At 45.9% G+C, this 56,627-nt stretch carries 57 protein-coding genes and 1 pseudogene (1 of these 58 running past the window's edge); 30 read left to right on the top strand and 28 right to left on the bottom strand.

Features of this window, described 5'->3' with window-relative positions:
* Both rhlB and gppA read left to right on the top strand, forming a co-directional pair.
* A protein-coding gene (gene rhlB, locus RHEIN_RS05495) for an ATP-dependent RNA helicase RhlB (protein ID WP_008897981.1) crosses the window boundary here: on the top strand, positions 1-985 show its 3' portion. Its footprint begins 287 nt before the window's first position; only the last 985 of its 1,272 coding nucleotides appear in the window; the start codon falls outside the window, past its left edge; its stop codon occupies positions 983-985.
* Entirely contained in the window at positions 951-2,495 is a 1,545-nt protein-coding gene (gppA, locus tag RHEIN_RS05490) for a guanosine-5'-triphosphate,3'-diphosphate diphosphatase (protein ID WP_083826279.1), read from the top strand. The genes rhlB and gppA overlap by 35 nt, the downstream gene beginning before the upstream one ends.
* Before the next feature lie 33 nt (positions 2,496-2,528).
* On the opposite strand, the gene hemB is transcribed toward gppA, so the two are convergent.
* From hemB to RHEIN_RS05430, 12 genes are all read right to left on the bottom strand, one after another.
* The gene (gene hemB, locus RHEIN_RS05485) at positions 2,529-3,533 is read right to left on the bottom strand and encodes a porphobilinogen synthase (protein WP_008897979.1); all 1,005 of its coding nucleotides are present in this window, start codon (positions 3,531-3,533) and stop codon (positions 2,529-2,531) included.
* Positions 3,520-4,287 (bottom strand): GGDEF domain-containing protein, encoded by a 768-nt coding sequence (locus tag RHEIN_RS05480; RefSeq protein ID WP_008897978.1) that lies wholly within the window; start codon positions 4,285-4,287, stop codon positions 3,520-3,522. Before RHEIN_RS05480 ends, hemB begins: the two co-directional genes overlap by 14 nt.
* Positions 4,284-5,096: a TatD family hydrolase gene (locus RHEIN_RS05475; protein WP_008897977.1), complete on the bottom strand. Its 813-nt coding sequence runs from the start codon at positions 5,094-5,096 to the stop codon at positions 4,284-4,286. The genes RHEIN_RS05480 and RHEIN_RS05475 overlap by 4 nt, the downstream gene beginning before the upstream one ends.
* The gene (locus RHEIN_RS05470; protein WP_008897976.1) at positions 5,086-5,574 is read right to left on the bottom strand and encodes a DUF3121 domain-containing protein; all 489 of its coding nucleotides are present in this window, start codon (positions 5,572-5,574) and stop codon (positions 5,086-5,088) included. Before RHEIN_RS05470 ends, RHEIN_RS05475 begins: the two co-directional genes overlap by 11 nt.
* A 1-nt stretch (position 5,575) precedes the next feature.
* Complete coding sequence (gene tatC, locus RHEIN_RS05465; RefSeq protein WP_008897975.1) at positions 5,576-6,331, bottom strand: twin-arginine translocase subunit TatC; 756 nt, start codon at positions 6,329-6,331, stop codon at positions 5,576-5,578.
* Positions 6,309-6,698: a Sec-independent protein translocase protein TatB gene (tatB, locus tag RHEIN_RS05460; RefSeq protein ID WP_008897974.1), complete on the bottom strand. Its 390-nt coding sequence runs from the start codon at positions 6,696-6,698 to the stop codon at positions 6,309-6,311. The genes tatC and tatB overlap by 23 nt, the downstream gene beginning before the upstream one ends.
* Positions 6,699-6,962, bottom strand: a complete 264-nt coding sequence (tatA, locus tag RHEIN_RS05455; RefSeq protein WP_008897973.1) for a twin-arginine translocase TatA/TatE family subunit — start codon at positions 6,960-6,962, stop codon at positions 6,699-6,701.
* A gap of 48 nt (positions 6,963-7,010) precedes the next feature.
* The gene (gene ubiB / locus RHEIN_RS05450; protein WP_008897972.1) at positions 7,011-8,633 is read right to left on the bottom strand and encodes a ubiquinone biosynthesis regulatory protein kinase UbiB; all 1,623 of its coding nucleotides are present in this window, start codon (positions 8,631-8,633) and stop codon (positions 7,011-7,013) included.
* A gap of 2 nt (positions 8,634-8,635) precedes the next feature.
* On the bottom strand, positions 8,636-9,241 hold the full coding sequence (locus RHEIN_RS05445; RefSeq protein ID WP_008897971.1) for a ubiquinone biosynthesis accessory factor UbiJ: 606 nt from the start codon (positions 9,239-9,241) through the stop codon (positions 8,636-8,638).
* On the bottom strand, positions 9,241-9,996 hold the full coding sequence (gene ubiE, locus RHEIN_RS05440; protein WP_008897970.1) for a bifunctional demethylmenaquinone methyltransferase/2-methoxy-6-polyprenyl-1,4-benzoquinol methylase UbiE: 756 nt from the start codon (positions 9,994-9,996) through the stop codon (positions 9,241-9,243). Before ubiE ends, RHEIN_RS05445 begins: the two co-directional genes overlap by 1 nt.
* A gap of 92 nt (positions 9,997-10,088) precedes the next feature.
* A complete protein-coding gene (locus tag RHEIN_RS05435; RefSeq protein ID WP_008897969.1) occupies positions 10,089-11,162 on the bottom strand; it encodes a DNA alkylation repair protein in 1,074 nt (357 codons plus the stop codon).
* A 1-nt stretch (position 11,163) separates the two neighbouring features.
* The gene (locus tag RHEIN_RS05430; protein ID WP_008897968.1) at positions 11,164-12,186 is read right to left on the bottom strand and encodes a GGDEF domain-containing protein; all 1,023 of its coding nucleotides are present in this window, start codon (positions 12,184-12,186) and stop codon (positions 11,164-11,166) included.
* 323 nt (positions 12,187-12,509) lie between these two features.
* On the opposite strand from RHEIN_RS05430, the gene RHEIN_RS05425 reads away from it, so the two are divergent.
* Entirely contained in the window at positions 12,510-14,234 is a 1,725-nt protein-coding gene (locus RHEIN_RS05425; RefSeq protein ID WP_008897967.1) for a DUF885 domain-containing protein, read from the top strand.
* A 118-nt stretch (positions 14,235-14,352) separates the two neighbouring features.
* A complete protein-coding gene (locus RHEIN_RS05420) occupies positions 14,353-14,853 on the top strand; it encodes a hypothetical protein (RefSeq protein ID WP_008897966.1) in 501 nt (166 codons plus the stop codon).
* 26 nt (positions 14,854-14,879) lie between these two features.
* On the opposite strand, the gene RHEIN_RS05415 is transcribed toward RHEIN_RS05420, so the two are convergent.
* Both RHEIN_RS05415 and RHEIN_RS05410 read right to left on the bottom strand, forming a co-directional pair.
* Positions 14,880-15,110: a hypothetical protein gene (locus RHEIN_RS05415; protein ID WP_008897965.1), complete on the bottom strand. Its 231-nt coding sequence runs from the start codon at positions 15,108-15,110 to the stop codon at positions 14,880-14,882.
* The gene (locus RHEIN_RS05410; protein WP_008897964.1) at positions 15,111-15,587 is read right to left on the bottom strand and encodes an EVE domain-containing protein; all 477 of its coding nucleotides are present in this window, start codon (positions 15,585-15,587) and stop codon (positions 15,111-15,113) included. It abuts the gene before it with no gap.
* 404 nt (positions 15,588-15,991) lie between these two features.
* Here RHEIN_RS05410 and tesB point away from each other — a divergent pair, with 404 nt between their 5' ends.
* Positions 15,992-16,864 carry an acyl-CoA thioesterase II gene (gene tesB, locus RHEIN_RS05405; RefSeq protein WP_008897963.1) on the top strand — a complete coding sequence of 291 codons (873 nt, stop codon included), beginning with the start codon at positions 15,992-15,994 and terminating at the stop codon, positions 16,862-16,864.
* 81 nt (positions 16,865-16,945) lie between these two features.
* Here tesB and plsB read toward each other — a convergent pair whose 3' ends face one another.
* Positions 16,946-19,387, bottom strand: coding sequence for a glycerol-3-phosphate 1-O-acyltransferase PlsB (plsB, locus tag RHEIN_RS05400; RefSeq protein WP_008897962.1), 2,442 nt, complete (start codon positions 19,385-19,387; stop codon positions 16,946-16,948).
* Positions 19,388-19,518: 131 nt separating this feature from the next.
* On the opposite strand from plsB, the gene lexA reads away from it, so the two are divergent.
* The 5 genes from lexA to RHEIN_RS05375 all read left to right on the top strand — a co-directional run bounded on the left by lexA (position 19,519) and on the right by RHEIN_RS05375 (position 24,603).
* On the top strand, positions 19,519-20,148 hold the full coding sequence (gene lexA / locus RHEIN_RS05395) for a transcriptional repressor LexA (protein ID WP_008897961.1): 630 nt from the start codon (positions 19,519-19,521) through the stop codon (positions 20,146-20,148).
* Between the two features lie 273 nt (positions 20,149-20,421).
* Positions 20,422-21,555 (top strand): cytochrome c oxidase subunit II, encoded by a 1,134-nt coding sequence (coxB, locus tag RHEIN_RS05390; protein WP_008897960.1) that lies wholly within the window; start codon positions 20,422-20,424, stop codon positions 21,553-21,555.
* A gap of 9 nt (positions 21,556-21,564) precedes the next feature.
* Positions 21,565-23,157, top strand: coding sequence for a cytochrome c oxidase subunit I (gene ctaD / locus RHEIN_RS05385; protein ID WP_008897959.1), 1,593 nt, complete (start codon positions 21,565-21,567; stop codon positions 23,155-23,157).
* A gap of 8 nt (positions 23,158-23,165) precedes the next feature.
* A complete protein-coding gene (locus RHEIN_RS05380) occupies positions 23,166-23,729 on the top strand; it encodes a cytochrome c oxidase assembly protein (RefSeq protein WP_008897958.1) in 564 nt (187 codons plus the stop codon).
* Positions 23,722-24,603, top strand: a complete 882-nt coding sequence (locus tag RHEIN_RS05375; RefSeq protein WP_008897957.1) for a cytochrome c oxidase subunit 3 — start codon at positions 23,722-23,724, stop codon at positions 24,601-24,603. The genes RHEIN_RS05380 and RHEIN_RS05375 overlap by 8 nt, the downstream gene beginning before the upstream one ends.
* 40 nt (positions 24,604-24,643) lie before the next feature.
* On the opposite strand, the gene RHEIN_RS05370 is transcribed toward RHEIN_RS05375, so the two are convergent.
* The gene (locus RHEIN_RS05370; protein ID WP_008897956.1) at positions 24,644-24,853 is read right to left on the bottom strand and encodes a DUF2909 domain-containing protein; all 210 of its coding nucleotides are present in this window, start codon (positions 24,851-24,853) and stop codon (positions 24,644-24,646) included.
* 26 nt (positions 24,854-24,879) lie between these two features.
* On the opposite strand from RHEIN_RS05370, the gene RHEIN_RS05365 reads away from it, so the two are divergent.
* From RHEIN_RS05365 to RHEIN_RS05340, 6 genes are all read left to right on the top strand, one after another.
* Positions 24,880-25,590 (top strand): SURF1 family protein, encoded by a 711-nt coding sequence (locus RHEIN_RS05365; protein ID WP_008897955.1) that lies wholly within the window; start codon positions 24,880-24,882, stop codon positions 25,588-25,590.
* The gene (locus RHEIN_RS05360) at positions 25,591-26,088 is read left to right on the top strand and encodes a hypothetical protein (RefSeq protein WP_008897954.1); all 498 of its coding nucleotides are present in this window, start codon (positions 25,591-25,593) and stop codon (positions 26,086-26,088) included.
* Positions 26,088-27,068 carry a COX15/CtaA family protein gene (locus RHEIN_RS05355; protein ID WP_008897953.1) on the top strand — a complete coding sequence of 327 codons (981 nt, stop codon included), beginning with the start codon at positions 26,088-26,090 and terminating at the stop codon, positions 27,066-27,068. Before RHEIN_RS05360 ends, RHEIN_RS05355 begins: the two co-directional genes overlap by 1 nt.
* Positions 27,061-27,966 (top strand): heme o synthase, encoded by a 906-nt coding sequence (gene cyoE, locus RHEIN_RS05350; protein ID WP_008897952.1) that lies wholly within the window; start codon positions 27,061-27,063, stop codon positions 27,964-27,966. The genes RHEIN_RS05355 and cyoE overlap by 8 nt, the downstream gene beginning before the upstream one ends.
* Before the next feature lie 15 nt (positions 27,967-27,981).
* The gene (locus tag RHEIN_RS05345) at positions 27,982-28,620 is read left to right on the top strand and encodes an SCO family protein (protein ID WP_008897951.1); all 639 of its coding nucleotides are present in this window, start codon (positions 27,982-27,984) and stop codon (positions 28,618-28,620) included.
* 246 nt (positions 28,621-28,866) lie between these two features.
* The gene (locus tag RHEIN_RS05340; RefSeq protein WP_272941633.1) at positions 28,867-29,394 is read left to right on the top strand and encodes an SCO family protein; all 528 of its coding nucleotides are present in this window, start codon (positions 28,867-28,869) and stop codon (positions 29,392-29,394) included.
* Between the two features lie 125 nt (positions 29,395-29,519).
* Here the strand turns inward: RHEIN_RS05340 and RHEIN_RS05335 are convergent, their stop codons facing one another.
* The 3 genes from RHEIN_RS05335 to nfuA form a co-directional block, all read right to left on the bottom strand.
* Positions 29,520-30,044: an REP-associated tyrosine transposase gene (locus RHEIN_RS05335; RefSeq protein ID WP_008897949.1), complete on the bottom strand. Its 525-nt coding sequence runs from the start codon at positions 30,042-30,044 to the stop codon at positions 29,520-29,522.
* 146 nt (positions 30,045-30,190) lie between these two features.
* Positions 30,191-31,198: a polysaccharide deacetylase family protein gene (locus RHEIN_RS05330; RefSeq protein ID WP_008897948.1), complete on the bottom strand. Its 1,008-nt coding sequence runs from the start codon at positions 31,196-31,198 to the stop codon at positions 30,191-30,193.
* 68 nt (positions 31,199-31,266) lie between these two features.
* Positions 31,267-31,845, bottom strand: a complete 579-nt coding sequence (gene nfuA / locus RHEIN_RS05325) for a Fe-S biogenesis protein NfuA (protein WP_008897947.1) — start codon at positions 31,843-31,845, stop codon at positions 31,267-31,269.
* Positions 31,846-31,971: 126 nt separating this feature from the next.
* On the opposite strand from nfuA, the gene RHEIN_RS05320 reads away from it, so the two are divergent.
* Positions 31,972-34,533, top strand: coding sequence for a M14 family zinc carboxypeptidase (locus RHEIN_RS05320; protein ID WP_008897946.1), 2,562 nt, complete (start codon positions 31,972-31,974; stop codon positions 34,531-34,533).
* Here the strand turns inward: RHEIN_RS05320 and RHEIN_RS05315 are convergent.
* Positions 34,530-35,231 (bottom strand): ComF family protein, encoded by a 702-nt coding sequence (locus RHEIN_RS05315; RefSeq protein ID WP_008897945.1) that lies wholly within the window; start codon positions 35,229-35,231, stop codon positions 34,530-34,532. The genes RHEIN_RS05320 and RHEIN_RS05315 overlap by 4 nt on opposite strands.
* A 54-nt stretch (positions 35,232-35,285) precedes the next feature.
* Between RHEIN_RS05315 and bioH the strand changes: the two genes are divergently transcribed.
* The 3 genes from bioH (at position 35,286) to RHEIN_RS05300 (ending at position 37,313) form a co-directional block, all read left to right on the top strand.
* On the top strand, positions 35,286-36,041 hold the full coding sequence (gene bioH / locus RHEIN_RS05310) for a pimeloyl-ACP methyl ester esterase BioH (protein ID WP_040554587.1): 756 nt from the start codon (positions 35,286-35,288) through the stop codon (positions 36,039-36,041).
* Between the two features lie 114 nt (positions 36,042-36,155).
* Complete coding sequence (locus tag RHEIN_RS05305; protein WP_008897943.1) at positions 36,156-36,425, top strand: excinuclease ATPase subunit; 270 nt, start codon at positions 36,156-36,158, stop codon at positions 36,423-36,425.
* 9 nt (positions 36,426-36,434) lie between these two features.
* Positions 36,435-37,313, top strand: coding sequence for a putative metalloprotease CJM1_0395 family protein (locus RHEIN_RS05300; RefSeq protein ID WP_008897942.1), 879 nt, complete (start codon positions 36,435-36,437; stop codon positions 37,311-37,313).
* A 66-nt stretch (positions 37,314-37,379) separates the two neighbouring features.
* Here the strand turns inward: RHEIN_RS05300 and RHEIN_RS05295 are convergent, their stop codons facing one another.
* The 3 genes from RHEIN_RS05295 to greB form a co-directional block, all read right to left on the bottom strand.
* Positions 37,380-39,701: a Tex family protein gene (locus RHEIN_RS05295; RefSeq protein ID WP_008897941.1), complete on the bottom strand. Its 2,322-nt coding sequence runs from the start codon at positions 39,699-39,701 to the stop codon at positions 37,380-37,382.
* A 121-nt stretch (positions 39,702-39,822) separates the two neighbouring features.
* On the bottom strand, positions 39,823-41,187 hold the full coding sequence (locus RHEIN_RS05290; protein ID WP_008897940.1) for an aldehyde dehydrogenase family protein: 1,365 nt from the start codon (positions 41,185-41,187) through the stop codon (positions 39,823-39,825).
* An 8-nt stretch (positions 41,188-41,195) separates the two neighbouring features.
* Positions 41,196-41,681: a transcription elongation factor GreB gene (greB, locus tag RHEIN_RS05285; RefSeq protein ID WP_008897939.1), complete on the bottom strand. Its 486-nt coding sequence runs from the start codon at positions 41,679-41,681 to the stop codon at positions 41,196-41,198.
* A 301-nt stretch (positions 41,682-41,982) separates the two neighbouring features.
* On the opposite strand from greB, the gene RHEIN_RS05280 reads away from it, so the two are divergent.
* From RHEIN_RS05280 to envZ, 3 genes are all read left to right on the top strand, one after another.
* Positions 41,983-42,186 (top strand): hypothetical protein, encoded by a 204-nt coding sequence (locus tag RHEIN_RS05280; protein WP_008897938.1) that lies wholly within the window; start codon positions 41,983-41,985, stop codon positions 42,184-42,186.
* Positions 42,187-42,294: 108 nt separating this feature from the next.
* Positions 42,295-43,020, top strand: a complete 726-nt coding sequence (gene ompR / locus RHEIN_RS05275) for an osmolarity response regulator transcription factor OmpR (protein ID WP_008897937.1) — start codon at positions 42,295-42,297, stop codon at positions 43,018-43,020.
* Complete coding sequence (gene envZ, locus RHEIN_RS05270; RefSeq protein ID WP_008897936.1) at positions 43,021-44,337, top strand: two-component system sensor histidine kinase EnvZ; 1,317 nt, start codon at positions 43,021-43,023, stop codon at positions 44,335-44,337.
* A gap of 46 nt (positions 44,338-44,383) precedes the next feature.
* Here the strand turns inward: envZ and RHEIN_RS05265 are convergent, their stop codons facing one another.
* The 4 genes and pseudogenes from RHEIN_RS05265 to hslR all read right to left on the bottom strand — a co-directional run bounded on the left by RHEIN_RS05265 (position 44,384) and on the right by hslR (position 48,070).
* On the bottom strand, positions 44,384-45,925 hold the full coding sequence (locus RHEIN_RS05265; protein ID WP_008897935.1) for a phosphoenolpyruvate carboxykinase: 1,542 nt from the start codon (positions 45,923-45,925) through the stop codon (positions 44,384-44,386).
* 213 nt (positions 45,926-46,138) lie between these two features.
* Entirely contained in the window at positions 46,139-46,987 is an 849-nt protein-coding gene (hslO, locus tag RHEIN_RS05260; protein WP_008897934.1) for an Hsp33 family molecular chaperone HslO, read from the bottom strand.
* Between the two features lie 16 nt (positions 46,988-47,003).
* Positions 47,004-47,333, bottom strand: a pseudogene (locus RHEIN_RS05255) (S4 domain-containing protein); the annotation flags it as partial.
* A gap of 281 nt (positions 47,334-47,614) precedes the next feature.
* Entirely contained in the window at positions 47,615-48,070 is a 456-nt protein-coding gene (hslR, locus tag RHEIN_RS05250; RefSeq protein ID WP_237704340.1) for a ribosome-associated heat shock protein Hsp15, read from the bottom strand.
* A 424-nt stretch (positions 48,071-48,494) separates the two neighbouring features.
* On the opposite strand from hslR, the gene RHEIN_RS05245 reads away from it, so the two are divergent.
* From RHEIN_RS05245 to RHEIN_RS05235, 3 genes are all read left to right on the top strand, one after another.
* Positions 48,495-49,058 (top strand): hypothetical protein, encoded by a 564-nt coding sequence (locus RHEIN_RS05245; RefSeq protein WP_008897931.1) that lies wholly within the window; start codon positions 48,495-48,497, stop codon positions 49,056-49,058.
* An 86-nt stretch (positions 49,059-49,144) separates the two neighbouring features.
* The gene (locus tag RHEIN_RS05240; protein WP_008897930.1) at positions 49,145-50,014 is read left to right on the top strand and encodes a toll/interleukin-1 receptor domain-containing protein; all 870 of its coding nucleotides are present in this window, start codon (positions 49,145-49,147) and stop codon (positions 50,012-50,014) included.
* Positions 50,015-50,400: 386 nt separating this feature from the next.
* Positions 50,401-50,895, top strand: a complete 495-nt coding sequence (locus RHEIN_RS05235; protein WP_040554561.1) for a gamma-glutamylcyclotransferase family protein — start codon at positions 50,401-50,403, stop codon at positions 50,893-50,895.
* Positions 50,896-51,155: 260 nt separating this feature from the next.
* On the opposite strand, the gene RHEIN_RS05225 is transcribed toward RHEIN_RS05235, so the two are convergent.
* Positions 51,156-52,187, bottom strand: coding sequence for an IS630 family transposase (locus RHEIN_RS05225; protein WP_008897927.1), 1,032 nt, complete (start codon positions 52,185-52,187; stop codon positions 51,156-51,158).
* Between the two features lie 748 nt (positions 52,188-52,935).
* Here RHEIN_RS05225 and umuD point away from each other — a divergent pair.
* The 4 genes from umuD (at position 52,936) to RHEIN_RS05200 (ending at position 56,226) form a co-directional block, all read left to right on the top strand.
* On the top strand, positions 52,936-53,379 hold the full coding sequence (gene umuD, locus RHEIN_RS05215) for a translesion error-prone DNA polymerase V autoproteolytic subunit (protein WP_008897925.1): 444 nt from the start codon (positions 52,936-52,938) through the stop codon (positions 53,377-53,379).
* A 1-nt stretch (position 53,380) separates the two neighbouring features.
* Positions 53,381-54,658 carry a translesion error-prone DNA polymerase V subunit UmuC gene (umuC, locus tag RHEIN_RS05210; protein ID WP_008897924.1) on the top strand — a complete coding sequence of 426 codons (1,278 nt, stop codon included), beginning with the start codon at positions 53,381-53,383 and terminating at the stop codon, positions 54,656-54,658.
* 308 nt (positions 54,659-54,966) lie between these two features.
* Entirely contained in the window at positions 54,967-55,275 is a 309-nt protein-coding gene (locus tag RHEIN_RS05205; protein ID WP_008897923.1) for a hypothetical protein, read from the top strand.
* A gap of 150 nt (positions 55,276-55,425) precedes the next feature.
* Entirely contained in the window at positions 55,426-56,226 is an 801-nt protein-coding gene (locus tag RHEIN_RS05200; protein ID WP_008897922.1) for a hypothetical protein, read from the top strand.
* The last annotated feature ends 401 nt before the right edge of the window (positions 56,227-56,627 follow it).

The following is a 56,627-nucleotide window of genomic DNA, read 5'->3' as shown; positions in this document are numbered from 1 at the left end:
GATCCATCACGACGCTCAGGCTTTAGCTAAAACCTCAGGTTTTAAACTTGCTTTGATTTATGGGGGCGAGGGTTATGATTCTCAACGCCAATTATTGGAACAAGGCCCGGATATTTTAATAGGCACCACAGGTCGCCTGATTGATTACTTAAAACAAGGCCTGTACGACCTGTCACAAATTCAGGTGGTGGTGCTCGATGAAGCCGATCGTATGTTCGATTTGGGCTTTATTAAAGATATTCGTTTTATGTTCCGTCGTATGCCGCCTGTGACTGAACGTTTGAGTTTATTGTTCTCTGCGACTTTGTCTTACAAGGTGCAGGAACTGGCGTTTGAACAGATGAACCAGCCCGTGCATATTCACGTGGCGCCTGAACAAATGACCGGCTCACGTATTTCCGAAGAATTATTTTATCCATCAGACGAACACAAAATGAAACTGTTGCTGACGCTGATGGAAGAAGAATGGCCGGATAAAGCTATTGTTTTTGCCAATACCAAACACTGTTGTGAAGATATTCACGCCTGGCTGGAAGCGGATGGCCACCGTGTTGGTTTGCTCACAGGTGATGTGATCCAGAAAAAACGTTTACGTATTCTGGAAGATTTCACCAGCGGTAAACTGGATATCCTGGTTGCAACAGACGTTGCTGCCCGTGGTTTGCATATTCCTATGGTCAGTCATGTCTTTAACTACGACTTACCAGACGACTGTGAAGACTATGTGCACCGTATTGGTCGTACCGGCCGTGCCGGTGAAAGTGGTAAAGCTATTAGTTTTGCCTGCGAGCGTTATGCACTGAATCTGACGGCTATCGAAGACTATATTCGTCATGTGATCCCAGTGACTCAATACGATACTACTGCCTTGCTGGAAGATTTGACTGTGCCAAAACCACGGGTCAGACGTCGTCCGGGACAAGCCCGCAGTGGTGGACGACCGAATCAGAATGGGCCAAGAAACCCACGTAGCCGCCCGCGCTAAGTCTATGGACGGCGCAGGAAAACCGACACAGCATAATGATATTTATGCTGTGATTGATCTTGGCTCCAATAGCTTTCACATGTTGATGGTGAAAGTGGTTGGAGGCAGCGTCCAGGTGATAGGCCGGGTCAAACGTAAAGTGCGCCTGGCCGCAGGTTTAAATGATAGTTTAGTCTTAAGCAAACAAGCCATGACCCGCGGTTGGGAATGTCTGGCTTTGTTTGCTGAACGTCTGCAAGATATCCCCTCTGCTAATATCCGTATCGTCGGTACTGCCACACTGCGTCTGGCCCGTAACGTCAAAACCTTTTTGACCGAAGCTGAAGCTATTTTAGGCCAGCCTATTGAAGTGATCTCAGGCGAAGACGAAGCCCGTATTATTTATCAGGGTGTGGCTCATACTTCCAACTGTGATTCGAACCGTCTGGTGATCGACATAGGTGGGGCTTCAACTGAAGTTGTAGTTGGGCAGGGCTTTCAGCCGATTTTATTATCCAGCCTGCATATGGGCTGCGTGACTTTTCTTGAGCGTTATTTTGAAAATAACGAATTAAGTGAAGCCAACTTTAATGCTGCTATTGCCGCAGCGGAACATGAAATCCGCACTATCAGCGCGCAATATCTGGCTCAGGGCTGGCAAAATGCTGTTGGGGCTTCCGGCACAGTGCAGGCAATGCAGGAAATTTTAGTAGGTCAGGGTAAAGATGAGGTCATCACTTTGCCGCGACTGGAAGCCATTATGCAGCAGGCTTTGGCCTGTGGTCATATGGATCAGCTGAATTTGCCAGGTTTGGCGCAGGAACGTAAACAAGTCTTCCCCTCCGGAGTCGCCATTTTAATAGCATTATTCAGGGTGCTGAATATCAGTGGCATGACTTTATCCGGCGGTGCTTTGCGTGAAGGCGTGTTGTATAGCATGTTACCTCAGCTGCAGCATCAGGATGTGCGTGCCCGTACTATGCAAAGCATGATGGTGCGTTATTACATAGATCAGCAACATGCTGAGCGGGTGGCAGATATGGCTGCTACTTTGGCAGACCAGCTGCATCAGCAGTGGAATTTGTCTAATTTTGAAGGCCTAGCCATGTTACGCTCAGGCGCTTTATTGCATGAACTGGGCTTGTTGATCGAATACAAAAACCATCATCATCATGGTGCTTATGTGATCAGCCACGCCGAACTGCCGGGTTTTACCCGTGCTCAACAACAACTGCTGATGGCCCTGGTATATAACCACAGGGCTGATATTCACAAAGAAATTCTGTCAAAACAAACCATGACCTCAGTTTTGCTGGCGGTTCGGTTAACCCGTTTATTACGCTTGTCGGTGATTTTGTCGATGCGCCGCCGTCACGAAGTATTACCTGAAGTACAAATCACGGCTCAGGCTGAAGCTTTGACTTTAACTTTGCCGGCAGGCTGGTTGGATCATCATCCGTTGATGCGCGCTGAGCTGGAACAGGAAGTCTTGTATCAGCAGCAGGCAGGTTGGCAGCTGACTATCGAATAGAGGGTCAGAGTTTTGGCCCTGACCCTGTTGGTGTTATTGCTGTAACCAAATAGCAGCTTTTTTCGCAAAGTACGTCAGAATGCCATCTGCACCCGCACGTTTAAACGCCAATAACGACTCCATCACTATGGCTTCTTCAGCCAGCCAGCCGTTTTGAATCGCTGCCATATGCATGGCATATTCGCCGCTGACCTGATAAGCAAAAGTAGGTACACCAAATTCGTCTTTAACCCGACGCACTATGTCCAAATAAGGCATACCAGGTTTTACCATCACCATATCGGCGCCTTCTTCCAGATCCAGGGCTACTTCACGTAAGGCTTCGTCACTGTTGGCCGGGTCCATCTGGTACGACTTTTTATTGCCGCCTTTTAAATTACCGGCAGAGCCTACTGCATCGCGGAAAGGGCCGTAATAAGCCGAAGCGTATTTGGCTGAGTAGGCCATGATTTTAGTATTCACATAACCTTCGGCTTCCAAGGCTGAGCGGATAGCGCCAATACGGCCATCCATCATGTCAGAGGGTGCAACTATGTCTGCACCTGCTTCGGCATGGGACAAGGCCTGCTTCACCAGAATATCTGTGGTCAGGTCGTTCAGTACATAACCTTCGTCATCAATAATGCCGTCCTGACCATGAGTGGTAAAAGGGTCTAAGGCGACATCTGTGATCACACCCAGTTCAGGCAGATGGTGTTTTAACATTCGTACAGCGCGTTGTGCCAGAGCTTCAGGGTTGTAAGCTTCTTCTGCCATCAGCGATTTTTTTTCAGCCGCAGTGACAGGAAAAAGGGCGATAGCAGGAATGCCTAAGGCGACCAGTTCTTTTGCTTCTTCCAGCAATAAATCCAAAGATAAACGTTCAATGCCCGGCATCGAAGCAATGGCCTGGCGTTGATTTTCGCCTTCAACAATAAACATTGGATAAATTAAATCATCTACAGTAACCCGGTTTTCTGCCATTAAACGGCGACTGAAATCGGACTGGCGCATACGGCGTAACCGGCTGGCAGGGAAATATTCGTTAAACTGACTCATCTGGAGTTTCCTGTTCTGAGATCACTGACTGACTCAAGGCAGAGCATACCACCTTGTTTCGACCTTCATTTTTTGCCTGATAAAGTGCGGTATCTGCCGCTTGAATATAATCAGCACTGCTGCTGTTAATCTCAGCCACTGCAGCGTAACAGCCAATACTGACGGTGACAGACAGTTCCAGGTCTTCGTATTGAATGTGCTGATTCGCCAGACAAAGCCGTACTTGCTCTGCCAGTACCATGGCACCTTCGTTATCGGTATTGGGTAAAATAATGGCAAACTCTTCGCCGCCATAACGGCATAAATGATCGGTGCTGCGTTTGAGTTCTTGTTGCAGGCAGTTGGCCACTTCTTTAATGACTAAATCACCCACCAGATGGCCGTGGTTGTCATTGATGGCTTTAAAATGATCAATGTCGATCATCAGTAAGCCTAAAGTGCTGCGTTCGCGGCGGCTGCGTTTAATTTCGGCACTGAGCTTTTGATCAAAAAAGGCTCTGTTGCGAACACCAGTTAAGGCATCGCGTGTATTTTGCTGTTCCAGCTGTTTATTTTTATCAGCCAGCTCTGTCAGGGTGATCTGCAGCTCAAGAGTGCGCTGCTGAATACTGTCTTCCAGTTGATCGGCAACATTGAGCTGCCATTTTTTCTGCTGCAGGTAAAACATCAACCATGCGAATAGAGCAGTCAACACCACGCCACCGCTGAATCCGATCAGTAACTGCTGCCAGTTCAGCTGTAGCCATTGCATCATAGGAAATGCTCGCCTGCTGTGATCTGAAACAGCTTCAGGCAATTTTTTCTGCTGTGCAGGGCTATATCCTCAAGGCTATGTCCTGTCAGACTGGAAAGCTGAGCGGCAATTTCAGCTAAAAAAGCCGGTTCATTCCGGCGGGATTTAGGTTTGTTGGTCATAGTTTTAGGCAATAAAAAAGGAGCGTCAGTTTCCAGTATTAACCTGTCCAGCGGCAGGTAGCTGACGGCCTCCATCAAGGATTGCCCTCTGTTGTTGTCGCATAACCAGCCGGTAATACCGATATAAAGACCTAAATCCAGATAAGCCTTTAACTGGCTGGTATCGCCAGTAAAACAATGGGCTATGCCAGTTAAACCTGCATACTGTTGCAACAACGCAATTTGGCTGGAGAAGGCCGCACGCTCATGCAAATAAACAGGTTTTTGGTGCTGGCTTGCCAGTTGCAGCTGAGTCTCAAACACCTGAATTTGTTGTTCTGGTGTTGAAAAGTTCCGATCGAAATCTAAACCACATTCACCTATAGCTACTACTGCAGGTGATCGCAACAAGACTTCAATTTGTTCTTGCCAGTCAGAGCAGACCGCTCCGGCATAATGAGGATGAACACCAGCTGTGCAATAGAGAGCTGGATGATTCAGGCAATAGTCTGTATTCAGAGTGCTTTCAGCAACATCGCTGCTGATCAATAACAACTCTGATACCTGGCTGTTTCTGGCGTGTTGCACTACAGCGTCACGATCACTGTTAAAGCGGTCGCTGAATAAATTGACGCCGGCATCAAACCAGAGCGGCATATTATTTTTCACGTATCACTCTGGTTTTGCGGTTGGTGCCTTCTTTGTTCATAAAAAATGAATTCAGCATGCCTCGTTCCACTATATAAACGCTGCCTTCAGATGCCTGAAAAACATCTTTGGAGGTTTGGCGCCACACCTGGCCATTTTCAAAGGTAAACACCATCAGGCCTTGTTTGTTGGTAGTTACTTTTTGCAGCACCAGTGACATTGTATCGGCTGAGGTTTCAGCTTTAGCTTCCTGAATTTTACGTTCAAGACCAAAGTCGTCCGCTGAGTTTGCGACCACAGCAGTTTGAGTGCTGATCGCGCGGTCTGCAGTGCTTGTGGTTTTAGCATAAGCTGCAGCAGAGGCTGTATTCATTTTGTCGTAACAAACTAATCGCTGCAGATCATTACTGATGCTGCGGCACTGGGTCAGTTGCACTGACAAGTCGGCGGCATACAAAGCAGGGGCAAACAATGCAAATAAGGCGAGCGCTTTTTTCATTCTATTTTTCCTCATAAGAACTGGCTTGGTCTGAGTCAACAGGCACATAAAAACGGCTGAGCCATATGCCCAACTCATACAATAAACACATAGGTACAGCCAGCAATACCTGTGAAAGTACGTCAGGTGGTGTCAGCAGCATACCTATAATAAAAGCAAATACGACAAAATAAGGCCGTTTTTCAGTTAATTGTTGGCGGGTCACTGCGCCTGTCCAGACTAATAACAATACAGCGACCGGAATTTCAAAAGATAAACCAAAAGCGAAAAAAAGTTTTAACACAAAATCCAGATAACTGCTGATATCAGTCGCTATGGTGACCCCTTCAGGGGCAACGCTGGTGAAAAAGCCAAAGACGATTGGAAAGACGATGTAATACGCAAAAGCGATACCGCAGTAAAACAGTACTGTGCTGGAGATAATCAGCGGTGCGACCAGATGTTTTTCTTTTTTGTACAATGCAGGGGCTACAAACAACCAGATTTGCCACAGCATATAAGGTACTGTCAGGCAAAGTGCGACTATAAAAGTTAATTTAAAAGGCGCAAAAAACGGGGCGGCCACGTCTGTCGCTATCATGGATGCGCCAGCGGGCAATACCGCCATTAAAGGCGAGGCCATCAGGTGATAAATATCGGCGGCAAAATAAGCCAGACTGATAAACACCAACAGCACAGCTATGACTGTGTTTAACAGGCGGCGGCGTAGTTCTATCAGGTGCCCTAACAGGCTGTTAGGATTTGTGGTTTTTGTCATCTGTAACTACTGGATCCGGTGTAACCGAAGGAAGGGGAGGTACAGCGTCCGCTGCTGTTGTTTGTGGCTCAGTTGTGCTGCTTTTGGCATAAGGGCTAGTCACATCTGCAGCTGCCTGACGCAATTCGGTCATTGCCTGCATCTCTTCAGTGGTCAGGTTTAACAAGCCTTTTTCTTCAGCCTGTTTTAACTTGTCGTGTAACTCTTGCACCCGCAGTTCATCATTTAATTCAGCCTGCATTTGCTGACCAAATTGTTTGATGCTGCGAACAAAACCGCTGACGCTGCGAATAGCGCCAGGTAATCGCTCCGGGCCTAACACCAGCAGAGCAACCACAGCGATGATGACTAATTCCCAAAAACTCATTTAGCGTTGTTCAGGTGTTTTTGTTGCTTCAGTGCTGGCTGGGGCAGGCTCTTTCACTTCAGCTTTGATTTGTGGCTGCTGTGGTTGAACCGCAGGAGCTGCAGGTTCAGCAGTCTCTTCCGGATCTTTGACTGAATTGCGGAACCCTTTAATAGCAGAACCCAAATCAGAGCCTATACCACGCAAACGCTTAGTGCCAAACAGCAGGACAATAATCACCAGGATGATCAATAACTGCCAAATACTAATGCCGCCAAAACCCATGTTATTCTCCTTCGGTTTTTATACTGCTTAAACGAACCTGCTGGCTCGTCAGTTAATTTTCAGGGCAAAGCCCAAGGCTACCAGTGCAAGTCCCGCCGCTGTTATAGACCAGCCAGATGTCAGTAATAAGACAGCTGCTAATAAACTGCAACCTGCCAGCACCGCATTGGCCAGTTTTTTCGTCTGGTTTTGCTGCTGCAGCTGTACCAGCTGCAATTGGGCTAACAAATTGGCCTGTTGTCGAGGGCCTTGTTGCAAATAATGGTGCAACAATCCCGGCATTTCCGGCATTTTTTCTGCCCAAAAGGGTAAGTTTGCTTTGATTTCCCGCCACAAGGCGGCTGGCCCCATTTGCTGTTGGACCCAGTTTTCCAGAAAAGGTTTGGCGGTTTGCCATAAATCCAGTTGTGGGTACAACTGGCGTCCTAAGCCTTCAATATACAGCAGGGTTTTTTGCAACAATACCAGTTGCGGCTGAACCTGCATATTAAAACGACGGGCTGTGTTAAACAGATTAAACAACACTTGACCAAAAGAGATGTCCTGCAGCGGCTTTTGGAAGATAGGCTCACAGACAGTGCGTATTGCACTTTCAAATTCTTCGACACTGGTATCGGCTGGCACCCAGCCTGAATCCACATGCAGTTGTGCCACTCTTAAGTAATCGCGGTTAAAAAAAGCGACAAAGTTTTCGGCCAGATAACGTTTATCTTCTTTATTTAAAGTGCCGACTATGCCGCAGTCTATCCCAATGTATTTAGGATTTTCCGGCGTTTCAAAAGACACAAATATATTGCCCGGGTGCATATCGGCATGGAAAAAGCTGTCGCGAAATACCTGAGTGAAAAATACTTCTACGCCTCGCTTAGCCAGTAATTCCAGATTAGTACCCTGAGCACGCAGCGCGGCCAAATCCGACACAGGGATGCCGTAAATCCGCTCCATTACCATCACACTGGGTCTGCTGTGGTCAGCATAGACATAAGGCACATAAAGTGAATCTGAACCTTCAAAATTACGCTTTAACTGAATGGCATTGGCCGCTTCGCGTTGTAAATCCAGTTCATCAAGAATAGTTTTGCGATACTCAGCCACTACTTCTTTAGTGCGTAATCTCTTACCGTCAGGCAGGTAACGCGCCACTAAAGCTGCCATGGCGTCCATCAGCTCTAAATCAGCCAGAATTTGTGGCCTGATGTCCGGGCGTATCACTTTAATGACTACATCGGCCAGGCTGCCATCAGCTTGTTTGAGCTGCGCAGTATGAACCTGAGCAATAGAGGCCGATGCCAGAGGTTTTTCGTCAAACTGCTCAAATAAGTCATCAATCTGTTGTAAGCCCAGTTGCTGAATAATCAGCTGTCTGGCCTGATCGCCAGGAAAGGCTTCGACCTTGTCTTGTAATTTGGCCAGCTCATCGACCCATTGGCCGGGAAATAAATCACGACGGGTGGACAACATCTGGCCAAACTTAACCCACACCGGCCCCAGTTGCTGCAAAGCTAAACGTAAACGTTCACCTTCGGTTTTTTCAGGGTGTTTGTTTTTCAGCCAGAACGCAGAACTACGGGCGGCCCGGAAATACCAGGGTTGCCATTGCTGTGGGATCAATTGATCCAGTCCGTACTGCAGCAAAGTTTTTAATATGTGGTAAAAACGGCGCAGACCCAAAATTACTCCTGCCTGAAGGCGTTGTGGCGACTTAATTGCTCCAGTCTGGCTTGCAGCTGACTGACGTCGCGGCTGAACTGGTTCATTTCTGCTTGTGTTGGGCTTAATGCCAGTTCGTCCTGCGCCAATTCAACACTGGCTTGTTCCAGTTGCTGCAACTGTGTCTGGATATAAAGCTGTAATTGCTTAATGGCAGTCGCCACTTTATGAGCTAAAGCATCACCCAGCCAACCGGATAGATGCTGCTCCCAGTCCGGATCCAGTTGCTGCAGCAGGCTGCTAAATTGTTGAGCGACCTGAAGATCGCCTTCAATCTGCAGTTTGTCCTGTTTAATTAAACGGGTCAGCTGGCTCGGATCATTCAGTTTTTGCAAGGTCGCCAGATCGGTGGCAATCACACAATCGACTTTTTCATTATGCTGATTCAGCAATAAAGAGTCCGCTGTGGCTGACAACACAAAACGCCATGGCAATTCCTGTAACTGCAAAGCCAGCTGTTTGCCCTGCACTTTTTGTAATAAAGCGGGCGATGCGGGATCCATAGCCACAACCTTGTGCAACACTTCTTCCAAAGTAGCGCAGATCAGTTGTGGCACTAAACTTAACATCAGAATTTATAGCCTTTGTGTAAAGCCACTATACCGCCAGTCAGATTGTGATAGCTGACATGTTCAAAACCAGCGGTTTCCATCATCTGTTTCAGCGTATCCTGATCAGGATGCATACGGATAGATTCGGCCAGGTACTGATAACTTTCTTTATCATTAGCCACTAAGCCGCCTATAGCCGGCAGTAACTTAAAAGAATACAGATCGTAGACTTTACTCAGCCACTCGTATTCAGGTTTGGAAAACTCCAGCACTAATAAACGACCACCAGGTTTCAGTACTCTGAACATAGAACACAGCGCAGCGTCTTTGTCTGTGACATTACGTAAACCAAAACCTATGCTGATGATATCAAAGCTGTTGTCGGCAAAAGGCAAGGCTTCTGCGTTGGCTTGTACGTAATCTATATTGTTGACTAAACCTAAATCGCGCAACTTATCGCGGCCCACATTGAGCATAGATTCGTTAATATCGGCCAGAATAACTTTGCCGGTAGGGCCTACTCTTTTGGAGAACAAAGCGGTGATATCACCAGTACCACCTGCTAAATCCAATACCTGATGACCAGGGCGCACGCCGCTGCAGTCGATAGTGAACCTTTTCCACAACCGGTGAATACCCATAGACATCACATCGTTCATCAGGTCGTATTTGGCCGCAACAGAATGAAATACATTGGCTACAAGCGAAACTTTTTCAGTCTGCTTTACGGTTTTAAAGCCAAAATGAGTGCTATCAGGTTGCTGGTCAGTCATAAAAAAGCCTTTGGCTGTTCGTGGTGAACTAAAGTGGCGCTAGTGTAAAAGATTCGGCGGCTTACGCCAACTTATCCTGTCGTTTTATGCTTCTAGATCAACTCAAAAAAACTTTCAGCATAACAATGGCCGTTGAGCATAATTTGCAGATGGTGCTGGCCCGGATAATGTTTGCGGGTGGTTAAATCAATAAAAGACTGGCGGCGTTCAAAACTCAGGTTTTGGCCTGACCAGGTTTTATTACTCAACTGAAACACTTTGTAATTTAACTGGCCGGATTTTTTCCGGTAACCAATTTTGTATTCCAGCCTTAATCTGGCTTCAGGCTCTGCAGGGCCTGATAAGGTGATACGAAAATGCAGCGGCTGCTGCGCTGATACTTTGGCATTGTGCATTTCCAGCTGAACCTGCAAGGGTAATTGCTGCAAACCAAACAAAGCTAAGGCTCCCGGATGCGCCTGTTTTAATAAACCCCGTAACCCATGTTTAATAATCCAGTCGGTGACAGAGTGCTGACCAAACCAACGCTGCGCCAGAGCCACCACCAGTTCCGGATGGTCTTTACTGATATCATTTAAATGGTTGGCCACACTGCGCTGCACATAAGGTTCAGTGTCTGTTTTAAGCTGCTCTAAAATGGGCAATAAAGGGCTTGGGTCTTTTTTATACGCTTTAAGTGCCATACCCCAGGGCAAACGGGGTCTTGTACCTTCGCTGGCCAGACGGCGTAAATGCAAATTGTCAGAATGGGCCCATGTTTTCATTTGAGCCAGAGTTTGCTCAGGGTAACGCTGTAAAAAAGGCCGGATGGCAAATTCAGCTGTGGAGAAACAGGTAAAATGCGCCAAAGCGCGAAACGAGATCTCCGGATCTTCCAGACCATAAACTTCAACATAATCTGAAAAAACGAAAGCCGGCACTCCTGAAAAGTGACTGCTGACCGGCATCAGAACTGCAATGGCATCTGGGTAAGCTAAATTCAGGCTGTGGTGTAAAGAGTGACTGATCTGACGCACTCTGGCTTTGAGTTCCAGTTGCTCCCAATCAGGGCCCTGAGTCTGCTGCTGAAACTCCGCCTGATTAAAGGCAGGACAATGCTGCTGGCATAAGCTCGCCAGCTGTTGCAAAAATGCCTGACTAAATAATTCTTTGAGTAAAGTGGCCATATCAGGTGGCCAGCATTAACTCAGTAGCGACCTGATTGCGGCCACGTACTTTGGCTTCCTGTAACACTTTGCTGCTGCGGGATAAAAACTGATGCCAGTTTTCTGCAGAGTTATAGATGCTGACACCTAAAGAAATAGTGACTTTAGGTAAGGTTGTTTTACTTTTGGCTGAAACAAACCGCAGCTTTTCTACCCCTTTACGCACTTGTTCAGCGATTTCACCTGCGGTGCGTAAATCAACGTCGGGTAATAAAATCAGGAATTCTTCGCCACCAGAACGCACAGGCAAGCCACTTTCCTGCACATAACTGGCAATTTTGCGGGCTACCTTGCTTAAAATCACATCACCGACACCAAAACCATAGTCCTGATTAAACTGAGAAAAATGATCTAAATTCACGGCTATAGCGGCAATACGACGTCCGGGGTTTTCGGTCAGCCATAAATCCAGATGTTCCTGCATCGCCAGTCGGTTGTATAAGCCTGTTAAAGGGTCCAGTTGGCGTTCTTTTTTCAGATGCTCCAGTTCAGAGCGTAATGCATGACATTGCTCATTGGAAAAGTCGAGTTGATCTTTGAGCTTCTGCTGGCTGGCTTTAATGGAGTAAGTAGCGCTGATCACTTTATTGACGCTTTCGCGGCTGCGGTTGGCATTGTTGGGGTCAAAACCTAACAGCGCCTGATCCAGCACATCTAAATAATGCTGTACAGCTTCACTGGCGATATCTGTAGTGCCGGATAACTTGCCCAACATAGTGGTGACTTGTTGGCTTAGCTCTTCCTGACGTTGATGTTGCGGGCTTAACCACTGACTGTAAAGCTCAGCCAAAACAAAGTCGTCAAAACTACTCTGCACCGCCAGCTTTTGTTCTATGGCCTGACATAACCCGGCATTTTGACCATTGATATACTCATAGATCACTGTGTAATTGACCGGATGGGCTGCTAAACGATGCCGCTGCAAAAAAGCTGCGGTCAGCGCTGCCTTTTCACTTGCCTGCTCGATTGAGTCCTGATATTTCATGCCAAACACAACTCCACTAAATACTACTGCTAATTTAGCCTTCAAAGCGTAATGTTACGCGAAACTTACCTTGAGGCAAACAGACTGATATGGTTAAGCTGACATATCTAATAGAAAAAGTCTGCATCTCCTGCTTTATTAATGACTTATTTTTTAACTTTTTTTTCTTATTGTTTAAAAAAACGCAGATTGCTGCCTAAAAAACAGCTTTTTTAACCCTTTCAGTTGCTTTATTGCGGCCAGTCTCCAAAAAGTACCGCTCGTTGCACTGGCTGTCAGAGCTGAACAGAGTAGAATCAAAGAAAAAGGTCGGGGAAGATAAAATGCGTCAGAAGTTTATGTTTTTTTGTATAGCCTTGTTGATCACAGGCTGTAGCAGCTCGTCGGTGAAACCAACAGATTTTGATCAATTCGCCAATCAGTTATGGCAAGCCGAAAAAGAATTAGATAACCGCAGTAAAACCAGTTTGCCTGATATGTCGGCTGAAACACTCTCTGCAGCCCATCAACAAAGACAAGAGTGGCTGAACAAGCTGGAACAGGTGGATGTAGCCACTTTGACTGAACAGCAACAAATTAACCACGCCATTTTGCATTACATTCTCAAAGACGCTATTTCAGAGTATCAGTATGGTGCGCACCTGATCCCTTTAACTGCAGAATCGGGTTTTCACAGTAATCTGGCTTTTATGGTATCTGGCACTGAATTCAAAACGTCACAGGATTATCAGGATTACCTGACCAAGTTAAAAACCATTCCAGCTTATATGCAACAACAAACTGACTGGATGAAACAAGGTCTGGCAACAGGTATGACACAGCCTAAAGTTGTACTGGCTGGTTTTGACCAAGGTATTCTGGCTTTTATCAGTAAAACACCGGAGCAAAATGTGTTTTACCGGCCTTTTACCCAAAAACCTGAATTTGTTGATGCTGGCAGTTGGGCAACTATGCAGACCGAAGCGAAACAGATAGTAGAACAGCAACTGAATCCGGCTTATCAGCAGTTTTATCAGTTTATGGTGCAGCAGTATTTACCGGGGGCACGCGACAGCATTGCTGCCAGCGAATGGCCACAAGGCCGGGAGTATTATCAGAACCGGCTGGAGCACTACACCACATTAAAACTGACGCCGGAACAAGTCCATCAGACAGGTCTGGATGAAGTGGCCCGTATCCGTGCAGAAATGCAAGGCATCATCAATCAGGTAGGTTTTAAAGGCAGTTTTGCTGACTTTATTCAGTTTTTACGTACCGACCCTCAGTTTTATGCCAAAACACCAACTGACTTGCTAAAAGAAGCCGCTTTTATTGCAAAAAAAGTAGATGCCGAATCACCTAAGTATTTCAAAACTTTACCCCGCACCCCTTTTGGTGTAGTACCTGTGCCTGCAGAGATCGCACCTAAGTACACCACTGGCCGCTATTCAGGTACCAGTCGTGATGACAGAGCAGGTTTTTATTGGGTGAATACTTATGCTTTAGACCGTCGTCCTTTGTATGAGATGGAAGCCTTAACTTTGCATGAAGCTGTGCCTGGCCATCATTTACAAATCGCATTGGCACGTGAACAAGCCTCATTACCTGAGTATCGCCGTAATTTTTATACCTCAGCTTTTGGTGAGGGCTGGGGTTTGTATGCTGAATACCTGGGTATTGAAATGGGCTTTTATCAGGACCCCTACAGTGACTTTGGTCGCCTGACGTATGAAATGTGGCGTGCTGCCCGTTTAGTGGTAGATACAGGTATGCATACCATGGGCTGGAGTCGTCAGCAGGCTATTGATTTCCTTGCCAGCAATACGGCTTTGTCTATGCACAACGTCACCACAGAAATTGATCGTTATATCAGTTGGCCTGCTCAGGCTTTGTCTTACAAGCTGGGTGAACTGACCATTAAAAAGTTACGTAAAGAAGCGGAACAGCAATTAGGCAACAACTTTGATGTGCGTGAGTTCCACGAAGTGGTATTGCGTAATGGCAGTGTGCCTTTGGCTATTTTAGAGCAACAAGTGGCCCACTATATTCAGCAGAAAAAACAGCTGTAGAAATTTCTGATCCGGGGGGGTGTTTTGTAGTGATTCTGTAATAGGATTCCGCCCCCGGCTCTGTTAAAGTGCCGCTGTTTTTGGCTGCGCTTTTGCAGTAAAAGGGAGTGAAGTTCAGATGTGGATGTTGTTAATGCTGATCGCAGTGGCGCCTATTGTATTTTTGGCGATGAAGCTGGATCAGTTGAGCAAAATGCAAAACAGGTTAAAAGTGCAACTGCATTTTGCTGAGCAACAATCTGTGCAATTAGAGCATCTGGCATTTTGGCTGGCTGAAGAGCAAAGCCAGCAACTGTTGGCTAAAGTACATCAGGCAGGCCGCGCTCATACCAAAGCTCCTGTCTGGTACCTGCACACTGAGTTATTGTGCAAAGCTATTCCGGTATTGTGTAAAGAGCAGGCGAATCACAGTACCTTGCCACGTCAGGCCGTTGCCAAATTTCTGAAACAACAGAATCAGCTGAGTTTTAATGAGATGGAAAACTTTATCCGCCATCACCCGGTACTGACCGAATTCTGGCAAAGCAATACCCTGACGTCTTACTTGAAAATGTGTCAACGTGCTGTGGAGATGTTGCAGGATTACCAGCCTGTGCATTCTGATCGTCTGGCTGGCTGATCGGTGTTCCGTTTTGAAGGCAGGGCTTAGTCGCGCAGGAAAACTTCTGGTGCTGTATTAATTTGGCCGTCTTCATCAATAGAGGCCATTTTAGGCCCGGCCTTGAGTACCGCCACTTTTTGTTGTTCCTGCTGTCGTACAAAAGACAATTCATAACCAAAACGTTGCAGTTCAGAAACAGAAAACTTCTGAGCCATGCTAAGCATTTCCCAAAAGTAGTTTAAGTCCCGTGGTTCACGTCGCCTTTCCTGTTTCATCTACGCTGCCCCCTGATTTTTACTCATTGTGAGTATATGCTGCCATTCTGCTGAACTGACAGGCATTACAGATAATCTGTTGCCCTTTTTCACCAGTGCTAATTGCTCTAGCTTAGTTGACTGTTTGAGTTTGTCGAGTGACAGAAGTTGGGGAAATTTTTCGACAAATTGCAGATCCACAGCAACCCACGGCGCCTTAGTGCCACTGGATTTCGCATCAAAATAAGGACTTAATGAGTTAAACTGGCTTGGATCGGGGTAACTGCTTTGTACCACTTTCGCCAGACCCGCTATCCCAATATCTTTGCAACTGGAATGATAAATAAACACCAGATCGCCGGTTTTTACCTGATCCCGTAAAAAGTTACGCGCCTGATAGTTGCGCACCCCTTCCCAGACAATGGCTTTGTCCGGTGCTTTGGCAAAATCATCAATACTGCATTCTTCAGGCTCAGTTTTAAATAACCAATAGTTCATCTGTTTATACTCTGCCGTCTGAGGTAAGGGCGCGGGCAAACTACTTTAGCCTGAATTACTAGAGCGTGTTGACGTTTCAGGGTTATTTTTGCAGCAGTCTGGCCGGTTTTTATGCAAGGCAGCGCGAGTGCAGTGTAGTTATTCTACATAAACGAGTGCTAACGCAGCAGAAAGGCCGGCCAGGCGCTGCCCTTCGGGTTCGTCTGGCGGCGCCCTGAGCTTTGTCACTCGTCGCTCATTTAGAATAACTAAACTTCGCTCCTCCTTTCGCGCTCAAAGCGGCGCCAGAACGAACAAAATTTAATCTCGAAACGTCAACACGCTCTAGGGCTAAACCAGCCAATTTTGCACTCTGCTCTGGCATGCTGCACAATAGAGCTATCACTATTTTTCAGGAGCTGCTCATGAGTCAGGTTTTGTCCGACTTATTATCCCTTTTAAAACTGGAAACCATAGAACAAGGTTTGTACAGAGGTCAAAGTCAGGATCTGGGGTTTAAAGCTGTATTTGGTGGTCAGGTGATGGGGCAGGCCTTGTCTGCGTCCAAAGAAACGGTAGAAGCTGATCGTAAAGTGCATTCGTTCCACTCTTATTTTTTGCGTCCAGGTGATGCCAGTAAACCTATAGTCTACGAAGTGGAAAATATTCGTGATGGCAAAAGCTTCAGCACCAGAAGAGTCAGCGCTATTCAGTTTGGTAAACCTATTTTTTATATGACGGCGTCTTTTCAGGCCGAAGAGCAAGGCTTTGAACATCAGGAACTGATGCCCCGAGTGCCTGCGCCTGAAGAGCTGGCCTCTGATTTAGAGTTCTACCGCGAGCATGCCCATTTAATTCCTGAATCATTGCGTAGCAAGTTTATCTGCGAAAAACCTATTGAAATGCGGCCTGTGGCTTTTCATAACCCTTTTAATCCGCAGATCAGCCAGGCGAAACGTTATGTCTGGTTTAAAGCCAATGGCGTGATGCCGGATGATTTACGGGTGCATAAATACCTGCTGGCTTATGCTTCAGACTTTAACTTCCTGCCAACAGCTTTGCAGCCCCATGGTAAGTCTTTTATGGCGCCTAATATGCAGGTTGCCACTATAGATCACGCCATGTGGTTCCATCACGATTTCCGTTTTGATGACTGGTTGTTGTACGCAGTAGACAGTCCAAGTGCTTCAGGAGCCCGGGGTTTGGTGCGGGGGCAATTCTTCAACAGAGAAGGCATGCTGGTCGCGTCTACCATACAAGAAGGTGTGATCCGCAGCTACGACAAAGCCCGTGTATAACTGAGCTTTGGCTTAAAAAAACCACCTGCAATTGAGGTGGTTTTTTTATGGATGAAATTCAGCTACGAGAGCTCGCCAGCCTTATTCAGTCTTCTTTTTCACTATGCTGAGCACAGTTTGTAGTACGTCCGCTCTTAATAAGCCGTTCACTGTTTGCTGCAATGGCAACAAAATGGCTGTGGCTTCCAGCTCGTTTTGTTCATTGCTATGACAATAACCTGCTTCGCGCAAAGCATTAATTAAGGTCGCAAACAGCTGCTTATCATGGTATTCAGGCGAGCTGATGCCATGCAAAGTACTTAAACGTTGCGCCAGTTCATGGCTTTGCTGCTCTAGATCAGCGCGCGTCAAAGGGCTGTGTAATTGCAGCAAGTTCAGCACCACCGCATAACGTTGCAGCACGTCCTGCGCATTAAAAGCCAGCAGTTCCAGCATAAAATGCCCGACCTGCTGAACAGGTGCTGCCTGTAAAGACTGGCCTTTAGCTTCCACTAACTGATGCTGCTGCAATTGTTCCAACACCTGTTCTATGTAAGCGTTAAACTGATCCAGTTGCAAAAACAACTCGTGTTGCAGCAAAGGTTGTAACAACTGACAGATATTGATCAGCTGCACTTTGCTTAATTGTGCATGCTGCAACAAAGCAGTCGCCAGAATGGCAGGCAGCATAAACAAATGGCAGACATTGTTGCGATAGTAACTTAATAAAATCGCATTTTCCGGCGTTAACTGGATGATCTGACCAAAGCTGTCCTGGGATACTTCCACTTTTTTCAGGCGAATCGCATGGTCAATCCACTGGCTGACGGAACCTTCAGGCAGAGTCACACCACTGTGATAAGGCGCATAGTGTTGTAAATTGCGGTAAAACTCCAGTTGAGTGGTCAGCTCCTGCCGGGTCAGAGAATGCTGTCGGGTTGCCAGTAAACAAGTGGCAATCAGGTTGATGCTGTTCAGCGCCGCCGCCTGGTTAATACGCTGCATAATCACAGTGGAGAGCGTGGCTACCGTTGGATTCAGCCAGATTGGTTTTTGTGTATCTGCGGTTTCTGCCGCAGCACGCCAGTCAGGCACTTGCTGAGTTAAAAAGCTGTTTAACGAGATAGGCTGACCAAAGTTAACGTAACCATAACCGTAGTCCCGCAGTTTCCGTACAGCACTGAAAACACCGCCTATAGATTCTTTTTTCTTGCTGGAGCCTTTGAGTTCAGTCAGGTAAGTATTCACTTCCATCACATGCTCATAGCCCAGATAAACCGGCACCAGACTGATAGGTCTGTCTATACCGCGCAGCAAGGCTTGCACTGTCATGGCCAGCATACCGGTTTTAGGCTGTAATAAACGGCCAGTGCGGCTGCGGCCGCCTTCGGAGTAATACTTGACCGGATAACCTTTGCTGAACAGCTTGCTTAAGTATTCACGAAAGACAGCAGAGTACAGCTTATCGCCACTGAAACTACGACGAATAAAAAAGGCACCACCACGGCGAAAAAAAGTACCCACAGGCCAGAAATTCAGGTTAATACCAGCAGCTATATGAGGCGGCGCCAGGCCCTGATGGTAAATCACATAACTCAACAGCAGGTAGTCCATATGACTGCGATGACAAGGCACATAAACAATTTCATGGCCTTTTTGCACCAGATCAGTCAGCACCTGACCATTGTTGATTTTTAAACCCGAGTACAGCTTTTTCCATAACCAGCCGAGGAAGCGGTCGCCTACTCTTAAGGTTGACTCGCGGTAATCTGCTGCTATTTCCTCCAGCAGTTTTAACGCTTCAGCACGGGCTTCTTTGATACTGATTTTTTTGCTTGTTGCTTCGTCTTCTATGGCTTTTTTTAAGACATCTGAAGCGAGCAGGGAGTTAAATAAAGCCGCTCTGTTGGGCAGCTTTGGACCTGTAGCGGCCAGACGTTGGCGATAAAAGTGAAACCGGGCCACTCTTAATAACTTGTGGGCTGTCTCTTCGTTGACAGTGGAGTTTTCTATAATTTGGCGCACAGAAACCGCTTTGCTGAACCGCACTAAGGTATGACGGCCTGAGATCAATACGATAAATAACTTGGCCAGCCAGCTTGGGGATTCAGATTCACCCAGTATGGACTTCACACTGTTTTCTTTGCCTGGAGCACGGCCCCAAAGTACAGAAACTGGCAGTAGTTGGGCGGAAAAGTGTGGATCCTGCAAATGAGCCTGTAGCAAAGCCAAGCCCTGCTGTAAGGCGTCGGTTGAAGCACGACTTCCCCAAAGCACTCTCGGCTGCTCAAGAAAAATAATACGGGACAGGCTTTGATTGCCAATGAGCACTGGTTCCATAGGATCGGGCAAACCCAGCTTATGGCAGACGCGGGCTAAAGTGGCTAAGTCGCTGGCCGAAGCTGTTCTGCTGATGTAGAACACGGGTTGTTTGGGATCAAGCGCCAGATTTTCTGCTACAGGTTCTGGCACTATTTTGCATCTGACCAAAGGTTTGAGTGGCCAGTACAGCACTTTGGCTAACCATGTCATTGGTTTTAACATATCAAATCCGTACTTATAAACAGCCGCCAGAATAGCATGGAAGATCTGAGCAGCAAAATTGAGTCTACGACTTGGCAGACTACAAAAGGCTGTATATACTCACAGTATCCACTGTATAGGTATTCAGCATTATGCGTCCATTAACACCAAGACAAGCCGAAATTCTGCAACTGCTTAAAGATTATCAGGCAGCCTCAGGTATGCCGCCAACCCGTGCTGAAATTGCGACTCAGCTGGGGTTTAAGTCAGCCAATGCTGCTGAAGAGCATTTAAAAGCGCTGGCGAAAAAAGGTTTTATCGAAATGATGCCAGGTACCTCCCGCGGTATTCGTCTGGTTGAAGATGATGCAGCCAATGATGTTGAAGCAGAAGAACCAGGTTTGCCCCTGATTGGTAAAGTGGCTGCTGGTCAGCCTATTCTGGCGGCAGAGCATATTCAGCAGCGCTATCAGCTCGATGCCAGCTTATTTAAACCCAATGCTGACTTTTTATTAAAAGTGCAGGGCATGAGTATGAAAGACATCGGCATTCTGGATGGTGACTTATTGGCCGTGCATAAAACAACGGAAGCCCGGCAAGGGCAGATTGTGGTTGCGCGGGTGGAAGACGAAGTCACAGTCAAACGTTTTCGCCGTGAAGGACAGATGGTGTACCTGCATCCGGAAAATGGTGATTTTGATGTGATTAAAGTCGACTTAAGTCAGCAGCATTTTGCTATTGAAGGCCTTGCCGTTGGGGTGATCCGAACCAGCAGCTGGTAAAAAATCTGCCTATTCTCAATAGTTTGCTAATATGAAGCACTGGTACGACCATTAGGTTTTATTGGTGCTTTTTCGTTTTCCGGGTTTACTTCTGTCTGTTCCTTGACTACTTGTTATATGCAACTGATAACAAAACAAAAAATCAGTGCACCGATTTATGCAAGTTAAGTCGGGACAATAATAATAATGGCAATTGTGGGAAAAGACGCTGCAGTAGGTAATTCGTGTCTTTGATCTGCAATTTGCTTTGTGCAAAGACAGAGGAGAAGTCACGTGGCGAGAACCAGTTATCTGTGTTGGTCGCTGCTAACCTTTTTGCTTGCGTTTTCAACGCAGTCTGCAGAAATGCCTTTGAACATGACTCAAGGGGTTACAGAAATCAGTCAGCAGGTCTACGACCTGCATATGAAGATTTTTTACATTTGCTGTGCAATAGGGATAGCGGTATTTGGGGTGATGTTTTGGTCCATCATTCATCATCGTAAATCAAAGGGCGTTGAACCAGCCCAATTCCACGAGAGCACCAAAGTAGAGCTGCTTTGGACTGCCATGCCTGTAATTATCCTTATTATGATGGCAATTCCCGCCACCCAAACTCTGATAGCGATGGAAGACACCTCGGAAGCTGATATCACAGTGTTAATCACAGGATCGCAGTGGAAGTGGCATTACAAGTACATGGACCATAAAGTGGAGTATTTCTCTTTATTGGCCACGCCCCGTCAGCAAATCGACAATAAACTCAGTAAAGGTGAAAACTACCTGTTAGAAGTAGACCGGCCTTTAGTGATCCCCACAGGTAAAAAAGTCCGCTTTTTAGTGACCTCAGATGACGTGATCCATTCCTGGTGGGTGCCAGCTTTTGCAGTGAAAAAAGATGCGAACCCGGGCTTCATCAATGAAGCATGGACCCGTGTGGACCATCCGGGCATTTATCGCGGCCAGTGCGCTGAGCTTTGTGGTAAAGACCATGGTTTTATGCCTGTGGTAGTGATTGCCAAAGAGCAGTCTGATTTTGATCAGTGGATAGCTCAGGAAGCAGCAACTCAGGCGGCAGCCAAAGAAGCTGAATTAAAACTGCTGGCAATGAATATGAGCAAAGAAGAGCTGATGACCTTAGGCGAAAAAGTCTACATGGGTTATTGCGCTGCTTGCCATCAGCCAAATGGCATGGGTATTCCAGGTGTGTTTCCTGCGCTGAAAGGCAGCAAAATGGCACTGGAAGATCTACCTGCTCATATCGACATAGTGCTCAATGGTAAAACAGGCACTTCAATGCAGGCTTTTGATAAACAACTGACATTAAGCGAAATTGCGGCTGTGGTGACTTACGAGCGCAACGCCTGGGACAATAATACTGGTGATCTGGTGCAAGCTGCAGATATCGCCAAAGCACAGTCGAAATAGGGGGCGCAGATGAGTACTGTTACTACAGATCCGCATGCTCATGCTGAGCATGAACATCATGGGCCGGCCAAAGGGTTAAAACGCTGGCTCTACACCACCAACCACAAAGACATTGGTACTTTGTATTTGCTGTTTTCACTGCTGATGTTTTTTATCGGTGGTGCTATGGCTATGGTGATCCGGGCCGAATTGTTTCAGCCCGGATTGCAAATTGTCGACCCGAACTTCTTTAATCAAATGACCACAGTACATGGTCTGATTATGGTGTTTGGCGCCGTAATGCCTGCCTTTACTGGTCTGGCTAACTGGTTGATCCCTATGATGATAGGGGCGCCAGATATGGCATTACCACGGATGAACAACTGGAGTTTTTGGATCCTGCCTTTTGCCTTTAGCATCTTGTTAGCCTCACTCTTTATGGAAGGTGGCGGACCAAGTTTTGGCTGGACTTTTTATGCACCACTCTCTACCACCTACAGTAATGACAGCACTGCACTTTTTGTGTTCTCAGTTCATATTATGGGCATATCGTCCATTATGGGCGCTATTAACGTCATAGTGACTATTATGAACCTGCGTGCACCTGGCATGACCTATATGAAAATGCCATTGTTTGTCTGGACCTGGTTTATCACAGCTTACCTGCTGATTGCCGTTATGCCTGTACTGGCTGGTGTTGTCACTATGGTGCTGACCGATAAGTACTTTGGGACCAGTTTCTTTGATGCAGCAGGGGGCGGCGATCCTGTGTTGTTCCAGCATATTTTCTGGTTTTTTGGTCACCCTGAAGTTTACATTATGATATTGCCGGCTTTTGGCATTATCTCCAGCATAGTACCCACCTTCTCACGCAAACCACTGTTTGGTTATGCCTCTATGGTGTATGCAACCTCCAGTATTGCGCTGCTGTCCTTTTTGGTCTGGGCGCACCATATGTTTACCACCGGCATGCCCGTCGCCGCAGAACTGTTTTTTATGTACTGCACCATGCTGATAGCGGTGCCGACCGGGGTAAAAGTATTTAACTGGGTGGCGACTATGTGGCGAGGGGCCATGACCTTTGAAGTGCCAATGATGTTTTCTTTGGCCTTTATTGTGCTCTTTACCATAGGTGGCTTCTCAGGCTTGATGCTGGCTATTACGCCTGCCGATTTCCAATACCATGACACCTACTTTGTTGTCGCACATTTCCATTATGTACTGGTGACAGGTGCTGTCTTCTCCATTATGGCTGCTGCTTATTATTGGCTGCCGAAGTGGACAGGTCATATGTACGATGAAACCTTAGGCCAGTGGCATTTCTGGTGTTCGCTGATTTCGGTCAATGTGCTGTTTTTTCCTATGCATTTTGTCGGCTTAGCTGGTATGCCAAGACGGATCCCGGATTACGCCCTGCAATTTGCTGACTTTAATGCCTTGATAAGCATAGGTGGTTTTGCCTTTGGTTTATCCCAGTTGTTGTTTGTCTGGCTGGTGGTGAAATGTATTAAAGGCGGTGAAAAAGCTACAGATCAGGTATGGGAAGGGGCTGAAGGGCTGGAATGGACTATTGCTTCTCCAGCGCCTTATCACAGCTTTACCACTCCACCTGAAATTAAGTAGGAGGACCTATGGCACTGAAGCATCAACCTGTTGTGATTAAACTTTGCCTGCTGACCGCAGCCATGTTTGGCTTTGGTTATGCTTTGGTGCCTTTGTACGATGTATTTTGTGATTTAACGGGCCTTAACGGTAAAACCTCCACCATGGCGGCTACAGCAGAAGCCGCAATTCCGGATAAACAACGTGAAGTGTTGGTCGAGTTTATCGCCCGTCCGAATAACAATATGCCATGGGTCTTTGAGCCTGTAGTGCATAAAATGCGGGTCCATCCTGGCGAAATCCATCGTATAGATTATCTGGCCCATAATATTACAGGGCGTTCCATGACAGCGCAGGCTGTGCCTTCGGTATCACCGGGTCAGGCTGCTTTGTATTTTAATAAAATGGAATGTTTCTGTTTTACCCAACAACATCTGACGGCAGGTCAGCAGTTATTGATGCCGTTGCAATTTTATGTCGATCCCGCATTACCGGAACAATTCAGCACCATCACTTTGTCCTACACCTTGTATGAAGTGGATGCTGTAGCCCCGGTCACTGCAGAGACAGCAACAGGGGACAACAATGAGTGACAAATATGAACATTATTATGTGCCAGAGCAAAGTCCCTGGCCGATAGTGGGGGCTGTGGCTCTGTTTATGATTGCTTTTGGTGCTGGCAATTATGTGAACGAAGTCACGAAAGACCAGCCGGGTTATGGCGGTTATTTATTACTGGCTGGCATCGCAACCTTAATTTTTATGTTAGTGGGCTGGTTTCGTAATGTGATTGATGAGTCGATGAACGGCTTATACAGCAAACAAATGGACAGATCGTTCCGGCAATGTATGAGCTGGTTTATCTTTTCCGAAGTAATGTTTTTTGCCGCCTTTTTTGGCGCTTTGTTTTATGCCCGTATTATCGCTATTCCTTGGCTGGATGGCGCAGGCAATAACGCCAGTACAGCAGCAGTGTTATGGCCGGCATTTGAAGCGGCGTGGCCTTTGCTGAAAACCCCGGGAGGCACTGAAACTCAGGCTATGCCATGGCAGGGTTTACCTTTATACAACACCATCATCTTATTAATTTCTTCTGTCACTCTGCATTTTGCTCATACAGGTTTAGAGCAAAACAAAAGAGGCCAATTGAAGCTGATGTTAGGACTTACTATCTTGTTGGGCGTTGGTTTTCTTTATTTGCAGGTCGTTGAGTACATCCATGCTTATCAGGATTTGGGTTTAAAGCTGGACTCAGGCATTTATGGCAATACCTTCTTTTTGCTAACGGGCTTCCATGGTTTACATGTCACTTTAGGTGCAGTGTTTTTACTGGTGATGTTTCTGCGTATTGTGCTGAAAAATCACTTTACCGCGCACAAGCACTTTGCCTTTCAGGCTGCAGCCTGGTACTGGCACTTTGTGGATGTAGTCTGGTTATGCTTGTTTATTTTTGTGTACGTGCTTTAAATAGATGGCGGGCCTGATGGAATGGCCCGCTTTATTGCCTCTAGTAAGGTCTGTCGTGGGGAGTAATCAAACCAAATTGCAAGGCAAGGATCACAGCTATTAACACAACGGCCGACCACATGACGCGGCGACCTAAAAATTTAGACATACTGGGCTGATTTTCATCATTTTTCAGCATCAGATATAAAGCACGAAATAAATTAAAAACAATAAAGAGCAGTAGTGCAATGAGTAAAAGTTTAATCCACATAAAACCTCACGAAGGCTGGTTGTAAGATGCAAGCTCAGCCGTTTGCCCATTTATCCCGACACTGGCTGCTGGCTTTGTGTACTCTGGCTGCTTTTGCGTTATTGATCAAGTTAAGTTACTGGCAATGGCAACGAGCCGAATATAAACAAAGCCAGTTGGATCAATTGCATAGCGCGCAGCAGCAGGGCCCGGTTCGTTGGACTGACTTGCCGGCAATGCCAATAGAACAACTGGATGGTCTGGAACTGCAAGGCAAAGCGGTTTGGTTAAAACCTGCGATCTGGTTGTTAGACAATCAACTGATCCAGGGCAAACCGGGCTATGACGTGGTGATCCCTGTGCTGGTATCCAATCAGGGGCCAGCTTTGTTGGTGAATTTAGGTTGGATTGAAGCCCCCATGAGCCGCGATCAGTTGCCTGAACTGGATATTCCCACCGAATTTGAGATGAACGGATTGTTACGTACCGAATTAAAAGGCTTCAGGCTGGGCCTGAATCTGGAAGAAACCGGTCTTTGGCCGCAACGTATGCAACAAGTAGAACCTGTCGAATTATCCAGAGTGTTAGGCCAGGAGCTGTATCCTGCTTTGCTTTATCAATACAAATCCCCTTATCTGTATCACTACAAAGCAGTAGTGATGCCACCGGAAAAACACCGGGCTTATGCATTGCAATGGTTATTACTGGCTATAGCAGTTGTAGTTGTGGCCTGGTTTATGTCGAAAAAGGAGCTTTAAATGGCCAAGAAGAAGTTTTTAGTGCTGTTTTTGTTGTGTTCTTTATTGCCTTTGGCTTTTGCTCAGGCGTTTTTATCTTTGGGTTGGTTTGGCAGTGCCACAACCAACAAAGGCCAGTGGCTGAAGGAAGAAATTATACTGTTACCAGCAGCCAGCGGTGATGTGCACTGGCGACTGGTGTATGTCACCAATGAAACAGAGTGCACCATCCTTTGTCAAAACGCACATTATGGCATGCAGCAAGTGTATACAGCCCTTGGCCGTAAGCAGCAGCATCTGGATTTATGGCAAACAGGAGGTAACAAACCTCAAGTGTTGCAGTGGCAGCCTCTGCCAACTGGTGTAGATAGCCTGCAGCAACAGCTTGTGCTGGTAGATATGCATGGTCTGGCATTAATGACTTATCCGGTGGTGGAAGATAAAACTCAGATGGTGCAAACAGGCAAAGCTATTCTGACCGATTTAAACAAGTTGCTGAAATACGACAGGGGGCTGTAATGAAAGCCCTGAAACATCTTGTCACCAGCTCCATAGTATTGACCATGCTGGTTATTATCCTTGGTGCTTATACCCGCCTGACCGATGCAGGTTTAGGTTGCCCTGACTGGCCTGGCTGTTACGGTTTTTTAAAGGTGCCACAGCAGGCTCATCATATTGAACAAGCTCAGGCTTTGTTCCCGGAACGACCGCTGGAAAGCCATAAAGCCTGGAATGAAATGATCCACCGCTATTTTGCCGGTACTTTGGGCTTACTTATTCTGGCGATTTTCCTGTTCAGTCTGAAGCACAAACGTGTGGTGTTACCGTCCTTAATATTAGCTTTGGTGGTTTTTCAGGCTGCCTTAGGCATGTGGACTGTCACTTTAGCTTTGCATCCCGTAATAGTGATGGGGCATTTATTGGGTGGTTTTACCTTATTGTCTTTGTTGGCAGTGTATTGGTGGCAATTACAACCCGCTCCTTTAATAGTAGTTAAACAAAGCCTGAAACTAATGTTTTGGCCCGTTTTGTTGGTGCTGGTTGCACAAATTGCGTTGGGCGGCTGGACTGCAGCTAATTATGCCGCTTTGTCCTGTATTCAGTTACCTGTCTGTGAGCCAGGCTGGACCAATCAGCTTAATTTCGATGAAGCCTTTTCTTTGCATCTGGGTTATGACAACTACGAATACGGCGTGATGAGCCAAAGTGCGCGCGCTACAGTGCATGTGATGCACCGCGTAGGGGCTGTGATCACCCTGGTGGTGGTGGCTGCTTATGCCATAGCTTTATGGCGCAGCAGTTCAGGTGTGCTGAAAAAATTAGCTTTAGCTGTACTGGCACTTTTAGTGCTGCAATTTAGTTTAGGGCTTGCCAATGTAGTACTGCATTTGCCTTTGGGTAATGCGGTGGCACATAACTTTGTGGCGGCCAATTTAGTCATGTGTCTGGTGGTCATTGGGTATCAACTGCACAGAAACAAGGAGTCTGCTTATGCTTAAAGTTCTGGCGTTACCCCAACACTACAGTCAGCAATGGCGTGATTATTACCAACTGACCAAACCTAAAGTGGTGGCGCTGTTAGTGCTGACTGCCTGGGTAGGTATGATGCTGGCACAGCCCGGTTTACCTAAGTTAGGCCTGATGATAGCGGCAACTATAGGTATAGGCTTATTGTCAGCTGCAGCTGCAGCCATGAATCATATAGTGGATCAGCGTATTGATGCACAAATGGCCCGCACCTATAACAGACCCGTAGCCCGTGGCCGTTTATCCACAACTCAGGCAATCAAGTTTTCACTCTTGTTAGCTGGTGCTGGTTTTCTGCTGCTGTTTATTGCAGTGAATCCGCTGACAGCCTGGCTGACTCTCGCCAGCTTGTTTGGTTATGCCGTGGTCTACACCATGTTTCTAAAAAGAGCGACGCCGCAGAATATTGTAATTGGAGGTTTAGCTGGTGCTATGCCGCCGCTGCTGGGATGGACAGCTATGACAGCTGAAGTGCATGCACATGCCCTGTTATTAGTGATGATTATCTTCACCTGGACGCCACCGCATTTCTGGGCATTGGCCATTCATCGTCGTGATGACTATGCCAAAGTAAATATGCCAATGTTGCCTGTGACTCACGGTATTGAGTTCACCAAAAGTGCCATTTTCCTTTATACCCTGGTGCTGTTTCTGGTGTGCTTATTACCTTATTTAGTGGGTATGACAGGAGCAGTTTATCTGGTGGCCAGTACAGTGCTGAATTTAGGTTTTATCTGGTACGCCTGGCAACTGAAGTTTAATGCCAAACCTGAAACCGCTATGGCCACTTTTAAATTTTCGATTTGGCATCTGATGGTATTATTTTTGGTATTGTTGCTGGATCATTATTGGTTTATATCAGCGCTTTAACAAAAAGAGGATTGTATGCAGAAGTGGTTATGGGGTCTGGTAGCGGTAATAGCGTTGGCGGCGGGTGTTTGGTTATCTGCCAGTTTTAAATCCACTACGGCGGATCCTGTGGCTGCTTTGGTCTACCCAAGCCCACGAGCCTTAACTGACTTTAATTTGCTGGATGAGCAAAATCAGCCAGTGGGGTTAAAGGATTTGCAGGGGCACTGGACGCTGATTTTTGTCGGCTACACCCATTGTCCTGATATTTGCCCTATGACCATGGCGAAGTTAGCTGGTATGTATCAGGATTTAGTCAAACTGACACCGGAACCGCTGGAAATCTGGTTTGTATCAGTCGACCCAAAGCGGGACACGCCTGAGCAACTGGCCCAGTACATCAGCTATTTTAACCAGGCGCCTATGAAAGCCAGAACCGCCGAACACAAAGACTTATTCCCTTTTATCCGCCAGCTGGGTTTGATGTACGCCATTAATGAAGGTACAGAAGATCGTTATACCGTTGATCACAGTGCCAGCTTAGCGCTGCTCAATCCACAAGGCGCAGTAGTGGCCATGTTTAAACCAGAAATGAAACCAGGCGCTGTGCCACTGATTAACAACCAACAGTTTTTGGCGGATTATCCTTTGGTGATAGCGGCTGCAGCCCGATAATCTGTAGGCTGTACAACAAACAGAATTACGGAGCTTTGCAAGCCATAGTAATGAAGATCGCTATCAATTTTTAGGTGTCGGATAAGTGAATTTTGGATTTATATTTTTCATCGTTTTTGGGGTTTCTTTTGTTTTTGCCATTAAATTCTATTTGAATTTTTTCGGGAAAATTTACTACGATAAAAAACTGGATGGAAGAGCGTTTTTATTATTCGTTATTTGTTTATCGCTTTCAGCCGGGTCTATGTGTGTGCTATTTCTATATTCAGAAGAATTAGGTTTCGAATCTGTGGATTCGAGAGCAATCAAAAAATAGAGGCCGACCAAATACGTCAAAATAATCAACGGGTTATACATTGCCCTGATATTTGCCCTATGACCATGGCGAAGTTGGCTGGTATGTATCAGGATTTAGTCAAACTGACACCGGAACCGCTGGAAATCTGGTTTGTGTCTGTCGACCCAAAACGCGACACGCCTGAGCAACTAGCCCAGTACATCAGCTATTTTAACCAGGCGCCTATGAAAGCCAGAACCGCCAAACACAAAGACTTATTCCCTTTTATCCGCCAGCTGGGTTTGATGTACGCCATTAATGAAGGTACAGAAGATCGTTACACTGTGGATCATAGCGCCAGCTTAGCCCTGCCCAATCCACAAGGCGCAGTAGTGGCCATGTTTAAACCAGAAATGAAACCAGGCGCAGTGCCACTGATTAATAACCAGCAGTTTTTGGCAGATTATCCTTTAGTGATAGCTGCTGCAGCTGAATAGCAATGGATGCAGAGCCCTTTGGGCGACTGCATCCTACGTTTTTTCGTAGGTTGTAATCGCCGAAGGCATTACAACGCTGTGTAATCGAAGGCATTACAACGTTGTGTAATCAGTTCAGGCTCATTTCAGTCCGAATACAATCCGTCATTTCCCCCACCAGCCCAATCTGCAGAATAGACGCCTTGCTTAACCAGCAAATGGAAGGTTGAGTAAGGCCAATCTGATACCTGATGTACCCAACCATGCTTCACGGGATTAAAATGCACATAGTCCATATGAGCGTTAAAGTCTGTTTGGTCACGGATCAGGTGTTCCCAGTATCTGCGTTGCCATATACCCCGTTCTTTGCGTTTTTGTCTGCTGGAGCAGCGAGACTCTGTAGCAGGCAAGGCTCTGGAAAATATCAATTTAATTAGTCGCCAGCGTAGAGCGAAATTCGCATCACCTTCTGGCAATTCAATAATGCAATGCATATGTTCAGGCAAAATTACCCAAGCGTGAATGATAAAAGGATGGGCATCTTTAACCTGTCGTACTGCATGACGTAACAGATCTATATGCTCCGTCAGCAGATGGTTATTGTGTCTTTGCTGCAGGTTGACAGTGAAAAAGTAGGTGCCGCCTTTGCACCACAAACGGCGATAGTCCATAAAGCAAAAGCAACGTTGGGGAAGGAAGTTATAGGTGTAGATCGGAACAATCTCAGATGCAAGATGCATTGCCCTTCGGGCGAATGCATCCTACGTTTGTAGGTTGTAATCGCCGAAGGCATTACAACGCTGTGTAATCGAAGCCACTAATCCATAACCCAAGGCTGGGAATACCAGTAGAAATAGCCCTTTTTACTTAACGAAGGGGCTGTGCAGTTATAGCGTTTATGGCTGGTTTTTAGCTTTTCACCTGCCTTTGCGCTGAAGGTATCGGGTTTTAGCCAGGTCACTTCGATAGGCTGACCATTGCTAAAACAATTCAGCTGACTGGTTTTAAAATCTGAGCTGTCGATTTGTAATGTCAAAGTGGGTGGATTCGGGCCTTTAACCGGGTCTGCTGCTATATAGTTTTTCACCGGCAAAGCCAGAGTTTTTAACTTAGGTATAAAGTGTTTTAAGGCTGCATACTGACTGGAAGACGGATACCGCGGCAGGCGGGTCATCAGGCTGTTCAGACCCACAGCGCCGGATTGCTGGCCTATGCCAATAAAGCCCAGGTCTTCAACCATCTGCTCGAGCTCAACACTAAAGTCGCCATATGGGTAAGCCAGCCACTTGTGTTTGATGCCCAGCTGTTGTTCTAACTGAGTTTGCGCCAGCAAAATATCGGTTTTCACCCGTTTCAGCCACTCTGCTTTGCTTTCGCCTTTATTGGGTTTCGCCAGATGTGCATGGTAAGAGCTGTGGTTGGCGATGATCACACCATCATCATGCAGTTGTTTGATCTGCGGCCAGCTTAATACAGGGCCTTCTTTGCGGTCTATTAAAGCCGGGCTTAAAAACACGGTATAAGGAAAATCAAACTCCTGCAAAATAGGGTGAGCCTGATGGTAAATATTGTCAAAACCATCATCAAATGTGATCACTACAGCATTGTCGGCCGGCTCTTTGCCTTGTTGCAATTGGTCCAACAAGGTATCGAGGCCAATAACCTGATACTTGTGGTCTTTTAAATACTGCAAATGAGTGCGGAATTCTGCAGGTGTGACGCTGGTGGAGCGGGGAGTCTGAGTGCTGACATGGTGGTACTGCAAAATAACAGCGGCGAAGCTTGGAAAGCTCAGTAAAACCAACAAACAGGCCAGAAATCTCATCTGTGAACTCCTTTTGAATACAATAAAGGCCACATCAAGTGGCCTCTTTAGCTTGTCTATAGCATAGATCAGTAATAAGAATGCTCACCACGTTGGTGATCAGTCACATCACGTACCGCTGTTAGTTCACCGGCAAAACGTTGCAGCAGTTCTTTTTCGATACCTTCTTTTAAGGTTAAATCAACCTGGGAACAGCCGTTACAACCACCACCAAATTGCAGTACTGCAACACCATCCTCTGTCAGTTCAACCACTGAAACACGACCACCATGGTTAGCTAACTGAGGATTAATTTCTGCATCTATCACGTATTGCACTTTTTCCTTCAGTGAAGCGTCGTCGTTCACCTTACGCACTTTGGCGTTTGGCGCTTTTAACGTCAGCTGAGAACCCATCTGATCGGTAACAAAATCGATTTCGGCGTCCACTAAAAAAGGTTTGCTTTCGGCATCTACTATCGCCATAAAGCCTTCAAATGGCAGCTCTAAATCTGTGCTTTCTACCGCATCGGCAGGGCAGTAAGACACACCACATTCCGCAGAAACAGTGCCCGGGTTGACCACAAATACGCGGATATGAGTACCGGCGGCCTGTTTTTCCAGCAGTTTACGAAAATGGCTCTGCGCCTGTTCTGAAATGGTAATCATGTGGTAGTACCTGACTAAATTACTAGGTTAATGGCTATGATACTCTGACTTCCTGTACCTTGCCAGCCCCGCTTGTCGGGCCTGACTTTTTATTGCTAAGGTAGCTGCCAGAAAGGGAGACAAACAATGTACAAAATAACAACTATCATCAGTGCTTTAGTATTGGGGTTGTGCAGCCAGTTCTCAATGGCAACACCACAAAGCCCACAACAATTTTTTGGTTATCCGGTGGGCGAGTGGCATTTGCGCCATGATCAAATTCAAATGTATTTCCAGCAACTGGCCGCAACTTCAGATAAAGCCCAACTGGAAGTTATAGGCTATACCCATGAACAGAAACCTGTATTGCAGCTTATTATTTCGTCTGCTGAAAACTTAAAAAAACTGGAACAAATCCGCGTACAGCATCTGGCGCAGTTGTCTATGGGCACTGAACTGACAGACGAGCTGCCTCTGGTGATTTGGTTAGGTTATGGCGTACATGGCAATGAATCCAGTGGTCCTAACGCTTCAGCGCAGGTTGCCCATCATCTCTTAACCAGTACAGATGCCGAAGTACAGGACTGGCTGAAAAACACAGTGATTCTGATCCAACCCAGCTTAAACCCGGATGGTTTAGATCGTTTTGCCAATTGGGCCAATATGCACAAAGGCAAAGCGCCTGTGGCTGATCCACAAAGCCGTGAACATATAGAGCCCTGGCCAAATGGCCGTCCTAACCATTATTGGTTTGATTTAAACCGGGACTGGTTACCGCTGGAGCACCCTGAAAGCCAGGCCCGTATCAGCCAGTTTTATAAATGGCGTCCGGCTGTAGTGGGTGATTTTCATGAGATGGGGCCTAACACCACCTTTTTCTTCCAACCCGGTATTCCGACCCGTACTTATCCTTTAACGCCAAAAGCCAATCAGCAACTGACTGCCAAAATTGCCGATTACCATGCTGCAGCTTTAGATAAAAAAGGCCGTCTGTATTACACCGAAGAAAGTTTTGATGATTTTTATGTAGGCAAAGGCTCTACTTACCCTGACGTCAATGCCAGTGTGGGTATTTTATTTGAACAAGCCAGTAGTCGCGGTCACCTGCAGGACAGTATCAATGGTCCTTTGTCTTTTAGTAAAACCATTGAAAACCAATATATTGTGTCGTTATCTACGCTTCGTGGTTCAGTGGCTCACAAAAAAGCACTGCAAAGTTACCAGAAAGCTTTTGTGCAGGAGTCACAACGTTTGGCTGCGGATGACTCTGTAGCTGGTTATGTGATTGCAGAGGATGAAGATAAAACCAGATTAGCTGGCTTATTAAACTTATTAAAACAGCATCAGATCAAAGCCTATCCAATCAATGAACGCTGGCAACATAAAGGCCAGACCTATCAAAAAGGTCAGGCTTATTATATTCCGTTGCAACAGAGCCAGTATTTGTTATTAAAAGCGGCGTTCAGCACCCAGACCAACTTCCAGGACAACACCTTTTATGACGTTTCAGCCTGGACTTTGCCTTATGCTTTTAATATTGAATTCAGTGCTGTAGCCCGTAAACCAACAGGAGTGGCTAACGAGCCATGGCTACCTCAATCCGAATCAGCGCTGATGCCATCTGCTGGTGCTTATGCTTACGCTTTTGACTGGACCGATCAAAAAGCACCTTTGTTAACTCAGGCGCTGTTAGAGCAAGGTGTGGTATTACGAGCTGCCAGCAAGCCTTTTTTTGCTAAAACTGCGAATGGTGAACAGGCTTTTAGTGCCGGAGCTATTGTTATTGCTGCTGGCTTGCAACAACACAACAACTGGTTTGAACGACTGGGCAAAGCCCAGCAGCAGGTGGGTTTAAGTATCACAGCTTTAACTTCTGGTTTAACGGCTAAGGGGCAGGATTTAGGCAGCAATGGTTTTGTACCTGTCACTAAGCCGAATGTATTATTGGTGGCCGGTCCTGATGTGAATTCCACCGAAGCGGGTGAAGTCTGGTTTAATCTGGAAAAACTGGCGGGCATTTCCCCTAGCTTGATTGAGCCTCAACGTTTAGGTCGGGTCGATTTATCCCGTTACACCCACATTATTCTGCCGGACGGCAGCTACAACAGCCTGCAGCAAAAAGAGCAACAGCAGCTCAATCAGTGGGCGAAAAAAGGCGGCGTATTGTGGGGCCATAAAGGGGGCGCCGCATTCCTGGTGCGAGCAGGTTTGCTCAAAGCAAAAGCCTGGACTTCGGCTGACATGGCGATGCTGATTTCAGATCAGCAATTAAGTTATGCCGATAAAGAAAGTCTGGCTGGTCAGCGCCGTATTGCCGGTGCTATCTACCAGACCGAACTGGATTTAAGCCATCCTTTAACTTTTGGTATCAACCGCAAAGACTTAGCTGTGTTTAAAAATGGCACTTTCTTACTGGCCCCCAGTGGAGAGCCCTTTATCAACGTGGCTTTGTATACAGATAAACCTCAATTAGCAGGTTACACAGCACCTGAATATGTCAGTCGCATCGCTGAAGGTGCAGCCTTAATGGCACATAATCACGGGGATGGCAGAGTGATTGGTATGACAGATAATCCGGTGTTTCGTGGCTATTTTGTCGGTTCCAGTCGTTTGTTAGTCAATGCTTTGTTTTTTGGCAAAATGTTCAGTGCCGAATCGTCCGATGGCGAAGGTGAAGAGGCAAATAGCGACGAAGAAGAAGCCCACTAAAAGGCCCTGGTAATAGCCAGAGTCCAGACACTAACGGTCTGGACTCCTTTGGCTTTGAGCAAACTGCTTAGATAATCCAGCGTGGCTCCTGTGGTGATCACATCGTCCACCAATACTACATGCCTGGGTAAAACCGCTTGCTGTAGCTGAATTTTCCCTTTTAAGTTATCCAGTCGTTGCCTGCGGTTTAATCCTGTCTGATGAGGCACTAAATCAGGGCTTTGAAACAAACTCAGGCAAGGTATCTGCCAGGCTTCGGCCAGTTCCAATGCCAATAACTTTGCCTGATTAAAGCCCCTCTCCTGCAACCTTTTTACCGAGATAGGGGTATAGCTGATGCAATCCGGTAAGTCCCCACCTTGTTGTTGATAACGCTGTGCCTGTTGATAAAACAGCTGGCGCAACAATTCACCAGCAGCATGCTGTTGCTGAAATTTCCAGCTGCTGATCCAGTGTTTGTAAGGTTGTTTGTACCAGCTCAGGCTATAGAGTCTGTCAAACTTTACTCTGGGCAAACCTTTGGCGACATCAGGCAATAACAAGGCATTGTGATCCACCCAGCTTAAATCCAGCTGGGGTAAATGGCCGTGGCAATGGTCACAGAGCTGAGCTTGTGCTTGCTGCACCTGCATCTGGCACCATAAACAACAGCTGGGAGCCAGCAGATGCACCAACTGCTGCAATAAAGTCGCTTGCATCTGCATCCCTGCTTTGATAAAAGGCCAGACATAACACTAAGTATGGCCGAGCTGATGACAGAACAAACAAAATTTACCCAAAACCCGCTGGTGTTATTGCATGGCTGGGGTTTAAACCATCAGGTCTGGTCTCAGTTACTGCAGGCTTTGCCGAACGATCTTGCTGTTCACACGCCGGATTTACCTGGTTTTGGTTTATCACCTTGCCCTGCCTCTTATGATCTCGACACTGTTTTAGCTGTGCTGGCCGACCAAATTCCGGATCAAAGTATCGTCATCGGCTGGTCTTTAGGTGGGTTGCTGGCTATAGCTTTAGCCAGCCGATACCCGCATAAAGTGAAAAAGCTGGGCTTAATAGCCAGTTCGCCTTGTTTTATGGCCAAAGACAATTGGCCAGGCATGGAAAGCAGGGTGATGCAGCAGTTTTCCGTGCAATTGCAGCAGGATCTGGCTTTAACAGTGGAGCGTTTTCTGGCTATTCAGGCAATGGGCAGCAGTACGGCACGACACGACATTAAGCTGTTAAAACAGGCTGTGCTGAGTGTGCCTTTGCCATCAGCCTTCGCTTTGCAAGGCGGCTTGGAATTATTGGCGAGTTTAGATTTGCGGCAGGAATTTGCCGCCTTAACTCAGTCTGTTTTTATCATTTTGGGCCGTTTAGACTCGTTAGTGCCTGTTGCTATAGCCCCTTTATTGCAAAATTTGCGGCCAGGATTGCAGCTGGAGATCCTACAAAAAGCCTCACACGCGCCTTTTATTTCGCATCAACATGAGTTTTTTTCCCTGTTATCACCACATATATTGGCCTAATTCTTCACTAAATTAGAAAAAACTGCATTTTGGCGGCAAATACTTGCCGCCGGACTTTCGTTTTTCCAAAAAATGGCTAATAATTACTCAGTTCAATTAGTCAACGAGGTCATGATGGAAATCAGTTCTGCCTTTGCGAGCGGTTTTCAGGGCTTTCAGCGTGCATCTGACGCTGTGACTGAAGCAACCGTCAATATAAATCAGCAAGCTGCCCAAAGCAGCAATCAGCGGGCACTGGAAACTCCGGTTGAGCCAACTACTGGCCCATCGATAGAGCAAAGTCTGGTGACCTTAGGTAATGAACAAATTAACGCTGAAGCCAATCTGAAGTCGGTAAAAACCGCCGACGAGATGTTGGGTTCCATTATTGATTTAAGGGTGTAAAAGGCTTTTATGTTACTCACTTCGAATTACCCAAATGTGCCATTGCACACTGGTAATCCGGCTATGGAAATGGCTCGGCGCGATAACCTGCGCCGTGAAGTGATAGAACCCGTAGCCGCTATGGAACGTTCTGCTGCTGAAAAAGGCCTGATGGCGGATGAAAAAAGCCGCAATGGCAACACTTCTACTTATGAAGACGTTAAAACCAAAGGCCTGGAGTACCGTCAGGCGGTAGTGGAAAAAGAAGCACAGTCTGATTCAGAACAAAACAAACAAAGTTCTTCTGACCAGCAAGAAGATGACCCACAGCAGCAAAAAGAAGAACAGGCTGAACAAAAACGTATTGCTGAATTAAAAGCCCGTGATCGGGAAGTGAAAATTCATGAACAGGCGCATGCTGCTATTGGTGGTCAGTATGCCAGTGCTCCAAGCTACGAATACGAAACAGGCCCTGATGGCCAACAGTATGCGGTAGGCGGTGAAGTCCGTATTGATATCTCCGAAATTCCGAATGACCCCCGCGCTACCATCCAGAAAATGCAGCAAGTCAAAGCCGCAGCTTTGGCGCCAGCTGAACCTTCAGGTGCAGATCGGTCTGTGGCAGCACAGGCCAGCCGGACTTTAATGGAAGCTCAGGCTGAGTTGACCGCAGAAATTGCAGAAATGGTCAGAACGAGATCAGAGCAGGTATCTCAAAGTTCGGTGTTGTCGGGCGCTGAATGGGAGCATTTTGAAGCTTTGGCGAATAATGAGTCCAATGACTTCGCTGTGCCCCAGTTTGAGTCTTTGCAACGTGATCCGCTGATGACATTAAGATCGGATGTGATTTCAGGTTTTTATGCCAAAGCCACTATGCCGGCAGAGCGGCCTTTATTACAAATGGCCTAAAGCACAGGTTATGAAAGAATAAAGGCCAGGAATTTCCTGGCCTTTATTTTATCTCGTTAAAAAGTATTACTTTTTAAACTTGGCAAAAGCCTGAGCAAAAGCATCACCCATAGCTGCATTCGGCACTTCAGCTGTTTTAGCTGGCTTAGCCGCTTTAGACTGAGATGAGCCTGAAGAACGTGACGCCTCTTTACCCGCTCCACCAGCGCCTTTCACCGCAGGTTGTTCGTCCATCCGCATCGTCAGCGCAATACGTTTACGGTCCAGTTCTACTTCCAGCACTTTGACTTTGACAATATCGCCTGCTTTGACCACCTGATGCGGGTCTGAGACAAACTTGTCGGTTAAAGAGGAAATATGCACTAAACCATCCTGATGCACACCTATATCAACAAAAGCACCAAAGTTGGTGACGTTAGTGACCACACCTTCCAGTAACATGCCTGGTTTTAAATCGGCCATGGTTTCAACGCCATCTTTAAATACAGCTGTTTTAAATTCAGGGCGAGGGTCACGACCTGGTTTATCCAGCTCTTTAATGACGTCTTCTACTGTAGGCAAACCAAAATGTTCGTCGACAAACTCAGCCGGGTTCAGACCTTTTAAGAAAGCGCTGTTGCCCAGTAGTTGCTCTATAGGCTGGCCAAATTTCGCCAGAATTTTTTCCACTAAAGGATAAGCTTCAGGGTGAACAGAAGACGAATCCAGCGGATCAGAACCTTTGTTAATGCGCAGGAAACCGGCGGCCTGTTCATAGGCTTTAGGGCCTAACCTGGCTACTTTGAGTAAATCTTTACGTTGCTGGAAACGACCATGTGTATCACGGTACACCACGATGTTTTGTGCCAGAGTCTTGTTTAAACCAGCGACGCGGGACAATAAAGGCACTGAAGCCATATTTAAATCCACACCCACGGCGTTTACACAATCTTCCACTACCGCATCCAGTGACTTGGCCAGCAAGCTTTGGTTGACGTCGTGTTGGTACTGGCCCACACCTATAGCTTTAGGCTCAACTTTCACCAGTTCAGCTAAAGGGTCTTGTAAACGGCGGCCTATAGACACAGCACCACGTAAAGACACATCCAGATCCGGGAACTCTAAAGACGCTAATTCAGAGGCTGAATAGACTGAAGCGCCAGCTTCAGACACCATAATTTTGCTGATGTTTTGTTCTGGCAGCAGTTTGATCACATCGGCCGCTAACTTATCGGTTTCGCGCGAAGCCGTGCCGTTACCAATAGCAATCAGCTCAATTTTATGTTGTTTGGCTAAAGCCGCTAAAGTGCGGACTGACTTGTCCCAGTGATTTTGTGGCGCATGTGGGAATATAGTGGTTTGATCCACCAACTTGCCGGTTTCATCAATAGCCGTCACTTTCACACCAGTGCGTAAGCCAGGGTCCAGCGCTAACGTCGCGCGCATACCGGCAGGGGCGGCCATTAATAAATCTTTTAAGTTACGGGCAAATACCTTTATGGCTTCTTCTTCAGCCTGCTCCCGTAATTCGCCTAATAAATCGTTTTCTAAATGCAGGTGTAATTTTACTTTCCAGGTCCACTGCACAGCGGTACGCAGGAAATCGTCGGCTGCGCGGCCTTGCTGACGTACATCAAAATGATTGGCAATCATTTGCTCACAGACTGCATGAGCTGAAGCATCGTCGGCATCTGGCTGTAATTGCAGGTTTAAAATACCTTCGTTACGACCACGGAACATCGCCAGGGCGCGGTGTGATGGTACTGTTTTAAAGGATTCTTTGTGTTCAAAATAATCGCGGAACTTAGCGCCTTCCTGCTCTTTGCCTGCCACCATGCTGCTTTTCAATACAGCGTTTTGGCTTAAATGACGGCGTAACTTGGCCAGCAAAGCAGCATCTTCTGCAAAACGTTCCATCAGAATGTATTTCACGCCATCCAGCACTGTTTTAGTGTCAGCGAAACCTGCTTCGGCATTAAAGTAACTGGCGGCTTGTTGTTCTGGTACTAAGTTTGGGTCGTTAAATAAAGCGTCAGCTAAAGGCTCTAAACCTGCTTCAATGGCAATTTGACCTTTGGTGCGGCGTTTGGCTTTGTAAGGTAAATACAAATCTTCTAAACGGGTTTTATTGTCCGCTGCTAATAATTCCTGCTTCAGTTCCGGTGTCAGTTTGCCTTGTTCGTCTATGGTTTTGATAATCACCTGACGTCTGTCTTCCAGTTCACGTAAATAAGTTAAACGTACATCCAGGTTACGCAACTGGGTATCATCCAGGCCACCTGTCACTTCTTTACGGTATCGGGCGATAAAAGGCACAGTAGCACCTTCGTCCATCAGTTGAATAGCGGCGGCAACCTGCTCAGGGCGTGCTGAAATTTCCAGAGCAATTTGTTTAATGATCATAGACATAACTTAAAGCTTCCTTAGCAGCTGGCGGCTTTACCTTAAGTAAAAGCCAGACTGGTTCTTATCAATTGCGGCAATTGTCCACTGTTAGGGCCAAAAAATCCAATAGCAAAACGCTGAGCGCTTAACTTAGCCAGCCCAACACCTTACGTTTCCACTCTGCGTAAGGGGCAAAACGTACCGGAGGTTCAGGCCAAAGCGGGCGTTTCAGCACCGACTTCAGATGACTGAACTGCTCAAAACCTGCTTTGCCTGAATATTGCCCCATGCCACTGGGACCTACGCCACCAAAGGGAAGTTCAGACACCGCCATAAACATCAGTACATCGTTAATACACTGACTGCCACTGCTGATTTGTTCTACCCACTGCTGTTGCTGTGAGCTGTTATTACTAAACAAATAAGCAGACAGTGGCTTATCGCGTTTTTGCACAAAACGCACTGCAGCGTCAAAGCTATTGATAGAAAGTATCGGCAAAACAGGGCCAAAAATTTCCTCTGTCATCAGGCGGCTCTCAAGCGGCGGGTCCAACACCAGAGTAGGGCTGAAATACAGCTGCTCTGCATCAGTTACACCACCACAATACACTGATACACCATCCAGATAACTTTGCACCCGCTGTAAATGACGTTGATTAATGATGCGGCCATAATCCGGGCTGAGCTTTGGATCCGCGCCATACATCTGTTGCAACTGCGTTTTAATTTCTTCAGCCAGCGCCTGACAAATATCTTTGTGCGCCAGAATATAATCCGGCGCTATACAGGTTTGGCCTGCATTCAACCATTTACCCCAGGCAATACGTTGTGCTGTCAGCTTTAAATCTGCACTGCTGTCGACATAAACCGGGCTTTTTCCACCCAGTTCTAAAGTTACTGGCGTTAAATGTTCGGCTGCGGCACGCAATACAATTTTGCCAACCTGGCCATTGCCCGTGTACATAATATGATCAAAAGGCAGCTTCAACAGTTCCGTGGTTTCAGGCACGCCACCTTCCACTACAACCACAGCTTCTTTATCTAAATACAAAGGCAGCAAACGGGCCACAATGGCCGATGTAGCTGGGGCTAATTCAGAGGGTTTTACTACAGCGCAATTACCAGCTGATAATACAGCCACTAAAGGGGCTAAGGTCAGTTGCAGCGGATAATTCCATGCGCTGATAATCAGTACAGAACCATAAGGTTCTGGCTGAATGAAAGCCATAGAAGGGAAGGTTCGCAATCCTGTGCTGACCCGGCGTGGCTTAGCCCAGCTGTTTAGTTTTTTCAGGCAATGTTTGATATCGCTGTGCAGATAGTTGATTTCACTCAACAGCGCTTCAAAGGCTGGTTTGGCTAAATCCTGCTGCAACGCCTGCAATAACTCAGTTTCGTGTGTAGTCAGTAACAACTGCATTTGCTTTAATTGCTGCTTGCGCCAACTCAGGCTTTTAGTTACGCCGCTGGCAAAAAACTCTTGTTGTTGACTTAATAGCTCTTGATACATAACACACCTTAGCCTTTGGCTTGCGGATACCAGATTTTGTTAATCCACCATTCTTTTATACCAGTGGGAGTGGGCACTTGCACTTCATCATCTGCTTGTTTTTTGATCAAAGCACGGGCCATAGGCGCATCGATAGAGATATAGTCATTGCGACCATAAATTTCATCAGGCCCGACTATCCGGAAGGTCAGTTGCTCGCCTTCATTATTTTCAATCTCGACCCAGGCACCAAAAAACACACGCCCTTCCTGCTGGGGCGCATAATCCACCACTTTAATAACTTCAAGGCGCTTGCGTAAGTATCTGATCCTTCTGTCTATTTCACGCAGAAGCTGTTTGTTGTATTTGTAGTCTGCGTTCTCCGATCTATCGCCCAGGCTGGCCGCCCATGACACTTTAGCTGTGGTATCGGGGCGTTTTTCCCGCCATAAATGGTTTAATTCCTGTTGCAAGGCTTCATAACCTTCGCGGGTGACTAATTCTGTTTTACTCATGCTATCCGGTGTTGATTGTAAGAATAAGGATCTCTGTTCTGGTTCGACTTTATAACCATTTAACGGCGAAGTGGAAAGAGAAGGCCATGAATTTCAACAGATTACTCAGATGCTTAAAAATGTTCACTTTTCCCCGAAACAAAATTAAAAATTAAAAATATATTTAAATCAATCATTTGCATATTAATCTAAAAATAATTCAAAATATTTATTCACTGTCATTTAGATGTAACAAAAATATGCTAGGCGATTTTGGCTGGGCCAACTATAGTGAAAATGTGCTTAATAAAGGAGGCCAACAATGAAAGCAAAATTAACAGGTCTGATAGTCCTTGCTATGGCTCTTGTGATGACAGGGTGCAGCTCTACACCAGATTACGCTTATGTGATTGATCAGAAGACCTTAGAAAAACAGGAAAATTCAACCCGTTTGGGTGCTCATACCGGCCATGTGGTCTGGATGAACCCACCACTGCGCAAAGTAGAGAAGGTGCAACCTGAATAAGTTGCCTAAATCGAATCAGACAAACTTTGTAACAACTGAACCCGGCGCATGCCCTCCATGCTCCGGGTTTTTCGTTTATAGTGCTCTTCATTTTGTGGAGGGATTTATATGCTCGGACAAGAAACAACAAAAATTTTAGTAGTAGATGACGATATGAGATTACGTTCGTTATTAGAGCGTTATCTGGTAGAGCAAGGTTATATTGTCCGTACCTCCGCCAACTTTGAACAGATGCAACGTTTAATGGAACGCGAAAACTTCCATTTGGTGGTGCTGGATCTGATGTTGCCGGGCGAAGATGGTTTATCCATTTGCCGTAAACTGCGCCAGCAGGAAAACGAAATCCCCATCATTATGTTGACAGCTAAAGGCGATGAAGTGGACCGTATTATTGGTCTGGAAATGGGCGCTGACGATTATCTGCCTAAACCTTTTAATCCTCGTGAATTGTTAGCCCGTATTCGTGCTGTATTACGCCGTAAATCTAAAGAGTTACCTGGCGCGCCATCAGTTGAGGAAAGTCAGGTGAAGTTTGGTCCTTTTGTATTTAACCTGGCGACCCGTGAAATGCGCAAAGGTGAAGAGCTGATGCCTTTAACCAGTGGTGAATTTGCTGTACTTAAAGTGCTGGTCAGTCATGCCCGTGAACCTTTGTCGCGTGATAAATTAATGAACATGGCCAGGGGCCGTGATTATTCAGCCATGGAACGCAGCATTGATGTTCAGGTATCGCGCCTGCGCCGTATGCTGGAAGACGACCCGACTAACCCTCGTTATATTCAAACCGTCTGGGGTTTGGGTTATGTGTTTGTGCCTGATGGTGCTGTTAGCTAAATGCGTTTGTTTCCGCGCAGCGCTTTTGGTCAGACAGTATTTCTGATTGGTATTTTATTGCTGATTAATCAGTTGGTGTCTTATTTATCCGTGGTTTATTACGTGATTAAGCCCAGCTATCAGCAAATTAACCATCTGATCGCCAAGCAAATTAAAGTGGTGTTTATCGACGTGGAGCACAACGAGGTGCTGCTGTCGGAAGAGTTGACCAGAAGATTCCAGCAAGCCACAGGCATAGAAGTTTATACCGATGCGACTGCGCCTTTACATGGCTTAAACGAAGCCAGCTTTTACCAGTATTTTTCTGAGGAAATGTCACTGGAACTGGGAGGTCCTGCAGAAGTACGTATTGCTCAGCAAAGCAGTTATGCCTTTTGGGTGAAGCCACCGCAGGCTCCGCAGTATTGGGTCAAAGTACCTTTAAGTGGCCTGGACGAAACCGATTTTTCTCCGCTGAAGATCTATGTTTTTGTGATCGGCTTTTTAAGTGTGGCTGGCGGCTGGTTATTTGCGCGGCAACTGAACAGGCCTTTGCAGGGTTTACAGCAGGCGGCTCTCAAAGTAGGGCGGGGCGAAATGCCAGACCCTCTGCCTGAGCACGGCTCTACCGAAATTATCGCTGTAACTCAGGCTTTTAACCGTATGGCCAAGGGTATCAGTCAACTGGAAAAAGACCGGGCTTTGTTAATGGCTGGGGTGTCGCACGACTTACGCACTCCGTTAACCCGTATTCGTTTAGCCAGCGAGATGGTCAGTGAGCAGGACAGCTGGATCAAAGACGGTATTGTCAGTGATATCGAAGATATGAACGCTATTATCGATCAGTTTATTGACTACATTCGCCATCACAAAGAAGAAGCGCTGGATGAAGAAGATTTAAATCTGTTGGTGCAGGAGCAGATCAGCGCTGATCGGCTGCAAAAACGTGAGATTATTGCCAACCTGAATGAGCAAATACCGCTGGTGCCGCTGCGCCGTATTGCCATCAAACGGGTGCTGAATAACCTGATAGAAAACGCACTGAAGTATTCAGAAGGTGTGATTGAGGTCAGTACTGGTGTAGAACGTGCCAGCCGTAAGGTCTATGTGCAGGTGCGGGATCATGGCCCTGGTATTCCTGAACATGAAATGCAGCGTATGTTTGAGCCTTTTGCCCAAGGGGATACAGCCCGCGGCAGCGGAGGTTCAGGTTTAGGTTTAGCTATTATCAAAAAGATTGTGGATATGCACCATGGTCAAATCAGTATGCATAACCATGCTTATGGTGGCTTGGTAGTGACAGTGTATTTACCGGTGAATCAAACTAAAACTGCATAAAAAAGGCTCCCATTGGGAGCCTTTTTAATCAAATCAAATCAAAGCATTAAGCTACTTTTGGACCTGCGTTGCGAATTGCATCAGATACATCGTATTTCTTAAAGTTGTTAGCAAACTCAGTAGCCAGTTTAGTGGCATATTCATCATAAGCCGCTTTATCAGCCCAGGTGTCTCTTGGGTTCAGCAAGTTGCTGTCCACACCTGTTACTTTCAACGGCACATTCAGGTTTAACTCTGGCAAGTGCACAGTTTCAGCAGTGGCTAATTCGCCTGAAACAATAGCGTCGATAATGCCGCGTGTTGTTGGGATATCAAAACGTGTACCAACACCATGTGGACCACCTGTCCAGCCTGTGTTAACTAAATACACTTTGCTGCCGAACTCACGTACACGTTTGATCAACAGTTCTGCATATACACCAGCTGGGCGTGGGAAAAACGGCGCACCAAAACAGGTAGAGAAAGTAGATTCAATAGCAGATGTTGAACCAATCTCGGTTGAACCTACTTTGGCTGTGTAACCACTTAAGAAGTGATAAGCAGCAGCTTCTTCTGACAGTATAGAGACAGGTGGTAATACACCACTGACGTCACAGGTCAGGAAAACAACAGCTTTAGGTTCACCGGCACGGTTTTCCAGCACACGTTTTTCCACATGAGCTAACGGATAAGCAGCGCGGCTGTTTTGCGTCAGGCTGGCGTCTTTGTAATCCGGAGTACGGTTAGCATCTAATACTACGTTTTCCAGAATAGTACCGAAGCGGATCGCATCCCAAATCACAGGCTCGTTTTTCTTCGACAGGTCGATACATTTAGCGTAGCAACCGCCTTCGATGTTAAACACAGAGTTTGGTGCCCAGCCGTGTTCGTCATCACCAATCAGGAAACGTTTAGGGTCAGCAGACAAGGTTGTTTTACCAGTGCCTGACAAACCAAAGAATAAGGTGGTGTCGCCAGCTTCGCCTACGTTGGCCGAACAGTGCATTGGCAATACGCCTTTGGCTGGCAACAGGAAGTTTTGTACTGAGAACATGGCTTTTTTCATTTCACCGGCATAACGCATGCCAGCTAATAACACTTTGCGCTCTGCAAAGTTGATCATCACAGTACCGTCACTGTTGGTGCCGTCACGTTCAGGGTTACATTCAAACGAAGGTACGTTCAGAATTTGCCAGGTTTCTTTGCCTGATGTGTTCCACTGAGCAGGAGTAATAAACATGTTTTTGGCAAAAATATGCTGCCATGCGGTTTCAGTGGTCACTGTCATCGGAATGTAGTGTTCCGGGTCTGCACCTACTTCAAGGTGAGAGACAAAATGTTCTTTGGTCGCAATAAAATCGCTGACACGAGCCCAAAGCGCAGAAAACTGCACCGGATCAAAAGGACGGTTAACGTTGCCCCATTGAATATCCTGCTCTGTGCTGGCTTCTTTAACGATAAAACGATCAGTAGGTGAGCGACCAGTTCTGTGACCGGTTTTAACCACCAAAGCGCCGTTATCCGCTAATACACCTTCGTTGCGACGAATAGCGTGTTCAACTAAATCGGCCACTGTTAAATCAATGTGGCGGGTGATTGTAGAGGTCATTGTAGGGTGACTCCTTGAGGTACGTAGGTCAGTAAATTTATGGTTTTTAATAGGGTTCAGCCCGATTGTACTCCATTTGGATGGCCAAAACATCCAGCAATAACGGCTTTTGTTGGAAATTTCATGGAAAAATGAAAGGTTACGAGATGGGTTACAGAAATGTTTTAGCCACAGTAGGGCAGAGATGCACTCTGCCCTACTGCAAGCTTTTTACTAAAACTTATTCAATAATAAGGATAATTCAGCGCTGTCAAATTGATAAGTGCTGTTGCAGTAGTCACAACTGATCTCCAGTTTGCCTTCTGCTATATGCTCTTCGATGGCTGTTTTGCCCAGACTAATGATGGCTGATTCACATTTTTCGCGTGAACAACCACAGACAAAACGTATCGCCTGATGCGGAAATACTTCGACTTCTTCATCATGATACAAACGGTGCAGCATTTGTTCTGTAGGTAAGTTCAGCAATTCATTGGCTGTGATGGTGTCTGTTACTATCACCAGATCGCTGAAGTCCTGTTTGGCTTTTTCCGGATCAACAGGCAACACCTGCAGCAACAAACCAGCAGCGCGGCTTTGATTTTCGGTCAGATCAGTGAACAGATATAAACGGGTGGGCAGTTGTTCAGACTGCGCAAAATAAGCTTCTAAGGTGTCGGTCAGGCTGTCGCCGGTCAGAGGGATAATGCCCTGATAACGTTCGCCTTGTTTAGGCGTAATAGTCACCAGCATATAACCTTCACCTATCAGATCACGAAAACCTGTGGCACCAATTTCCGCTTGCAGCCGCGCTACACCGCGGAATTCCTGCTCTGCACTGCCATTCACCGCCGCAAAACGTACAGGGCCATCCCCTTGCAACTGCACAGCTATATCGCCGTCCAGTTTTAAGGTGGCGGTCAGTAAACTGGTTGCAACCACCAGTTCAGCCAGCAATTGTTTCACCGGGTAAGGGTAATCATGGTTTTGCAGCATTTGTTGCAAACTGTCAGAAACATAGGCGATTTCGCCGCGCATATCGCGTTGATTAAATAAAAAACGTACTAAAACATCTTGATTCATAACATTACCTTAGGGCCTAGGATTGCTGTGATTTAATCAGCAGCAACTGCCGACGCATTTTTTTGTCAGGTTTGGTGTCCGGATGAGGCGCAAACAGCAAATTCATTTTACGCAATTCAGCTCGTTCCAGTTTCAGCTTCTGACTTTCTTCTGTTTCCTGATACAGAGCTTGTGCCAAAGGCGCAGCCAGCCTTTTTTCAGACAAGGCCATCACAATCACAGTTCTTTCGTCTGTGCCTTGTGTCAGTTTAATGCTTGCTCCAACTTCCACTGTTCTGCTGGCTTTACAGCGCTGGCCATTATAATGAACTTTTCCGCCTTCGATCATGTCTTTTGCCAGGGCTCTGGTTTTGTAAAAGCGACAAGCCCACCACTTATATGTTTCTAATTATGTATCCACTTAAAGACCTGTAAAGCCAAAAGTTAAGTAAATATTAACGTTAATCGACGCATTACAGATAAAAAATGGATACATTTTTTAGGATACATTTATTTCAAGCGTTGTTGAGTAGGTATTCCAGCATTAAGGATACAAAATTCGCGTTTTTATGCCTTGGACTCAAAGTGATTTTCCAGACCAAAGGTCCAAAAAAGCTCAAAACCCATCACATCTGAAATTGAAGCCGATTATGATTGCTGCGATTTAAGTAACAACAATTGTCGCCGCATTTTTTTGTCAGGCTTGGTATCAGGATGTGGAGCGAAAAGGTTGTTCATTTTTCGAAGTTCGGCCCGCTCCAAACGTAAAGTTTGGCTTTCGCTGGTTTCCTCGTATAACGCCTGAGCGAGGGGGGCAGCAAGCCGTTTGTCTGATAAACCTTTTACAATAATTGTTTTTTCATCAGTACCCTGTGTGAGTCTAATGATCGCGCCAACTTCAACCATTCTGCTCGCTTTGCAGCGCTGCCCATTATATTGGACCTTACCACCCTCAATCATGCTTTTTGCCAAAGTCCGGGTTTTATAGAATCTCGCTGCCCACACCCAACTGTCCAGGCGAACCGAATCAACATTATCTTTACTCATAAGTCCTCGAAAAGCGATGCCAAGGCCTGCTACCAAAAGTATGAATTGATTATACATGATGATGACTTTTTGAGTGATTTCGACTTGCTGTAGGATTGCATACACGAATTGGCAACGATGCTTTTCTTTCCATCCTCAACTCGACTTTCATAACTCTATGCGTCACAGAAATTAATCTCAAACAAAACGGCGTTATCTGCCAATAGCTGACATTCGGCGTTGTAGTAAATACCTGATCATCACTTCTTTTACTATCATAAACCGCTGGATAAATTCCCAAGTGTCTAGCTTGAGTATATTCAAGAACAATTAGTGTACTGACTGTATAAATTTTGTCGGACTCAAATTTACTGATTTCAGAAAAACCTGTTGAAATAGAAGTACATCAGCGTTAGTTTGGTATGAGTAGAAATCAGGAAAGAAGGCAGAAAAATGTTCGACTTGTGGGCGAAAAACCTTCTATTAAATTGTTAGGAGTTTCATGAAGTTTTATCACTTTACACGAAGGGGCGCCGTAGATGGCATTCTCAAGCAAGGCATTTTGGCAGGGATCGCCCCATTTGGATTAAATAATATTTTTGTTTCATTAACTTCATTGTTAGATCCAAACGATAACGGACTAATAACTGGGCAAAAGCTTGTTGAAAATATCTCGCCTCAGTTTGATTTTATGGCAGGCCATTATCCCAATTTAATCTCAGGATTAGCCCCCTGCAGAGAATTGCAGTTATTCGATCAAACCGAAGTAGCTCTGGAGATAGAAATCGATCAGCATGATCCTAATTTGATGGACTACGATTCTTTTATAGATCTTGCTCTAGAACGACTTAAGCACAATCAAACAAAAAAAGTCTTGTTCAAAGCAGCTGGCTTAGCTAGTGCAAGATTTCCAATTGGGGGGCCGAATGATGCTCAAGACGCAGAAGCAAAAAGGATAATTAACAGTAACCAGCCTATTGCTCCTCACTGGTATTTTTACCGAGGTACAATTCCAGCATCAATGATTACTGTTAAATATAGAAATGAGTCAGGCTTATACTCCTAACAAGTCAATCAACTACGCGCCTTTCAGGCGCCGGACGCAGCAAAGCTGCGCCGGTTATTGAGGCGTTATACCAATAAGGAGTGTCTATGAGCATTAGTGTATTTCTAAGCCATAACCACAAAGATAAGGATTTTGTTAGAAGACTGGCCTCTGATATTGAAAGTCATGGAATTAGGGTTTGGTTAGATGAAGCGGAAATGAAGATTGGCGATTCCCTAATTCAAAAAATTAGAGAGGGGATTGATAACGTTGATTATTTTGCTGTAATTCTTTCAAATAATTCAGTTAAAGCACCTTGGGTAGAAAATGAACTTGACGTTGCAATGAATTATCAGATTGCAGGAAAAATAAAAATACTGCCCATAATTCTTGAAGAGGTTGAGCTGCCTAGTTTCTTGATAGGTAAGCTATATAGTAATTTTTCAAAAATTGGATCATACAACATTGAATTAAAAAGACTTATTACCAGTATGGGTATAGTTTTTAATAAAAATGTTGTATCACCTAGAGACGGTTCTAGCTTAGGACGATCTTTAGACTCAGCAAATATGGTCGGCTTGCCAATTATGTCGGCACCATTCCATAGGCCTTATCAATATCTTGGCATGACCATACCTGACGTGGAAAAAGTTGTTGGTGTAAAAGCAAATGAAGCACGGAACATAATTGTTGAAAGTGAACATTGCAAAATGGTTCTTTGGGGTGAAGGAAATTTTGTAAGTTTCGTTGAGGTGGATTTATTGAAAACTGCACCACACTCTCAAAGTACAGAATTCAACAGTGAAGCTTTATTAGGCGCTTTAAGTATAGGGGTTCATGAATTAGAACTCGTTAGGAAAAAAACTGATTTCCATACTTATTATGATCACAAAAAGAGAATAAAGGTTACTGCTAGCTGCTTGTATGACGGAGCTCCACTTTCGGTGAGCTTTGGAACCAAGTATTACAACATGTAAATTGGTATAACAAACAAAGGCGGCCGACGCCTACCGCGCAGCTGCTTTGGGCGTTATGTTTGAGAGGTGCCTTTGTTTAGCAAACAGTTTTTCCAAGCTTTGATTTGGATTGAAATGACTCCTTTTGTTTTATGTCTATTTTTAGGCGTAATCCATTTGTTTCAGTACGATCTTTGGGTCTCGTTTAAGGTCTGGTTGTTTACATTCGTTTTTTTACAGCCATTCTTCCTTGTACCAAAGTGGCGCTTGTTAAAATCTTTAGCAAAGGGTAATCGTTTGTGAGCTACACCATAAAACATAACAAGCCGCGCCATTTGCAGCCTTCGGCTGCTGCGATGCTCACAAGTTCGCGCGCATGCGCGGGACGTTAACTGTATGGAGACACCGTGAAATATTTTGCTTACGGATCAAATATGTCACTGCCAAGGCTTAAAGAAAGGGTCCCAAGTGCTGTGCGAATAGGTGTGTTTAAGCTTTCTGAACATTCGCTCCGGTTCCATAAGGTGAGTAAAAAAGATGGATCGGGGAAATGCGATGCGCTATTCACCAGAAATCCCAGTGATTATATAGTTGGCGCACTGTTCGAAATATCAAACTACGATAAAGGCGCGCTCGATAGAGCTGAAGGATTGGGTTATGGGTATCAGCAAAAACAGGTCTTGGTAAATGATGCTCAGGGCAATGCCGCAGAAGCTGTTACATACTATGCAACAAATACGGATTCTTCTTTGCTGCCTTACTCTTGGTATCTATATCACGTTATATATGGTGCGAAAGAAACAGGGGTTCCAGCAGACTACCTAGATACCTTGTCAGCTACAAAGAGCAAGGAAGACCCTGATACAGAAAGAGATGCAAAAGAACGTGCAATATACAGTTAACAATCGCAGCCATAGCGACGGCTTTTTCGTTGCGGCTTCGCCATCACTGCAAAGCCCCGCATGCTGCGGGCGTTAGGCCTACCAAGAATACTGTCATCAAAGGGATTTATGCATACTACTCTCCATAAAGAATTGTTGGCACAAATTGCAAAGTTAAAAAGAGTTACTCAAGAGCTTTCATTAGAAAGTCTTGTTAATTTTGTCTGGATGCAACAACATAAGTTTAACCACAACCAACTAAATAACTGATCCTAATAATGCTACACCCGCTTGCTCCCATGCCCACCACCCGGGAAGGGTGAAACCGTGTCCATAAAATGCTCTACCCGTTCCATTAATTCATCCATCGACCGGCACGTATGATTCCGGGTGATGGTTTCATGCAACGAATGCCACAGCAGCTCGATTTTGTTGTGCCACGGGCTATAGACAGGCAAAAACAAGAGCTTGAATTTCGGGTTATTCTTCAGCCATTTCTCTGCGATTTTACTTTTGTGAATGATGTAGTTATCAACAATCAACGTAATGGTTTTGGCACTTCTGTAGCGCCTGCGCAGTGCTCTGAGTAAGTCGATAAACAGCACTGTATTTTTAGACGTTGAGCCCACATAGGTCACCTGGCCTGAACTGCTGTGCAGCGCACCTGCCAGGAAGTGTTTCTTGTTCTGTCCCGGTGTGACGACTTTGCGTTGTTGGCCCCGCAATCCCCAATCAGCACCAATTTTCGGATTTAGATGGATATCCACTTCATCTTCATAGAAGACTGGATTTTCCGCGTCACAGGCTGCAAGTGCCTGTTTTATCGCTGCTAATTTTGTCTCTTTATCCGGGTCTTTTATCTGCAATGTCGGTGCAGCACGTCGCCAGACAATTCCGTGCTTGGGTAGCCAGCGCCGGATAGTCGAGCTATGAACCACAATGTTCAGCGCCTCACGAATAACGATACTGAGCAATTCACTGCTCCAGCGTGAACGCTGGTAGCCAAAATTCTGTGGCCTGAAACTGATAAGTAGCTTAAGTAACTCACCGATAAATGTCGGTGGAAAACGCACTTTCTTCCCAGGCATATCTGCTTGTAACCCATCAAGGTCATCAGCGAGATACCACTTAATCCAACGATTTACACTGGATCTTGCAGCCTGTAGCAATCTGGCAATCTCAGCTTTGGGTTTCCCCTGAGCCCACAACAAAATGGCGTTTGCTCTGCGAGCCAGTGGCCTGTTTGGGTTCCATTGCACTATTTTTTTCAGGCGGTACAGCGTCTGTGGTGTAAAAAATGGTAACGTATTCATACTCAATGCGGTTGGTGTCTTTGGTTTTGTTTGGCGACTGATCAGATCGCGTAAACCGCATTGAGTTCCCTTCCGCAAGTGATCTATTAAACGGAACAGTTATTTAGATAAAGTTCACTTAAGTTCCCCCTTAAGGCAGGGCATGTATCTACTTGGAATCGCTTGCATTCAAGCTGAACCAAGTGAACCAAAAACCTTGGATGAAGGGAAGAATACTCAGCTTATTAATTTACTAAATGAGATATTTAATAAATATGTATTGGCGTATTTCCCTCAAAAAAGTCAACTGTTACGGGGATTAGATAAAAACTGGCATAAACACCGAGAGATAGCTATGCCAGCCTTTATACATTATTTCACTACGGGGTTTAACGTTTCTTCAGGCCTATACCGATGCCTGGCTTACTCCAATCTCTGATCTCGACAAAATTAAGACCTCTGCTAAATCCACATTAATATGCTTCCCTTACAGGAGCTGACGTAAAAACCCCAAGCCAGCCGGAACCTGCAAGCAGTGAATTTTACTGACTGCATGATTCATGAGCGTTGAGATGGATCCGTTGATTAGTTAATAAATATCTGAATAATCTCAATGAGTGTGGGCCGTCAGTGATAACCTTTGTTTTCTGGCAGGAAGTGGCAAAGTGTACGTTGGCGGCCTTCGCTTTTCTAAGGCTTAGCAACCACGATTGACATTCCGTAAAAATCAGCGATCATTAACTGTGTTTATATACAGTATTTTGGTGTTATGACAATTCAGTTTATAGGGTTCGCAGAACCTACTACCCACTACAGCATTCCCCTATACCAGAGCAAAATCCCTGCTGGCTTCCCTTCGCCTGCACAGGACTATGTAGAGCAAACGCTGGATTTAAACGAGCTTTGCATTAAGCGACCTGCAGCAACCTACTTTGTTCGGGTTGAAGGGGATTCAATGATTGATGCGGGTATTCATCCTGACGATATCCTGGTGGTAGACCGCTCGGTCACACCACAGCATGGCGATATTGTGATCGCTCAGGTTAATGGCGAATTTACAGTGAAAGAACTGGCATTGACGCCTGAAGTGCAATTAATACCACGCAATAAAGCCTACCCACCTATCACCTTTACTGATGATGCTGAGTTGGCACTATTCGGTGTAGTCACCAACATTGTCAGGCAGATGACCCGTTCAAAAAGAGCGCAGTAGTATGAGTCGTGTATTTGCTTTGGTGGACTGCAACAACTTTTATGCGTCATGCGAAAAGCTGTTCCGCCCTGATTTGATTAACCGCGCTGTGGTGGTGCTGTCTAATAACGATGGGTGTGTAGTAGCTCGGTCAAAAGAAGCCAAGGCTATGGGCATAAAAATGGGTGTTCCGGTGTTTCAGATCAGGGAGCTGTTAGAGAAAAACAATGTGGTGGCTTTTTCGTCTAACTATGCACTTTATGCCGACATGTCAGCTCGGGTGATGCGCACTTTAGAAGAAATGGCTCCGGCTGTTGAAGTGTATAGCATAGACGAGGCTTTTCTGGATTTATCAGGGATAGCCAGTGCACTCAACCTGACAGACTTTGGTCATCAGATTCGTCAGCGTGTTCAGCAGTGGATAGGGATTAGTGTTTGTGTAGGGATAGCGCCAACTAAGACCTTGGCAAAGCTTGCTAACCATGGCGCTAAATCATGGCCTAAAACGGGTGGTGTGGTGGACTTAACCAGTAAGGAACGGCAACGCAAGTTGATGGCCTTATTGCCTGTCAACGAAGTGTGGGGTATTGGTGGCAGGCTCACTAAGCGGCTGGAAGTGATGGGTATTCATACGGCACTGGATTTGGCTGATGCACCGACAAAACTGATACGCCAGCAATTTTCAGTGGTGGTCGAACGCACAGTGATGGAGTTGAACGGTGAATCCTGTATTGAGCTTGAAGACATACCGCCGACAAAAAAAGAGATTGTCAGCTCAAGAGCCTTTGGTGAGCGAGTCACAGAGCTGGCTGCAATGCACGAAGCCATATCTGAATACGTGCATAGGGCCTGTAAAAAACTAAGGCAAGAGCGCTGCCAGGCGAAACGTATCAGTGTCTTTTTAAGAACTAGCCCCTTTAGTGATCATCAGCTAGACCCTTACTACTCAAATAGCCGCAGTGCAGAACTAAGCTACCCATCCGACGATACCCGCGATTTTCTGCATGCAGCCAGTAAGCTTTTGGATGCCATTTGGAAAGACGGTTTTCGGTATGCCAAGGCGGGAGTCATGCTTTCAGACTTCTATGCCCATGGTGTATGCCAGCAAGACTTATTCGCCACCAGCGACACAGTGCGGGGTAACTCTGCATTAATGGGGCTAATGGACCAAATCAACGAGCAAATGCCCAACTCTCTGTACTTCGCTAGCAAAGGCACCAAACAGTCCTGGGGAATGAAGCGAGAGCTGTTGTCGCCTGCTTTTACCACTAGTTGGAATGCTCTACCCAGAGTCAGGTAGCTGATAATTAGAGTTGTTTTGTGCCAAAAGCGGAAATTCGGTGTTGTGTTAAATCCCTATATAGTCCGTCCATTTATTAGCCCAAACCACTGGATAAATTTCCAATTATCCAGCTTGAGTAAATTCGAGAACTGCTAGCTTACTGCCTGTATAAATTTTTTCGCACGCAAATTTAGTGATATCAGAAAAATCTATTGAAATTTAGGTACATTAGCTTTAGCGTGGTATGAGCTGAATTCAGGAAAGAAGGCGTAAAAATGTTCGACTTGCGGGCAGAAACCCTTCTATTAAATTGTTAGGCAATTAGTATGGCTGGTACAATTTTAATATCTGAAAAGACCGGGGTGCCGCTTAGTAGCGGAGGCTTTGAATTCATCATTGAAGAGATTCGAAAAAGATTTCGCGATAGAGATTCTTCATTCATGGAAAATATCTATCGTCCGTACGATCATGAAGGCATGATGTTCATTAGCCTTATCGATTCACCTAAAGACGAATTCGTGACGTTTTTGAGGGCTGCCGAAATAGCTTTCAAAGATGTCGATGTATCTCACTGGTCTCAGCCGGTTTGGGCAGAACTGATAGAGCTGCTTTCTAGCGATGTTCGTAATGCCTAACCAGGCGTTCAACGCGGACAGTTTGCAGCGGGGCATTTGCTTCGCAAATTTTACACCCCGCTGCAAACCACTCCGCCGGCAGGCCGGCTCCGTTCTGCCGGTTAACTTGGCGTTAGGGTTAGCACCCTCAAACTATTGCATAAGGCTGACATGAAATATCAAGACTGGTTGAATGAGGCAAATAGCAAAATAAATGAAGCGCTAGTTAGTTGCTTCAATAGCCAGCACCTCGGCGGATGGAATGAGAATCATATAACGACTAAAGTCATGGAAGCCATTGAAAGCTTAGGCCTAGAAATAGATTGGATTGACAAGGCTCAAAAAGTACGGTGGGAAGGCTTTAAACTAAAAGGCACGCCGGAAACAAGTTTTGGTGATATAGCAGTAATAGTAAAAGTTTGGGTTACAAGTGACCGCTTTGTTGAGGGAGTTGCATTTTACGAAGCTAAGAGACAGTTTTTTGATGACAAATGGAACCCGAAAGGTTTTACATCAATCAAGCAAGAACAACTTGCCAACATAATTTCAAAGACACACGCTAGCAATGTATTGCTTTATGATGTAGATCTTGAAGAGCAAAAAGCGTGTGCCTCTGCAGTCCCAACTGCACTTGTCGACGAATTGGAAAAAGCTAAATTAGCATCAAATTCAGGGCGAGTGCTGCACCACTATGGTGATCTCTGGGTAAAATCTTTAGGTAATAATTTACTCGGCATGCATTTGGATTTTAGAAAAGAATCAGTCGATGAAATAAAAAAATTGTCACACGGCGTAGATAGACCATTAATTATTATAAATGCCGCGGTTGCCAAAATGAAAACCCTAGAGCCAAAGATCGATAACTCATTTATAAATAAAAATCTTTATGAAAGACTGACAACACCTAACGAGCCTGGGCCTGCTGTTAAGACTGAACCTCGTAATGATGGCCCAGGTGGGCCTCGCATGTAGCGCTAACAAGGCGCTGAAGTCTCACGTTTTACTCGCGGGGACAGGCAAAAGCCAGCCCCTTAGCGTAATCGTTATGTTTGAGAGGGGCAATTGTTTAGCAAACAGTTTTTCTAAGCTTTGATTTGGATTGAAATGCCCCCTTTTGTTTTATGTCTGTTTTTAGGGGTAATCCATTTGTTTCAGTACGATCTTTGGGTCTCGTTTAAGGTCTGGTTGTTTACATTCGTTTTTTTACAGCCATTTTTCCTTGTAACAAAGTGGCGCTTACTAAAGTCTTTAGCAAAGAGTAATCGTTTGTGAACTGCAGCATAAAACATAACAAGCCGCGTCACTTGAGGCCTTCTGTTGCGGCGAGCTCACATGTTCGCGCCCCTTCTTGAAGCGTTAACGTCCGGTATTCG

Source organism: Rheinheimera sp. A13L (genome assembly GCF_000217935.1).
GTDB lineage: Bacteria > Pseudomonadota > Gammaproteobacteria > Enterobacterales > Alteromonadaceae > Pararheinheimera.
The sequence above is the reverse complement of the archived record's forward strand: the minus strand, read 5'-3'. Positions and strand labels throughout refer to the sequence as shown.

Bases quoted from the DNA above. Each gene is read 5' to 3' on its own strand.
- gppA (WP_083826279.1), top strand. From the start codon at position 951: ATGGGCCAAGAAACCCACGTAGCCGCCCGCGCTAAGTCTATGGACGGC.
- hemB (WP_008897979.1), bottom strand. From the start codon at position 3,533: ATGAGTCAGTTTAACGAATATTTCCCTGCCAGCCGGTTACGCCGTATG.
- RHEIN_RS05480 (WP_008897978.1), bottom strand. From the start codon at position 4,287: ATGATGCAATGGCTACAGCTGAACTGGCAGCAGTTACTGATCGGATTC.
- RHEIN_RS05470 (WP_008897976.1), bottom strand. From the start codon at position 5,574: ATGAAAAAAGCGCTCGCCTTATTTGCATTGTTTGCCCCTGCTTTGTAT.
- tatC (WP_008897975.1), bottom strand. From the start codon at position 6,331: ATGACAAAAACCACAAATCCTAACAGCCTGTTAGGGCACCTGATAGAA.
- tatB (WP_008897974.1), bottom strand. From the start codon at position 6,698: ATGAGTTTTTGGGAATTAGTCATCATCGCTGTGGTTGCTCTGCTGGTG.
- tatA (WP_008897973.1), bottom strand. From the start codon at position 6,962: ATGGGTTTTGGCGGCATTAGTATTTGGCAGTTATTGATCATCCTGGTG.
- RHEIN_RS05445 (WP_008897971.1), bottom strand. From the start codon at position 9,241: ATGTTAAGTTTAGTGCCACAACTGATCTGCGCTACTTTGGAAGAAGTG.
- ubiE (WP_008897970.1), bottom strand. From the start codon at position 9,996: ATGACTGACCAGCAACCTGATAGCACTCATTTTGGCTTTAAAACCGTA.
- RHEIN_RS05435 (WP_008897969.1), bottom strand. From the start codon at position 11,162: ATGGCCACTTTACTCAAAGAATTATTTAGTCAGGCATTTTTGCAACAG.
- RHEIN_RS05430 (WP_008897968.1), bottom strand. From the start codon at position 12,186: ATGAAATATCAGGACTCAATCGAGCAGGCAAGTGAAAAGGCAGCGCTG.
- RHEIN_RS05425 (WP_008897967.1), top strand. From the start codon at position 12,510: ATGCGTCAGAAGTTTATGTTTTTTTGTATAGCCTTGTTGATCACAGGC.
- RHEIN_RS05420 (WP_008897966.1), top strand. From the start codon at position 14,353: ATGTGGATGTTGTTAATGCTGATCGCAGTGGCGCCTATTGTATTTTTG.
- RHEIN_RS05415 (WP_008897965.1), bottom strand. From the start codon at position 15,110: ATGAAACAGGAAAGGCGACGTGAACCACGGGACTTAAACTACTTTTGG.
- RHEIN_RS05410 (WP_008897964.1), bottom strand. From the start codon at position 15,587: ATGAACTATTGGTTATTTAAAACTGAGCCTGAAGAATGCAGTATTGAT.
- tesB (WP_008897963.1), top strand. From the start codon at position 15,992: ATGAGTCAGGTTTTGTCCGACTTATTATCCCTTTTAAAACTGGAAACC.
- plsB (WP_008897962.1), bottom strand. From the start codon at position 19,387: ATGTTAAAACCAATGACATGGTTAGCCAAAGTGCTGTACTGGCCACTC.
- lexA (WP_008897961.1), top strand. From the start codon at position 19,519: ATGCGTCCATTAACACCAAGACAAGCCGAAATTCTGCAACTGCTTAAA.
- ctaD (WP_008897959.1), top strand. From the start codon at position 21,565: ATGAGTACTGTTACTACAGATCCGCATGCTCATGCTGAGCATGAACAT.
- RHEIN_RS05380 (WP_008897958.1), top strand. From the start codon at position 23,166: ATGGCACTGAAGCATCAACCTGTTGTGATTAAACTTTGCCTGCTGACC.
- RHEIN_RS05375 (WP_008897957.1), top strand. From the start codon at position 23,722: ATGAGTGACAAATATGAACATTATTATGTGCCAGAGCAAAGTCCCTGG.
- RHEIN_RS05370 (WP_008897956.1), bottom strand. From the start codon at position 24,853: ATGTGGATTAAACTTTTACTCATTGCACTACTGCTCTTTATTGTTTTT.
- RHEIN_RS05365 (WP_008897955.1), top strand. From the start codon at position 24,880: ATGCAAGCTCAGCCGTTTGCCCATTTATCCCGACACTGGCTGCTGGCT.
- RHEIN_RS05360 (WP_008897954.1), top strand. From the start codon at position 25,591: ATGGCCAAGAAGAAGTTTTTAGTGCTGTTTTTGTTGTGTTCTTTATTG.
- RHEIN_RS05355 (WP_008897953.1), top strand. From the start codon at position 26,088: ATGAAAGCCCTGAAACATCTTGTCACCAGCTCCATAGTATTGACCATG.
- cyoE (WP_008897952.1), top strand. From the start codon at position 27,061: ATGCTTAAAGTTCTGGCGTTACCCCAACACTACAGTCAGCAATGGCGT.
- RHEIN_RS05345 (WP_008897951.1), top strand. From the start codon at position 27,982: ATGCAGAAGTGGTTATGGGGTCTGGTAGCGGTAATAGCGTTGGCGGCG.
- RHEIN_RS05335 (WP_008897949.1), bottom strand. From the start codon at position 30,044: ATGGACTATCGCCGTTTGTGGTGCAAAGGCGGCACCTACTTTTTCACT.
- RHEIN_RS05330 (WP_008897948.1), bottom strand. From the start codon at position 31,198: ATGAGATTTCTGGCCTGTTTGTTGGTTTTACTGAGCTTTCCAAGCTTC.
- nfuA (WP_008897947.1), bottom strand. From the start codon at position 31,845: ATGATTACCATTTCAGAACAGGCGCAGAGCCATTTTCGTAAACTGCTG.
- RHEIN_RS05320 (WP_008897946.1), top strand. From the start codon at position 31,972: ATGTACAAAATAACAACTATCATCAGTGCTTTAGTATTGGGGTTGTGC.
- RHEIN_RS05315 (WP_008897945.1), bottom strand. From the start codon at position 35,231: ATGCAAGCGACTTTATTGCAGCAGTTGGTGCATCTGCTGGCTCCCAGC.
- bioH (WP_040554587.1), top strand. From the start codon at position 35,286: ATGACAGAACAAACAAAATTTACCCAAAACCCGCTGGTGTTATTGCAT.
- RHEIN_RS05305 (WP_008897943.1), top strand. From the start codon at position 36,156: ATGGAAATCAGTTCTGCCTTTGCGAGCGGTTTTCAGGGCTTTCAGCGT.
- RHEIN_RS05300 (WP_008897942.1), top strand. From the start codon at position 36,435: ATGTTACTCACTTCGAATTACCCAAATGTGCCATTGCACACTGGTAAT.
- RHEIN_RS05295 (WP_008897941.1), bottom strand. From the start codon at position 39,701: ATGTCTATGATCATTAAACAAATTGCTCTGGAAATTTCAGCACGCCCT.
- RHEIN_RS05290 (WP_008897940.1), bottom strand. From the start codon at position 41,187: ATGTATCAAGAGCTATTAAGTCAACAACAAGAGTTTTTTGCCAGCGGC.
- greB (WP_008897939.1), bottom strand. From the start codon at position 41,681: ATGAGTAAAACAGAATTAGTCACCCGCGAAGGTTATGAAGCCTTGCAA.
- RHEIN_RS05280 (WP_008897938.1), top strand. From the start codon at position 41,983: ATGAAAGCAAAATTAACAGGTCTGATAGTCCTTGCTATGGCTCTTGTG.
- ompR (WP_008897937.1), top strand. From the start codon at position 42,295: ATGCTCGGACAAGAAACAACAAAAATTTTAGTAGTAGATGACGATATG.
- envZ (WP_008897936.1), top strand. From the start codon at position 43,021: ATGCGTTTGTTTCCGCGCAGCGCTTTTGGTCAGACAGTATTTCTGATT.
- RHEIN_RS05265 (WP_008897935.1), bottom strand. From the start codon at position 45,925: ATGACCTCTACAATCACCCGCCACATTGATTTAACAGTGGCCGATTTA.
- hslO (WP_008897934.1), bottom strand. From the start codon at position 46,987: ATGAATCAAGATGTTTTAGTACGTTTTTTATTTAATCAACGCGATATG.
- hslR (WP_237704340.1), bottom strand. From the start codon at position 48,070: ATGTATAATCAATTCATACTTTTGGTAGCAGGCCTTGGCATCGCTTTT.
- RHEIN_RS05245 (WP_008897931.1), top strand. From the start codon at position 48,495: ATGAAGTTTTATCACTTTACACGAAGGGGCGCCGTAGATGGCATTCTC.
- RHEIN_RS05240 (WP_008897930.1), top strand. From the start codon at position 49,145: ATGAGCATTAGTGTATTTCTAAGCCATAACCACAAAGATAAGGATTTT.
- RHEIN_RS05225 (WP_008897927.1), bottom strand. From the start codon at position 52,187: ATGAATACGTTACCATTTTTTACACCACAGACGCTGTACCGCCTGAAA.
- umuD (WP_008897925.1), top strand. From the start codon at position 52,936: ATGACAATTCAGTTTATAGGGTTCGCAGAACCTACTACCCACTACAGC.
- umuC (WP_008897924.1), top strand. From the start codon at position 53,381: ATGAGTCGTGTATTTGCTTTGGTGGACTGCAACAACTTTTATGCGTCA.
- RHEIN_RS05205 (WP_008897923.1), top strand. From the start codon at position 54,967: ATGGCTGGTACAATTTTAATATCTGAAAAGACCGGGGTGCCGCTTAGT.
- RHEIN_RS05200 (WP_008897922.1), top strand. From the start codon at position 55,426: ATGAAATATCAAGACTGGTTGAATGAGGCAAATAGCAAAATAAATGAA.